The sequence below is a fragment of the Clostridium grantii DSM 8605 genome (assembly GCF_900129965.1).
Lineage (GTDB): Bacteria > Bacillota > Clostridia > Clostridiales > Clostridiaceae > Clostridium_AF > Clostridium_AF grantii.
Window position 1 is genome coordinate 1 of sequence record NZ_FQXM01000015.1, and the last position, 57,671, is coordinate 57,671.

Sequence of the window (57,671 nt, forward strand, 5' to 3'; positions counted from 1 at the left end):
GCATAGCTCAGCTGGGAGAGCACCTGCCTTACAAGCAGGGGGTCACAGGTTCGAGCCCTGTTGTGCCCACCATGAAATACCTAAGTTAAATGTGGCCCAGTGGCTCAGTTGGTTAGAGTGCCGGCCTGTCACGCCGGAGGTCGAGGGTTCGAGTCCCTTCTGGGTCGCCAATTTTAATTAACAATAAAATAGTATACAAGCTGGCATGGCTCAACTGGTAGAGCAACTGACTTGTAATCAGTAGGTTCCGGGTTCAAGTCCTGGTGCCAGCACCAAAAAAAGAGTTATGCTCTTTTTTTTTGTTGTTTTATATAAATCAGAAAATATGAAAAATCAGTAGCCTAAGGCTACTGATTTTTCATTTTATTTAAGTTTATTTTAACTCTAATATCATCATCATTATAGAAATTGAATAAAGTAAAATTACCTAATAGTCTAGAAGTTATTCTGTCAGTGTAAGTAGACATTAATTCATCTAAAGAGAAGTTTGTATTAACCAACATTTTTTTATTTGTTAGTAGCTTAGTATTTAAAAGATTAAAGAGCTCTGTAATAGAAAAATTACTCATTTGTTCTGTACCTAAATCATCAATAATAAGAAGATCACAATTTAAAATTAAATTTTCTAGATTAGGAGTATTGTTAAAACGAATTTCTCTAAGATCTTTAAACAAATTTTCAGCTGTTCTATATAATACAAAGAAACCTTTGTTTAACAGTTCTTTTGCAATACAATGAGTTAAAAAGGTTTTACCAGTACCAGGTTCCCCATAGAAGAACAAATTATCACTTTTAGAATTAAAAGTTTCAATATAGTATAAAGCTTTTGCAGAGATATCCTCCATGTTTTTCCTTGGAGTAAGGGGTTTGTCATTAACTTTTCTATTTGAAAAAACAGAATAATTAAATGTATTAAAATTTTCTCTAAGCAAAACATTATTAAGGTCAGAGTTTTTATAATAAAGAGTAACTAATTTTTTCTTATAACACTGACATTTTTTAGTTCCAATAAATCCTGTATCATTGCATTTGTTACATTCGAATTTTTCTTCTAAGTAATCAATAGGGTATCCATTTTCTACAAGAAGTTCTGATTTTTTAATTTTTAAGTCTGTTATTGATTCTTTTATTTCATCTAAATAAGAATCTCTATTCTCAATATTATTAATAACACTTAAGGTTATTTTTACACATAGTTTTCCTATTTCTCTTTGTATATCTAATACTTCAGGTAATTTTTCCGCTAGTTCTTTTTTTCTACTTCTTAATTCTTCAGAATTTTTACTACGAATTTTTTCGTATATATCTAAAATTTGGGTTTGGTATCCTTTAATCATTTTCATCCCATCCTAATAAAGTTTTTTCAATCTTATCTAAATCGTATGAACGTTGTTTTCTATTACTAAATGTATCTGGTTTGCTATTTGAAGAATATTTATTTTTGTTTGGAACGTACTTTGGTTTTTGTCTATCTTTCATATCTACATCTTCAATAGTACGTATATTTTCTTTATACCAACTATTAAGAATACCATCAATATACTTAAATTCAGCTTTATTTAGTCTTTCAAAACAAATATCGCAAGCTTTATAAATAACATCTAATGGAAAATTGTATGTATTAAGCCATTTGATAAGCATATCCTCCTGTGGTTTCATAACCTCAGATGAATTAAATCCTAAGTATTTTAGAATCTTTCTAATTTTGATCCAAACATCCTCTCTTTTTTTTATAAAGCTTTGAGCTTCATCAATATCTTTAATTTTTGCATCATGCCAAGCAATAGCTACTGTTTCAATATAACGATAATCGCTTTTACCCTTAGATGTGCAATATTGAATTAATAGTAAAATCATTTCAGGAGAAAAGGAGTATTCTTTTTGCCAATTTAGATACATGTGTATTTCCTTATTAGATAAAGTTCTTCCTAAAAGTTTTTCTATATCTTGCATCATATCTTGAATTGAGGTATTACTTAATTCCTGTAATATATTAATACTAGCATTGGTTAAATCAACCTGATCATTTTGAGAAATATTATATAAATCTAAAAATTCAATGGCATAATTTCCAGGGGTAGCTAACCCTTTGAAATCTACAACCCCTTCAGTATTCCAATAGGTCCAAGCTTTTAAAATATCAGATTCAAGTAGATTAAGTAAAGTGGACATTTCGGAGGCACTGATACCAATTTCGCCAGACAAGCAATGACGAAGACCTAGCAAATAGACTTTTACATATTCGCCTGGAGCAGAGATCATATATTTATCAATAAAAACATTACTTACAGAAGTATATTGGTTAATTTTATTTTTTAACATGAAAGTGTTCATGCTACATCACCTTTCTAATTTTAAAATATGTATTTTGCTTATAAATATAATATTGCCATGTTATTCAATTATATCAGAATAAATAATAATTCTCAATTTGGGCATATTTATTATAAAAAACAGAAATATTAATATTGTTTGAACATAGTTTAAAATTATTGACACTTAGGATTATATAAGATATACTTTGATTATCAAAATATTTGAAAGTCAAAACAATATTGGTCGGGAAGTGATGCAATGGAAGATTCTATAAATAAGGTATTAAATCAATTATTAGTGGTAACATTTAATGATATATTGCAAATAGAACAATCAGCCATAAAAGAAGGTATGCTAAAAGATTTATCAGTAACAGAGATACATACCATTGATGCTATTGGAATGTATATTCCTAGAACTATGTCAGAAGTGGCTGCAGATTTAAATATTACAGTTGGCACACTTACCACGGCCATTGCTAATGTAGTTAAAAAAGGATATGTAGAAAGAAGTAAGGATGATAGCGATAGAAGAATTGTAAAAATTGGACTTACTAAAAAAGGTAAGTTAGCATTTAGAGTTCATGATAAATTTCATTTAAATATGATAAAAGAAACAATAGAGGGATTATCAGAAGAAGAGGAAAGAGTCTTAGCAAATGCGCTGTATAAACTAAATGACTTTTTTAAATCTAAATATAATTTAAAAAAATAAAAAAGGAATGAGAGTATGTACAATGTTCAGATAATAGGAACGGGTAGTTATGCACCTGGTAATATAGTAAGCAATGATTTTCTTGCTACTTTTATGGACACAAATGATGAATGGATAAGCGGAAGAACAGGTATAAAAGAGCGAAGAATAAGTATAGATGAAAATACTTCAGACTTGGCTATAAAAGCTTCTATTAAAGCCATAGAAGAAGCGAAAATCAACCCGCAGGATATTGATTTAATTATTGTAGCTACAGCTACTCCCGATTATTTTTTTCCTTCAACAGCTTGCATAGTACAAAAAAAAATAGGTGCAAAAAATGCTACTTGTTTTGATTTGAGTGCAGCTTGTACTGGTTTTGTATATGGATTAAACGTGGCAACACAATTTATAAAATCAGGACAAAGTAAGACTGTATTATTAATTGGAGCAGAAACTATATCCAAATCCCTTAACTGGCAAGATAGAAAAACTTGTGTTTTATTTGGAGATGGAGCAGGAGCAGCTGTATTAACTAGAGGTGAAGAGGGAATAATATCTATTTATACAGGTTCAGATGGAGATGGTGCAGAATTTTTAGAGTATGCAGCACCACAACTAAGGAACATTTTCACAAATAACAGTGAGGAATCAAATAATTATTTAAAAATGCAAGGTGGAGAAGTATTTAAATTTGCTGTAAAAATTATTATTCAATGTATAGAAAAAGTGTTAGAAGAGTCAAATTATGGTATTGAAGAAATAAAGTACATAGTACCCCATCAAGCAAATATAAAAATAATCGAATCTTCAGCTAAAAAGCTTGGTATAGATAAAGAAAAGTTTTTTATGAATATTGCTGAGTATGGTAATACATCGGCAGCAAGTATTCCATTAGCCTTAGATCAAATGAACAAACAAGGATTATTACAAGATGGGGATAAAATTATAACAGTAGGTTTTGGCGGAGGCCTAACTTATGGAGCAGCATTAATAGAGTGGAAAAATAATTAAAATATAAAACAAAAAAATGGAGGTATTATTATGATATTTGAAAGATTAAAAAAGGTAGTTGCAGAGCAGATTGATATGGACGTAGAAGAGATAAAATTAGAGTCTACATTTAGTGAAGACTTAGGAATTGATTCATTAGATATTTTTGAAATAGTAATGGAGTTAGAAGAAGAATTTAAAATTGAAATTCCAACAGAAGATTTAGAAGGAATGGATAAAATTGAAGATTTAGTAGTTTATGTTAATGGTAAATTAAATCAATAAAAAAATCTTAGTGAAAACTAAATAAAACAAAATATGAGACTGTGGGATTCCTTCAGTCTTGTTTTCTAGGGGTGGAGATTATGAACGAATTATTTCTAAAATTAGGAGCGACTTATCCAATTATTCAGGGTGGAATGGCTTGGATAGCAGAAAGTTCTCTTGCAGCTTCAGTTTCTAATGCAGGGGGTATTGGTTTAATTGCAGCAGCTAATGCACCAGTGGATTATATTAGAGAAGAAATAAGAAAAGCAAAAAAGCTTACGAATAAAACTTTTGGCGTAAATATAATGCTTTTAAGTGAAAATGCAGATGAAATAGCAAAAATGGTATGTGAAGAAGGTATAAAAGTTGTAACAACAGGAGCAGGCAATCCCGGGAAATATATGCCTATGTGGAAAGAACATGGTATAACAGTTATACCTGTAGTGGCATCAGTTGGATTAGCCAAAAGAATGGAAAAAGCAGGTGCAGATGCAATTATTGCAGAAGGCGGAGAGGCAGGAGGGCATATTGGAGAATTAACAACTATGGCTTTATTGCCACAAGTTGTTGATGCTGTAAGTATACCTGTTATTGGTGCTGGTGGAATAGGTGATGGAAGAGGAGTAGCAGCAGCTTTTATGTTAGGAGCTAGTGGAGTGCAAGTAGGAACTAGATTTCTAGTAGCAGAAGAATGTATAGTTCATGAGAATTATAAAGCAAAAGTTTTAAAAGCAAAGGATATTGATACCGTTGCTACGGGAAGGTCTACAGGTCATCCTGTTAGAGTTATTAGAAATAGATTAACAAGACAATTTAAAGAATTGGAGAAGAATGGTGCATCTCCAGAAGAATTAGAAAAACTTGGAGCAGGAACTTTACCTAGAGCAGCAAGAGATGGAGATGTAGATTTTGGATCCGTTATGGCGGGACAGATAGCAGGAATGATATGTAAAGAACAATGTTCTAAAGAAATTATAGAAGAAATGTTTACAGAAGCAGAGGCAATTATAAATAGAATTAATAAATTATTTTAGTGTAGAATTGTTCAATTGGAGGTTACTATGGGAAAGATAGGTTTGATTTTTGCAGGTCAGGGAGCACAATATGTTGGAATGGGTAAAGATTTATTTGAGAATATTCCAGCTTCTAAAGAAATATTTAATATCGCAGATAGAGAGCTTGGATATGCGATTAGTGAAATATGTTTTAATGGAAGTGAAGAGGATATTAATAAAACAGAAAACACTCAACCGGCTGTGTTAACAGTAAGTATAGCAGCTTTAAAAGCTTTAGAAGAAAAGGGAATAAAAGCTGATATGGTTGCAGGACTCAGTTTAGGAGAATATTCAGCCTTAGTTTGTAGCAATGCAATTGAATTTGAAGATGCAGTTAAATTGGTAAGAAAACGAGGTAAATTCATGCAAGAAGCAGTTCCTCAAGGAGTAGGTGGTATGGCTGCTATCTTGGGTTTAGATAGAAATAAAATTGCTCAGGCTTGTGAGGAATCCAGTGAAAAAGGTGTTGTTTCAATAGCTAATTATAATTGCCCAGGGCAAATAGTTATTGCAGGAGAAAAAGATGCTTTAAAATTGGCTTGTAAGAAAGCAGAAGAATTAGGCGCAAAGAGAGTTATAGAATTATCGGTTAGTGGTCCATTTCATACAAAATTATTAAAGCCAGCAGCTGATAAATTGTTTGAAGAGTTAAAGAATATTCAATTAAAAGAGATTATAATACCTGTTATAACAAATGTTACAGCAGATTACATAGGAAAAAAAGAGGATGTGAAAAATCTTCTTAAAGAACAAGTTATGAGTTCAGTTTTTTGGGAAGATACAATAAATAAAATGTTGGAAGATGGAGTGGACACATTTATTGAAGTAGGTCCAGGTAAAGCTTTAAGCGGTTTTGTAAAAAAAATAAATAGAAAAGTTAAAATATATAACGTAGAAGATATAAATTCGCTAAATAAAACAATAGAAGGCTTAAAAGCTTAAAGTAAGAAAATACATGATTATTGGAGGAAACTTATGTTAAATGGGAAAACGGCCATTGTAACAGGGGCAGGAAGAGGTATTGGAAAGGCAATTGCATTAAAATTAGCAAATGAAGGTGCAAATGTTGTGATAAATTATAGAAGCAGTAAGGAAGCTGCTATGGATTTAGTAAAGGAAATAGAAAGTATAGGATCTAAAGCTATAGCGGTTAAAGCTGATATTAGTAAATTTGAAGAAGCAGAAAGTTTAATTTTAAAAGCTAAAGAAGTTTTTGGCACAATAGATATATTAGTTAATAATGCAGGGATAACTAAAGATGGCTTATTAATGAGAATGAGTGAAGATGACTTTGGGAGTGTTATTGACACTAATTTAAAAGGCGTTTTCAATTGTATAAGGCATTCAGTTCCTTTGATGATGAAACAAAGAAGTGGGAAAATAATTAATATTACTTCAGTAGTTGGTTTAATGGGAAATGCAGGTCAAGCAAATTACTCAGCAGCAAAAGCAGGAATAATTGGGTTAACGAAGTCAACTGCTAAAGAAATAGGTTCTAGAGGAATAACAGTTAATGCCATTGCTCCTGGTTTTATAGATACAGACATGACTTCTGTTTTATCAGATAAAGTAAAAGATACTATTAAAAATGGAATAGTGCTTAAAAAGTTAGGTAAACCTGAAAATATAGCAGATGCAGTTTACTTTTTAGCATCTAGTATGGGTGATTATATTACAGGTCAAGTAATCAGTGTAGATGGCGGTATGGCATTCTAAGGAGGATAATTATGAAAAATAGAGTAGTAATAACAGGAATGGGAGCAGTGACTCCTATAGGAAATGATACAGTTAGCTTTTGGAATAGCATAAAAGAAGGAAAATGTGGAGTTGGAAATATAACTGCTTTTGATGCTTCAGAATACAAAGTATCTTTGGCTGCAGAAGTTAAAGATTTTAAATATGATGGATTTATAGATAAAAAAGAAGCAAAAAGAATGGATAAGTTTTGTCAGTTTGCTATGGTAGCTGCTGGCGAAGCAATGAAAGATTCAGGCATTGATTTAGAGAAAATTGATACAGAGAGATTTGGAGTTATCGTTGGATCAGGTATAGGTGGAATTGGAACTATTGAAGAGCAGCATGAAAAACTTACAACTAAAGGCCCAAATAGAGTGTCCCCATTCTTAATTCCTATGATAATTGGAAATATGGCTGCAGGTAATATAGCTATAAAATTTGGTGCAAAAGGAATTTGTACATCTATAGTAACTGCTTGTGCTACTGGAACTCATTCTATAGGAGATGCTTTCCATAAGATTCGTCTTGGAGAAGCAGATATAATATTATCTGGTGGAGCGGAGGCTTCAATTACTCCTTTATCTATAGCCGGATTTGCATCACTAACAGCATTAAGTAATAGTGAAGACCCTTTAAGAGCATCAATTCCATTTGACAAAGATAGAGATGGTTTTGTTATGGGAGAAGGAGCTGGAATTGTTGTTTTAGAATCTCTTGAGCATGCAAAAAAAAGGAATGCTAAAATTTATGCAGAAGTAGTTGGATATGGAGCAACCTGTGATGCGTATCATATGACATCTCCATCACCAAATGGAGAAGGTGGCGCTAGAGCTATGAAAATTGCTATAAAAGATGCAGGTATTACTAAAAGTGATGTATCTTATATTAATGCACATGGAACAAGTACACCATATAATGATAAATTTGAAACAGCTGCAATTAAAGCGGTTTTTGATGAGGATGCATATAAAATACCGGTAAGTTCTACAAAGTCAATGACTGGACATTTATTAGGTGCTGCTGGAGCTGTTGAAGCTATAGTATGTGCTAAAGCATTAGAAGAAAGTTTTATACCAGCAACTTTGGGTTATAAAGAAGCTGATGAAGAATGTGATTTAGATTATGTTCCTAATGAAGGAAGAAAGGCAGAATTACAATATGCTTTATCAAATTCACTAGGTTTTGGAGGACATAACGCAACTATTATTCTAAAAAAATGGTCAGAGGTGTAGATGATGGATTATAAAAATATAGAGCATTTAATAAAAGTAATGAGCGAGTCTAATTTGACGGAACTTGAAATTGACGGTGATGATGTAAAGATAAAAATGAAAAAAGAAAAAGAAGTTTTTAAAGAAATAAAAAACGGTATTGAACCTAAAATTAGCATAGAAGATAAAGTTGTTTATGGTAAAACTGAAGTAAAAGATAATTATAATGATTCGAAAGCAACAGCAGTTCTTTCACAGATAACAGTTGAAAATACAGATGAGTGTGAAGAAGTAGTTTCTCCTATAGTGGGAACTTTTTATCAATCTTCCTCACCAGATGCAGAAGCATATGTTGAGGTAGGAAGTAAAGTTAAAAAAGGTGAAATTATTGCTATTATAGAAGCTATGAAACTAATGAATGAAATTGAAGCAGAGTTTGATATGGAGATAGTGGATATAATAGTTAAAAATGAAGCTATGGTTGAATACGGAGAAACTCTATTTAAAGTTAAAAGAATATAGAAAAATAAGATTATTTTTGCTATAGGGAGGAAAATTAGATGTTAACGATAAAAGAAATTATGGAAATAATTCCTCATAGATATCCATTTTTACTATTAGATAAAGTAGAAGAATTGGTTCCGGGTAAGAATGTAGTTGCTTTTAAAAACGTAACAATGAATGAATACTTTTTTCAAGGACATTTTCCACAAGAACCAGTTATGCCAGGAGTATTAATTATAGAAGCCTTAGCACAAGCGGGAGCTGTAGCCCTACTTAGTTTAGATGATTACAAAGGTAAGATAGCATATTTCGGGGGTATAAATAAAGCAAGATTTAAGAAAAAGGTTGTACCAGGAGATGTTCTTAAACTAGAGGTTGAAATTATTAAAATAAAAGGGCCAGCAGGGATAGGAAAAGCTATTGCCTCAGTAGATGGAAAAAAAGCTGTAGAAGCAGAAATTATGTTCTTTGTGGGAGAGTCTTAGTAAGATTGATCATAGAAAAAATACGATTTAGAATATTCTTTTTATTAATGAGAGAGTAGGTGAAATATTGTTTAACAAAATACTCATTGCTAATCGTGGAGAAATTGCGGTTAGAATTATTAGAGCTTGTAGAGAAATGGGAATAGCTACGGTAGCAGTTTATTCAGAAATAGATAAGGATTCATTACATGTAAATTTAGCTGATGAGGCTGTATGTATTGGGCCTGCAAAATCAAAAGATAGTTATTTAAATATGGAAAATATAATAAGTGCAACAGTTTTAACAGGAGCACAAGCAATTCATCCTGGATTCGGATTTTTATCTGAAAATAGCAAATTTGCTGAAGTTTGTAGTGAATGCAATATAACTTTTATAGGACCGGATGCTGAAGTTATGTCTAAGATGGGAAATAAGGCTAGAGCTAGACAAATAATGATAGAAGCAGAAGTTCCTGTAATTCCAGGTGTGGATGGAGTTTTAGATAGTTACCAACATACAGAAAAAGAAGCTGATAGAATAGGATATCCAGTTATACTAAAAGCATCTGCAGGCGGTGGAGGAAGAGGAATAAGAATAGTTCATAAAAAAGAAGAACTAAAAAAAGCTTATGAAACTGCCAAGACAGAAGCTAAGGTTTCGTTTAATGATGATGCTATGTATATGGAGAAGTTTATTGAAAATCCAAGACATATTGAATTTCAAATTCTAGCAGATAATCACGGAACAGTAATTCATTTAGGTGAAAGAGATTGTTCTGTACAAAGAAGAAACCAAAAAGTTGTTGAAGAAGCACCTTCCACAATAATTTCTGATGACCTTAGAAATAGAATGGGAGAAGTTGCAATTAAAGCGGCAAAAGCGGTAGCATATAAGAATGCAGGGACTATAGAGTTTTTGGTAGATAAAAATGGTGATTTTTATTTCATGGAAATGAATACTAGAATTCAAGTTGAACATCCAGTTACAGAGTTTATAACAGGAATAGACATTATCAAAGAACAAATCAAGATTGCTTTTAATGAAGAATTAAATATGAGTCAGAATGATGTTACTTTTAAAGGTCATGCCATAGAGTGTAGGATAAATGCAGAAAATCCTTACAAAGGATTTAGACCATCTCCGGGAAAAATATCTTTGGTTTTATTACCAGGAGGAAATGGAGTAAGAATAGACAGTGCTTTATATAATGGATATAAGATTCCTCCAACATATGATTCAATGGTAGCAAAATTGATTGTTTATGGTGATAGTAGAATTGAAGCTATAAATAAAATGACAAGAGCACTTGAGGAATTTGTAGTGGAAGGCATTGAAACAAATATTGAATTTCTTGGAGAAATTTTAGATAATGAAAATTTTGTTTCAGGTAATTTTGATACTTCCTTTATAGCTAAAGAATTTAATTATTAAAATATTTCAAGTCGCTAGAGGTTGGTGAAAAAATGTTTAAATTAAACAAAGTTTTTAAAAAAACTAAATATATTACACTTACAAAAGAAGAAGATATAAATGTAAATGAAAAATCAAAGGAAGAAACTAATAAAGTTAAGAAAATTAAGTTAAATAAAAATTCCTCTAAGGGTTCTATAGAAAATGTGGAAAACAAGATTAAAGAAGATGAAAATGATACTAATAAGCCTAATATCCCCAATGGACTTTGGATAAAGTGCGGTGATTGTGGAGAAGTTTTATATAAAAAAGACTTCGATGTGGATAAAAAAATTTGTTTAAGCTGTGGAAAACATTATAGAATGAGTGCAAGAGAAAGAATTTATTGTTTAATAGATGAAGAATCATTTATTGAATTTGATAAAGAAATGAAAACTATGAACCCATTAAACTTTCAAGGCTATGAAGAGAAGATAAGTAAATATCAGGCTAGCTCAAAAGTAGAAGAAGCTATTGTTACAGGCTATGGGACTATACTTGGTAAAAAAACTGTTATCGGGGTTATGGATAGTAATTTTATGATGGGAAGTATGGGATCAGTAGTTGGTGAAAAATTAACTCGAGCAGTAGAATATGCAACGGAAAACAAATTACCAGTTATTGTTTTTACTGCTTCTGGTGGGGCTAGGATGCAAGAAGGAATCTTTTCATTAATGCAAATGGCTAAAACTAGTGCGGCTATAGAAAAACATAATGAGGCAGGTTTATTATATATCTCTGTTCTTACTGATCCAACCACTGGTGGAGTAACTGCAAGTTTTGCAATGCTGGGTGATATAATTTTATCTGAGCCAGGTGCATTAATTGGGTTTGCAGGTAAGAGGGTTATAGAACAAACAATAAAACAAAAACTTCCTAAAGGCTTTCAGACTGCAGAATTTCTATTAGAACATGGATTTATAGATAAAATAGTGGCAAGAAGTGAAATGAAAGAGACTTTAGCTAACATTATTGAAATACACCAATAGTGATTTTGATGATGAATAAGGAGGTTTTTTAATGTTAGAATGTGAAAAAGAAATTCTTAATCTAAAAAAAAGATTAAATGAAATAAAAGAATTTGCATTAGAGAAGGAATTAGATTTATCTACAGAAATAGAAAAATTAGAAAATGAAATACAGGCCATGGAAATCAAGGTATATGAAACTCTTTCACCAATGGATAAGTTGACGCTTTCTAGAATGATAGAAAGACCTACATCTCTAGATTATATTGAAAGAATTTTTGATAATTTCATTGAATTTCATGGGGATAGGCAATATAGAGATGACCCTTGTATAGTTGGAGGAATAGCGAGATTAAATGATATAGCTGTAACTGTGATTGGACAACAAAAGGGTAGAAATATGAAAGAAAACATATTTAGAAATTTTGGTATGCCAAATCCAGAGGGTTATAGAAAAGCCCTTAGATTAATGGAACAAGCAGAAAAATTTAATAGACCTGTTATTTGTTTTGTTGATACTCCAGGTGCTTATCCAGGTATGGGTGCAGAGGAAAGAGGGCAAGGAGAAGCAATAGCACGAAATCTAATGAAAATGTCTTCTTTAAAAGTGCCTATAATAACAATAGTAATTGGTGAAGGTGGAAGTGGTGGAGCTTTAGCAATGTCCGTAGCAGATGAAATTTGGATGTTAGAGCATGCAGTATATTCTATTTTGACACCAGAAGGATTTGCTACTATTCTATGGAAAGACTCAAAAAAAGCAAAAGAAGCAGCAGATATAATGAAAATCACAGCTCAAGATTTAAAACAATTTAATATAATAGATAAAATTATAAAAGAACCTTTAGGTGGGGCACATATAAATGTAGATGAAACAGCAGAAATTATAAAAAGCAGCTTATTAGCTGTTCCTTTTAAAGATATGAAAGACAATATTCAAGAAACTATTGATTTAAGATATAAAAAATATAGAAGGATAGGTCAATATAGTGAATAAAATTATAATATATTATAGTATAAGCTAAATTCTAATGCATTAATATAATTTAATGCATCATATATAATATCCTTCAAAAAGGAGCTTCAACTTGGAAGCTCCTTCTTTTTCAGATTAAAAATAAACTAACTATTTAGTTGTTACTGCTTTTATGAAATAATAAAGGCTAGAATGTTGATTCTATTAATAAAAACTCATATTCACTATATATTTTTTTATTAATAGGATAAATGCCATTCAAAACATCTAGGAGATAAAAGATATGTGTTTAATTGGAATCTTGATAAAGTGCCAACGCCAAAAGAAATGTCAAAAGATTTTCATAACAATGGAATAAAATTATGCGCAAATATCAAACCAGCGCTTTTAATAGACCATCCTATGTATGAAGAATTAGAACAAAAGAAAATGTTTGTAAAAGATAGAAGTGGAGAAAAAACTGAAACAGCTCAATTTTGGGATGAACTAGGAGCTTATATAGATTTTACAAACCCAGAGGCTTATAATTGGTGGAAAAAGCAAGTCACTGAAAAATTATTAGAATATGGAATTGATTCTACATGGAATGATAATAATGAATATGAAATTTGGCATGGAGAAACTAAAGCCTTTGGTTTTGGAAAAGAAATAAACATTATCCAAATTAGACCACTTCAATTTTTATTAATGATGAAAGCATCTTTTGAAGCACAAAAGGATTTTAATCCAAATATAAGACCATATTTAATTTCAAGGTCAGGATGTCCAGGGATGCAAAGATATGTACAAACTTGGTCAGGTGATAATAGAACATCTTATAACAACTTAAAGTATAATATAAAAATGGGTATAGGTTTAAGTTTAAGTGGTATGTATAATATAGGACATGATGTTGGTGGTTTTTCAGGTACAGCACCAGAGGGAGAATTGCTTGTTAGATGGGTGCAAAATGGTATTTTTCATCCTAGATTTACTATTCATTCTTGGAATGATGATGCTACAGTAAATGTTCCTTGGATGTATCCAGAAAGGACTCCAATTAATAAGAGGTGCAATTAAATTTAGAAATAAAATAACTCCATATATATATAATATGATTTATAGAGCAAATAATTATTATGAACCAATGATAAGACCAACTTTTTAGGATTTTGAAGAAGATTCAAAAACTTTTGAAGAAATGGATGGTATGACTTTAATTCAGGTATTTGGTATGAAGAAGGAGTTTGTGAAAGCTCCTATGATTTATATGAAGATGATGGATTTAGTAATGAATATAAAAAGAATGTATTTACTTTCGTAATGATTAAAATGATTTCCGATGAAAAGTGAATAAAAATAGAAACTTTTTCTAAAGGAGAATATATTCTACCATATGATAAGATAAGAATTTATCTTCAAGAAAGTGAAATAAGACAAGTAACTATAAATGGTGAGAAAGAAGAAAACAATAGTAAAAATATTTATGAAATAAAATTAGATTAGAAACAAAAGGAGCCCTCATACAGGACTCCCTTTTTATATATTCAATATTCAGTTTTTGACTTAACAGAGTATAGTAAATAACTTTGAACTAAAGCGTTCATCTTTGCCTTGCTTCAATAAGCTAAGACCCTTTATTTATAAAATCTTACTATCCTCTAAAATTTTAATCTGGTACATTGGTCTGTCCCCTTCCATACTTGTATAGTGTCTTGGTTTACTTATGAAAGTTAATATTTTTAGGTATCACTTACCTTTCGTGTACTGATATAAATTTTGTTAATTTGTTTATGTATTTATAATAACACGAATATTCTGAAAAGTAAATAGTTTATTAAAAAATAATTATTATTAATAGAAAAATGAAACTATAAAGCGACATAATTTTTATGTAATATATGATATAATATATTATAATTTAAAATATAACAATATATTGGAGGATGCTATGGAAAAAATAGAATATCAAATAAAATTATTTAAAAGAATAGAATTTATAGTAATAATACTACTCAGTATTTTATTTTGGTTTTTTAGTAACCGTAATTTTTTGTTATTTCATATAAGTATTGAAGTGGTAGGTATAATTTTTGGATTTAGCTTAATGCTTATAGCAGTTGGAACTAGTAAAGTTTCTGAAAATAAAATGTTTACTTATTTAGGTATAATATATGGATTTGTAGGTTTAATGGATTTTGTTCATACTATGTCATCTGAAGGCATTGTGATTTATACAAATAATACAAATATTTTCATACAATTAAGAATAGTAGCTAGACTTTATGAAGCAATAGCTTTAGTTTGTTCAGTATTTTTTATCAAAAGAAAAATAAATGTAGTAAAAACTATTTTTATTAATTTACTAATAGTCATAATTCTATTTTTTTTAGTATTTGGAGTTAAAATTTTTCCACAATGTTATATTGAGGGTTTAGGAGTAACAAAGGTTAAAGTTATATTAGAATTTGTTATAATAAGTTTGTATACTTTAACTATATTTCTCTATAGAAAATATACTAATGAAATGAGTTTTAATACTCTACAAATGTTAGAATATTCATTGATTTTTAAGATTATTGGAGAAGTATATTTTATCATTTTCAATGAACAGTATAATGTGTTTAATTATTTGGGACATATAAATAAAGGAATCTCTATTTATTTAATGTATAAAGTTATATTTTTAGCGGTAATTTTAGATCCTTATAACAATATATTTAATAAATTAAACAAAAAAGCAGAAGATTTAGAAAAAGCAAATATAATAATAGAAAATGAAGCGGATAAGTATAAAAAAATTCTAGATTTTTTCCCAAACGGCATTATAAAAAAAGAAAATAATAAAATTATTTATGTAAATAAAAGATTTAAAGAAATGTTTAATATAAAAGATGAAAGTGAATTACTACAAGAAAAATTTGATTTTATAAAGTATTGTAAAACAAAAGTAATTATACAAGATAACAGTATAAAAGAGGAAAAAAATTTAGAAGCTCCTGTAGAGCGTGAAATTTCAATAAATGGGATAAAGGTAAATGTTGAAATATCAACACTTTGTATCTATAGGGATGAAAAAAAATTATATATATCAGTTTTTAGAGATATTGGAGATAAGAAAAAAACAGAAAGAATTATTGCTAAATTAAAAGAAAAAGAAAAAGAAGATGAGTTAAAGAATGAATTTTTTTCCAATATATCTCATGAATTAAGAACCCCAATTAATGTTATTTATAGTGCAATTCAAACAGAAAAGATATTTTTAAAAGAAAAAAATTTAGAAGCCATTGAAAAATACAATTCAATTATTAACCAAAACTGTTTTAGGTTAATAAGAATAACAAATAATATTATTGATTCTACAAAAATTAAATCTAGGTTTATGAAACCTAAGTTTAATGTGATCAATTTAGTTCAGCTTATAGAAGAAATAACACAATCAGTTGTAAGCTACGCTGAATACAAGAAAATTGATATTATTTTTGATACGGAGGAAGAAGAAATTTATATTTTATGTGATATTGATTATATTGAAAGAATTATACTTAACTTATTATCTAATGCTATCAAATATAGTGGCGAATATTGCAAAATTGAAGTTGTTATTAATATAAATCAAAATAAAGAAGTTTTAGTATTAATTAAGGATAATGGAATAGGAATTCCAGAAAACAAGAAAGAAGAAATATTTAATAGATTTGAAAAGATTGATAAGACGATGAATAGAGAAAATGAAGGAAGTGGGATAGGGCTTTATATTGTGAAGTCATTAGTAGAATTGCAAGGAGGAGTTATTTGGGCAGAAAAAAATCTAGAAAAAGGAAGTAGTTTTTTTATTAAATTTCCAGTGGTAGATGTTTATGATGAAATTTGTGCATCCAAAGAAAGTGAAAGTATTTTAAAAGAAAACAATATTATTGAAAAAATGAATATCGAATTTTCAGATATATATTTAAAATAAAGAGTATAAAATATTATTACTATTTGTCGATAACTAATATGTATAGTATTGTAATTTTTTAGTTGACCAAGGGGTGAGAAAGTATGAAAAGACTAAAACACATTAGTATTACTAAAAAATTAGCATTATACCTTCTAATGACTAGCTTTTTACCGTTATTGTTATTTGGAGTTTTAATATTAAATAGAACTAAATACATAGGCCAAAGTGAAGTAAATAATGTAATTTATGCTTTTCTTAGCATTTCTTTTCTGTTAATAATGTTACTGACAAGTATTATTACTAGAAAATATCTTTATCCAGTGAAGCAAATCACAAAGTATTTCGAAAAGTTGAAAAATGGTACAATGGATTTAGATACTAGATTAAATGTAGATTCAAAAGATGAAATAGGGCAATTATCAAAATGGTTTAATACTCTTTTAGAAAGTTTACAATTAAGAGATAAATCGGAAGAAGCTCTTTTAAAAAGCAGAGATAATTATCGAAAAGTTATAAATAGTGTACAAGAAGTTATTTTTAAAACAGATTTAGATGGCAAATGGATTTTTTTAAATAATGCATGGAATGAAGTAACTGGATTTTCAGTAGCAGAAAGTTTAAATAAGTATTATTGGGAATTTATTCACAAAGATGATATAGAGAAAAATAAGCTATTATTAGTTTCTTTGTTTAATGGAGAAATAGATTATTATAGAGAGACTAATAGATATATTACAAAAGAAGGAGAATTAAAGTGGATTGAGATTTATGTAGTATTATTGATGGATGATGATGATAATGTTATTGGCACATCGGGAACCTTGATGGATATTACAGAAATGGTTAATTTACAAAATCAGTTAAGTAGAAAAGCAGATTATTTGTATGAAGTTGCAAAAGAATCTAAAAATGATTTTAAAAGAACAATACAAAATATTCAAAACATGGTCTTTAAATTAAAAAGAAATGAAGATGGACATTTTGAATTTACATTGGTGGAAGGAAAAATAGCTGAAAAATTTGGATTAGTTACCGAAAATGTTTATGGTAAAAAGCCAGATGAGGTTTTAGATAAAAGTACTGCTATAAAATTAATTATAGCATGTGAAGAGGTTTTTAAAGGAAAAGATTCTAGTTTTGAATTTGAGAGAGAAAAGGAAACATTTTATGTAACACTATCCTCTATTATAGAAAATGAAGAAGTTGTAGAAATAGTAGCTACTACAACTAATATTACAGAATTAAAGAAGGCTGAAATTAAAATTAGTAAGATGGCTTATTATGATAATGTAACAGAACTTCCGAATAGAGTATTATTCAAAGAAAGAGTAGATTTTGCTATTTCACATGCAAGTATAGATAATAGTAGCTTAGCAATAGTATATCTTGATTTAGATCAATTTAAATTTATTAATGATACTTTAGGACATAGTAGTGGAGATGAATTATTAAAACGTGTAGCCAAAAGACTTAAAGTAAATATACCAAAAGAAGCCTTTGTATCTAGAATGGGCGGGGATGAATTTAATATTCTTATTCCATTTATAGATAATCAAAAAGAAATAACCTATATTGCAAATGATGTTTTAGATGTATTTCAAGTGCCATTTATATTTGAAAATAAGGAGTATTTTATTACCGCTAGTATAGGTATAAGTACTTATCCATTAGACGGACAAGATTTTGAATCTCTCATGAAGAATGCAGATATGGCAATGTATAGAGCTAAAGAAAATGGAAGAAATAATTATCAATTCTACACAAATACTTTAAATATAGTTGCACATGAAAGATTGGATATGGAAAGAAGTTTAAGAAAAGCAATTGATAAAAATGAATTTGTTTTATTTTATCAACCCAAGGTTGACATTAAAACTGGAAAAATAAGTGGATCTGAAGCTCTTATTAGATGGATTCATCCAAAAGAAGGAATAATTGCACCTTTTAAGTTCATACCACTAGCAGAAGAAACAGGATTAATTGTACCTATAGGAGAATGGGTTTTAAAAACTGCTCTTGAACAAAACAAAAAATGGATAAACGCAGGATATGCTGATTTAACAGTTGCAGTAAATATATCTGTAAAGCAATTTCAACAAAATAATTTTATAGACATAATAGAAGATATTTTAAAAGAAACAGAGTATAATCCAGAACTTTTAGAATTAGAGATAACAGAGAGTATATTAATGCAGGATACAAATAGAAATATAGAAATACTAAATAAACTTAAGAAAATGGGAATTAAAATATCACTTGATGATTTTGGGACAGGATATACATCCTTAAGTTATATTAGAAAATTTGCAGCTAACATTTTAAAAATTGATAAAATATTTATAGATGAAATAACAAACAATGAAACGGATACAGCTATTACTATAGCAATAATGAATATGGCAAATAGTTTAAATTTAAAAGTTGTTGCAGAAGGTGTTGAAACAAAGGAACAATTAAACTTCTTGCGAAATCAAAATTGCAATGAAATTCAAGGATATTATTTTAGTAGACCAGTACCTTCAATTGAATTTGAAAAAATGCTTATAGAAGGAAAGAATATTAGTAGTGTGTAGTACATATCAAATAAAAATAAAAAAATATTGAATTTTATAGAATTTATTTAGTGCACTAGGAGTTGTAAAATCCTAGTGCATTTTTAAAAATAACAAATATTAAAATTATATTAAAATTAGCTTAAATTCATTGACCATAATTACAGATAGTGCTAATATATAATTTAGTTAGTCGACTAAACAAATAGAAAGGAGTATACAATGGATGAAAAGAATCTTGAAAATATTTACCTTTTATTTTCACGAGTAATAAAACTAAGGTTATGTAAAATGAGAGATATGTTTGAAGATTTAGGAATATATCCTGGACAACATGGTCTTTTATTTGCACTTGAAAAAGAAGAAGGCCAAAGTCAAAAAGAATTAGCACAAAAGTTAAATATAAAACCAGCTACTATAACTGTTACTATAAATAGAATGAAAAAATCTGGATTAGTTGAAAGAAAGCAGGATAAAAATGACCAACGTGTTTCAAGAGTTTACTTAACTAACCAAGGAAAAGCTGTTTGTAAAAAAGTAAGAAAAGCAATGAAAACTATAGATGAACAATGCTTTGAAAATTTTAGTAAAGAGCAGCAGAATATATTAATTGAATTATTATCACAAATGGAAGAAAACTTAGCATCTTCTTGTAATACAGAAGAATGCTTTTTTAATAATTATAAAAAAAATAAGATAAGCGAGGAGTAAGATATATGGTTAAACTAACGAAGTATTTAAAGCCATTTATAACCACCATAATTTTAGCTATTGTTCTATTATATGCGCAAGCTATGTTAGATCTAGCTTTACCAGACTACATGTCTAATATCGTTAATATTGGTATTCAACAAGGCGGTATTGAGAATGCAGTTCCAGAGGCTATCAGAAAAAGTGAGATGGATAAATTAGTTTTATTTGTTGATGATAATGAAAGGTTAGAAATAACACAAAATTATATTCTGGTAGAAAAAAATAATGAAAATTATGAGGAATATTTAAAAGACTACCCAGTGCTAGAAAATGAAGAAATTTATGTTTTAAAGGAAATAGATGATTCTGAAATAGACGTTTTAAACCCTATAATAGGAAAAGCTTTCTTAGCCATTTCAGGAATAGAAAAAATGAAAGAAAATGCTGTGGATGGAGAAATAGATTTTAATGGTACAAAAATTCCAGCAGATACAGATTTGTTTGCTATGTTTTCTTCTCTTCCAGCAGAACAAAGAATTCAAATTAGTGAGGAAATGAACAAAACGTTTTTAGTGTTAGGAGATAGCATTATAGTACAAGGTGCTGCTAACGCAGTTAAAGCTGAGTATGAAGCTTTAGGAATGAATGTTGATAAAATTCAAAGTAATTATATCTTTAGTACTGGATTTTTGATGATAGTATTATCTTTATTAAGTGCAGTATGTATAGTTATTGTAGGTTTTTTAGCTTCAAAGGTGTCAGCAGGACTAGCAAAAAATCTACGTAGACTTGTATTTACAAAGGTTGAGAGTTTTTCTAATACAGAGTTAGATAAATTTTCTACAGCCTCATTAATTACAAGAACTACAAATGATATTACGCAAATACAAAATCTTATAGTTATTATGATAAGAATGGTATTTTATGCGCCTATCTTAGGGGTAGGAGGTATAATTAAAGCGATAGACAAGAGTAGTTCTATGTCTTGGATAATAGTTGTGGCAGTTATATCTTTATTAGGATTGATTTCAGTTGTATTTTCTATTGCTTTACCAAAATTCAAAGCTATCCAAAAATTAGTAGATAGATTAAACTTAGTTACGCGTGAAAATCTTTCTGGAATGATGGTAATAAGAGCATTTAACACTCAAAAATTTGAAGAACAGCGTTTCGATAAAGCAAATAAAGATTTGACTGATGTTAATTTATTTGTAAGTCGTGTTATGATCACATTATTTCCAATTATGATGTTTATTATGAATGCAATTACTTTGTTAATAGTTTGGGTGGGAGCTCATCAAATTGCAGATTTAACTATGCAAGTAGGAGATATGATGGCATATATGCAATATGCAATGCAAATAATATTTGCTTTCTTAATGATGTCATTTATGTTTATTATGGTACCAAGAGCAGCAGTATCAGCTCAACGTATTTCAGAAGTTTTAGAAACTGAAGCTACAATAATTGATCCAGAAAATCCAAAGAAATTTGATAAGGATAATAATGGAGTTGTAGAATTTAAAAATGTTTCTTTCAGATATCCAGGAGCAGAAGAGGATATGTTGAAGAATATTAGTTTCAAAGCAATGCCGGGACAGACTACTGCATTTATAGGGTCAACAGGATCAGGAAAAACAACTTTAGTTAATTTGATTCCTAGATTTTATGATGTTACAGAAGGCCAAGTTTTTGTAAATGGTGTTGATGTTAAAGAAGTTACTCAATTTGAACTTCGTGAGAATGTTGGATATGTTCCTCAAAAAGGATTTTTATTTAGTGGGAATATAGAATCTAACTTAAGATATGCTAATAAGACTGCAGATGAAAATGACTTTAATAAAGCTTTAGAAACTTCACAAGCTATGGAATTTGTTAAAACTAATGAAAAAGGAATAGAAATGGAAATTTCTCAAGGCGGAAGTAATGTTTCAGGAGGACAAAAACAAAGACTTTCAATTGCACGTGCATTGATGAAAAAATCTCAAATTAATATATTTGATGATAGTTTTTCAGCACTAGATTTTAAAACAGATGCAACATTAAGAAAAGCGCTTAAAAAAGAAACTGGAAACAATACAGTAATAATAGTTGCACAACGTATCGCTACTATAAGAAATGCAGAACAGATAATAGTAATTGATGAAGGTAGAATAGTTGGAAAAGGAACCCATAAAGAACTTATGGATAATTGTTTAACTTATCAAGAAATTGCTTCATCACAGCTTTCAAAGGAGGAATTAGCATGAGTGAAAATAATAATGGACAAAAAAACTCACCTCAAAGAATGAAAAGAGGCGGGCCACAACATGGTCCAGGTGCTATGTTAGCTGGAGGAGAAAAAGCTCGTGATTTTAAAAACACAATGAGAAAACTTACTAAACATTTAAGTGTTTATAAATTTTCTATGCTAATAGTTTTAATCTTTGCAATAGCTAGTGCAGCATTTACAATAGTTGGCCCTAAAATCTTAGGAAATGTAACAACAGAGCTATTTAATGGACTTGTAAAGAAGATTTCAGGTACAGGTGATATAGATTTTAATTATATAGAAAAAGTAATTCTAATTTTGGTAGGATTATATGTTTTAAGTACATTATTCAGTTATATACAAGGGTGGATAATGAGTAATGTGGCTATGAAGGTAAGTTATAGTTTTAGAAAAGAGATTTCAGAAAAAATAAATAGAATTCCACTTAAATATTTTGATAATACAAATCAAGGAGAGGTATTATCTCGTGTTACAAATGACGTAGATACTTTAAGCCAAACACTAAATCAAAGTTTAGGTCAAATAATAACATCTGTAACTACTGTAATAGGTGTTTTGATAATGATGCTTACAATAAGTTGGCAGCTTACTTTAGTTGCTATTATAGTACTTCCTATTTCTGGGGTACTTATTATGGCAATAGTAAAAAGATCACAGGTTTACTTTAAACAGCAGCAAGACTATTTAGGTCACGTTAATGGACATGTAGAAGAAATGTACGGTGGACACGTAGTAATGAAAGCTTTCAATGGTGAAAAAGAAAGTGTTGAAAAATTTGAAGGATTAAATGAACAGCTTTATGGAGTAGCTTGGAAAGCACAATTCCTTACAAGCATAATGATGCCTTTGATGCAATTTGTAGGAAATTTAGGGTATGTTGCAGTAAGTATTTTTGGAGGATATCTAGCAGCAAAAAGAACTATTGAAGTAGGAGATATTCAAGCATTTATTCAATATGTTCGTCAATTCACTCAACCAATTGCACAAATAGCTAATATATCAAATATTCTTCAACAAACAGCGGCTTCAGCTGAAAGAGTTTTCGAATTTTTAGAAGTTGAAGAAGAAGTAGCAGAAAATACTAATGCTGTAATTTTAGATAAAGTAGAAGGAAAAGTAGATTTCAAAAATGTACACTTTGGTTATAATGAAGATAAGATAATAATCAATAATTTCTCAGCTTCTATTAAGCCAGGTCAAAGAGTTGCTATTGTTGGCCCTACTGGAGCAGGAAAAACTACTATTGTTAAACTATTAATGAGATTCTATGATGTTAATAGTGGAGCTATTTTAGTAGATGGACATGAAATAACTGAGTATACTCGTAATGGACTAAGATCAATGTTTGGTATGGTATTACAGGATACATGGCTTTATAATGCTACAATAATGGAAAATATAAGATATGGTAAGCTTGATGCCACTGAAGAAGAAGTTATTGCTGCAACAAAAGCAGCACATGCAGATAGTTTTATTCATACTTTACCAGATGGATACAATATGATGCTAAATGAAGAAGCTTCTAATGTATCTCAAGGACAAAAACAATTATTGACTATTGCTAGAGCTTTTCTTGCAGATCCCAAAATTCTTATATTAGATGAAGCTACAAGTTCCGTAGATACTCGTACTGAGGTTCAAATTCAAAGAGCTATGGATAATCTTATGAAAAATAGAACTAGCTTTATCATAGCACACAGATTATCAACTATTCGTGATGCAGATATAATTCTTGTTATGGATAATGGTGATATAATAGAGCAAGGAAGTCATAATGAACTTTTATCAAAGGGTGGATTTTATGCTAACCTTTATAATAGTCAGTTTGAAAATAGTGAAGCAAGCTAAAAATATTTAAAGAAAAAATCCGGTAGAGTCTACTGGATTTTTTCTTTTGGTTTATCTATAAAGTATCCTTGGGCATAATCAACACCAATTTCTTTTAAGGTTACTAAAATATCTTCACTTTCAACGAACTCAGCGATAGTTTTCTTTTTATAACCTTTCGCCATAGCTACAATAGCTTTAACTAAATAAAGATTTTCTTCTTTTTCATTTATATCTTTTATAAAGGAGCCATCAATTTTTAAATAATCAGCAGGAATATTTTTCAAATAACTTATAGATGAATAAGCTATTCCAAAATCATCAATAGAAAACTTATAAGATTTATCTTTGTATTTACAAATATTTTTTCTAAGAATATCAAGATTATTAATGTTCTCAGTTTCTGTAATTTCAAACTCAATATTTTTATGATTAATGGAGTATTTATCTACAAGTTTTGTAGCTTTTCTTAAATAAGTATCATCATTTAATGCTTTACCAGAAATATTAAAGGAGAAAACCAATTTATCTTCTAAATCTATAGTATTTTTGTAGATTAAAGATTTTTCCAAAACACATAAATCTATTTCTTCTATTAAATTATATTTTTCCGCTAGAACGATAAAAGGATAAGGGGCAAGATATTCACTATCTTTATTTATTCTCATCAGCACTTCATACTTAGCTATTTTATTATTTTGTATATCTAAAATAGGTTGATAAAAAGGAATTATACTTTTATTTTTTAATGCTTCTTGAATGATTAATAATTTTTTCTTGTTTTTGTTTTCCTCTTTGGTTAAATCAGTATAGTTTAATTGAATTAGAGTGTTTGGTGAAAATTTTTGTTTATTTATTATTTCTTCGCAATTTGGTAATATATTTTTGATATCCTCAATTTCTTCAGAAGTGAAATCAATTGTAGTAAAAGAAGAAGTTAATTTTATTGAGTCATTATTTATTTTAAAGGTTGTATTTGAAAGTTCAGAAATTCCTTTTTCAATAAGGAAACGAATATTCTTTTTGTATGGATGGTAAAAATATAAGATAAAAGTATCGTTACGGCCTTTTACTATTCTACATTCTTTAGAAAAAATAGTTTTTATTATATTTGTATATTCTAATAAAATATTTTCCTCAAATTCAGAGTTGAAAAAATTTCTAAGGGTTTCTAAATTTATAATGCTGATAAATAAAGTGGTATAACTTTTAGAAGTAAGTGATTTCTTTTTCAAAAATGAAATTAACTCATTCATTGTGTATAAACCAGTATATGCATCAAATTTGTAGCTTTTATTTATATTTAAGTTTATAACCCATATAATACAGACATATATAAAAAAACTAAATAAAATAATAAGAACAAATTCTCTAGAATTAGCTAAGAGTATATTAGTATAGTTACTAACGCAAAGTATTTTCCATGAGAAAGAAGATGTAGTATAATAAGCTAATTTTTTTTCGTTGTTTATATTAATATAATGGAGAAAAGTAGATGTTTGGGTTTCTTCAATATTTTTTAATGGAAAAGCATCAATTCCAAAAAAATTATTGGATGATTCATTGTTTAAGATTTCATTGAAAGAGTTAGATATGAAATCTTTATTTTTATGAATAAGTATTGAATTGTTTGAAGAAAGAACATAGATATCATGAACCTCATTACTTAAAATAGTGTTATAATAATTATTTAAAGAATCAACAAACATATCTGCCGATAAAACACCTACAATATCACCATCTTTTTTTATTGCATAGCTAATGGTAATGCAAGTTTTATCAGTATTTATGTCTTTATAGGAATCAGATAAAACGGGGCTATTTGAATTAATAGCATTTACATACCAGGGTCTTTGTCTTAAATCCACAGATATATTTATTAGCGAAATTTCTCCTTTTGAATCGATACCAAGGCCGGAATCATTATAAATAAAATATAAGGAGGAAATCATATAATTTGAAGAATTAGTTTCTGAAAATATATTTGTTAGGCTAGGATAATCAGTAGAGATTAATTCATTTGATAAGGAATCACCTAAAATTTGTATAAAAAACATAGAGGACTTAATCTCTTGATCAAAAAAAAGAGAGTAGTCAGTAGCGGTTTTTTTCATAGAATCTTTTGTTTGTTTTATAACATAGTTAGAAAAAACTTTAATAATCAATACAAAAATTAAAATAAGCATAATAGAAGCAATAGAAGAGTACAATAAATGCTGTTTTTGTTTTCGAGTTAAAGAAAATTTATTCATATTATAAAACCCCATAAGTAAAATTTATATTTTGTAAATGTAGAATTTTGTAAAAATATGTGTTATAACTTGAATTATAAGACATTAGGAATGGTGAGTCAAGGGAATTTAAAGTATTATATAATAGAAAAAACAATGTTATTGTAAATTGTAACATACAAGCTTTATTTATATTTTATATGCTATAATATATCAATATGTAATTGTAGGAGGAAACTTTGTGAAACACAATATATTGAAACTATTAAAAGATGATTTCGGAGAATTTGTATCTGGGCAAAAAATAAGTGAGGAACTTGGAGTAAGCAGAGCCGCTATATGGAAACATATGAATTCACTAAAAGAAGATGGATACGAAATAGAATCTATATCAAGAAAAGGTTATAGAATAGTTTCATCTCCAGATTTGTTGAATTATGATGAAATAGCGAGTTTACTCAATACAGAATTATTAGGCCGTGAAATTCAATATTATAAAACAATAGATTCTACTAATAATTTTGCTAAAACCAATGCTAATTTTTTAAAAGATGGTGCGGTAATAATTAGTGAAGAACAAACAGCAGGCAGAGGGAGATTGGGACGGAATTGGGTATCTCCTCTTTATAAAGGGGTCTGGATGTCTATAATTCTAAAACCAGATATTAATCCAATTTATGTTTCAAAAATAACTCAAGTAGTAGCAGCAGCAGTAAACAGAGCATTTTTTAAACTAGGTATAGAAAATAAAATAAAATGGCCCAATGATATTATTGTAAATAGTAAAAAAGTATGTGGGATTCTTACAGAAATGAATGCAGAAATAAATCATGTGAATTATGTAGTTGTAGGAATAGGCATAAATGTAAATTTAGATAATGAAGATATACCAGAGGATTTAAAATCAAAGGCATCTTCTTTAAGAATTGAAAGTGGTAAAGAATTAAAAAGAAAAGAAGTTGTTGCTGAAATATTAAATAATTTAGAACCTTTATATAAGCAGTTTGTAGAAAGTAATGATTTAGAAAAATCCATAGATATTTGTAGAGAAAATTCTATTTTAATAGGTAGAGAAGTTAAAATAATAGATAGAAATCAAGAATATCTAGCTTATGCTTGTGGATTAAGTGATGAAGGATATTTAATAATTAAAGATAAAGATGGAAATACAAAAGAACTTATTTCTGGGGAAATATCAGTAAGAGATAAGAATGGTTATGTATAAAATAAAAGGCCCTAAACGTGGGGGCTTTTTATTTTATACATTATCTATTTTCTTAGTAATAGATAGAATACCATCTACTTCACCAATATCATTATAAAGTAGTTCATAATACCACTCTGTAAATATTTCTTCACCACTTTTAGTTTTACAATAAAATTTATTTGAAATGGGAATCCCTGTGAAAAGTTTATTAGAAACATGGAGAGCTTTTTTAAAATCCATGTCTTTTATAATAAGTTTTAATAAGTTTTTACCTAAAGCCTCTTCCAAGGAGTATCCAAAAATTTTTGTAGCGTAATTATTCCATTCTTCAACAATGAAATTGGTATTCCATTTTATAAAGGCTAAAGGGGCTTTATCAAATATTAATTCATAGAGTTTTCTTTTCTCAAAATTTGATTTTACTAAATTGTATCCTAAAGATAAATCTTTTACCAAGCAAATTATTTTTACAAGCTCATTATTTTCATTAAAAAACTTTTCTGCATCTACTTCTACCCAAAGAGGAGAATTATTTTTTTGTTTAAATTGAATAATACAGTTCATATTCTTCGTTTTGCTAGAAATTTTACGAGTACATGAAACAACATCAGAATCTGATAAAAACCGTTGAAGAGGTTTGCCTTCAAGCTCTGACCAACTATAGCCTAACATATCTTGAAAAATTCTATTTGACTCTATAAAGGCGCCTTCACCATTTAATGAATAATATCCTAATGCAGAAATTTGGTTTGAATTTGTATTTTCAACAAAGGGTTGTATATATTTAAAGTACTCCTGTTTATCAATGTTTTCTTTTAATTTTAAAACTTTTTTGTGAAAGGCAGTAGGTTTGGTTATAAAATCATTGAAATCATTAATAAAAATAGGACGACTAAATAAATACCCTTGAATAAAATCACAATTATTTTTTCTAAGGTACTCAAATTGATCTAAGGTTTCAACTCCTTCAGCAACAACTCTTAAATTTAAATTTTTAGCAATAGAAAGTATTGCAGAAACCATAGTATTACTATCTAAATTTTCATTAATATCTTTAATAAAAGATCTATCTATTTTCAGTGTATCAACAGGCAATTTCTTGATTTGAGAAAGGGAAGAATATCCTGTTCCAAAGTCATCTATGGAAATACTTATGCCTAACTCATGTAAAAAATTTAATATTTTATAAGTATTAGTAGTATCTTTAATGGCCATACTTTCAGTTATTTCAAATTCTAGAAACTTAGGATTAACTGAAGTTTCTTTTAAAATATTTTCTATTAAGTTTAAAAAATTATTTTGCTCCATTTGACGTGCAGATATATTTACTGAAATTATTAAAGGCTCAATACCTTGGGAAATCCACTCATTAATTTGAAGGCAAGCATTCCTTAATACCCATTCACCAATACTCAAAATTAAGTTTGATTTTTCAGCTATAGGGATAAATTCAAAAGGAGGCACAGTGCCAAATGATTTATTATTCCATCTTAAAAGGGCTTCAGTTTTAAAGGTTTTTTCTGTAAGAGTATTAACAATTGGCTGATAAGCTAAAGAAAGCTCATCATTGTAAATGGCCTGACTAAGTTCATATTCAAGATCAAATTGTTTTTTAACTTCAGCATCTAGTTCCTTAGTATAGTAGTATATAGATGCAGAATCAAGATATGTTTTTTTTGTAATTGCCATACGAGCTTTTGATATTAAGGTAGATAAATCAATATCATTATTTTCATTAATATTTATGCCTATTTTACAGTTAAGGGTTATCTCATAATTATCAACAATAAAAGGAGAAATTATTAAACTCTCTATCTTTCTAGAAAAAGATTCGATGGATTCTTCTAAAGTGTTAGGATTAATCATAATTATATATTCGTATTTGCCGAAATAAATTAGAGAGTCTTTTTCTTTCAAAATAAATTTCAATCTTTCTGCAAAATCTTGTATTAATTTAATTTCAAAGGCATCCCCCAAAATTTCAGAAGGTTCTAAAAGATTTGTTATTTTAATAAAGATAATAGCTAAATTATTTTTATCTTCTATTTTATTGAAATTCTCTTTTAGATAATTGAAATTTTTTAATCCAGTAATTATATCAGTAAAAGCCAAATCTTTAATTTTGCTTTCGGCTAATTTATAATCTGTAACATCAAAATTTATGCCACCAATGAGGGGTTCTTCATTAGTTCTATAAATAGGGAATTTAAGGCATTTAAATATGCGAGGATTGTTATTACAGTCAGTAAATTCTTGTTCATAAGAAATTTTACCTTCTGCTAAGCTTTTTTTGTCATAGTAATCAGTGAGTTCAGTTTCTTCATTACTCATAAAATCTTTGAAATATTTATTTTCTAAATTCTTTTCACCTATAATTGACTCAACATATTTATTGGCATAGTAGTAAGAACCATCTAATTTTTTTATAAATAAACCAGCTTCTAAGTAATTGGCAAACATATTAAATTTTTGGTCAGATTCTCTTAACTTATTTTTTGATAAATTTCTATCTGTCACATCAGTAATTAAAGAGTAAAGATAAGTTTTATTGCTTAAATTTATAGCACCACTAAAAACCTCTACATCTTTTATTTCCCCAGTAGATAATTTATGTTTAAATTCAAAAAAGTTTTGTTGTTCATTTAAAGAATCATTTATTTTCAAGGTAAGCTCTTTTAAAGGCAGCATGTTTATTTGAGATAATTTTAAGGATGTTATTTCATCTAAAGAATATTTATAAAAATCTAAAGCGGCATTATTAGCTTTATGAATATAACCAGAATCAGGGTCAATTATAAGAAATGGAAGTTTACCATTGTTAAATAAATTACTATAGAATTCTTCACTTTTTACTAATAGATTATGACGTTTAACTAAAGATCTAATTACATAAAAAATTATAAAGTAAAGAGCTATGCAAGTTAGTATTACAAAAAATATACCTTTAAAAGTTTGTAGCTTATTCAGGGTGTTTACATCTTTAACTAAATAATCCAAAACTTTATCAGATAAAGTTATCCATAAAACTCCAAATAAAAAGTATAAGGAAATAATTTTTAAAGCGATTTTATTTTTACTGAATTTATATTCATTATTATTTTTCATGATTACACCCCAATTTAATTTCAAACTATATACATTATATCATTTTTCTTCGACAAAATAACCAATTTTTTTAAGTATTGTTTTTATTAAAATAAAGCAAATCAAAAACTGATTAATTAGCATAGAATATAGTATATTAATGTATAAGATAAAGGAGTATAAGAGGTTGAAATATAATCTTCAAGATGAATTAATACAATATGATAGAAAAAAAGCTGTAGAATATGCTAAGTATTATGCATTAACACCCAATATCAAGGAATATCCTTACTATGAGGATCACGATTGTGCAAATTTTGTATCACAGTGTATAAAAGCAGGAGGAATTAAATTTAGAGGCAATGAATGGGATGATTTAGATTCATGGTTTTCCAATACTAATAAAGCTAATGAGTTAAGTCGAGTTTCATTAACTTGGAGAGGGGCTAGATATTTTAGAAGATACTGGGGAAATGAAAATGGATTAGGGAATAATAAAGCATTTAAATATATTGAAATCATATCTAGTGATGTATTGGATAACTTTCAAGATATTTATTCATTTTTAAAAGTAGGGGACGTTATTCAGTATGGTAAAAAATCAAATAACTATACACCTAATCATACTCAAATTATAATAAACAAAACTTATAATAGCAGCTATAATATTTCAGACTTATACATGGCTCAGCATTCTGCAAATAGAATTTATATTTCTTTGTATGAATATATTAGTAATTTTAAAGATAAAGATAGAAAGATTTATTTATATAAAATTATTGGAGATTGATGTATAATATTCATAATATAGAAAAGGGGTGTTTAATTTGTTTTCAAACAAAATAGTAAAAAGTCTTGAAAAATCTTCTTGGATAAGAGCTATGTTTGAAGAAGGGGCAAGACTTGCAAAAGAATACGGGGCAGAGAATGTTTATGATTATAGTATAGGTAATCCTTATTTAGAACCACCTAAGGAAGTTATGGAAGCATTGAGAAAATATACATCTGATGAAGTTAAGGGTGTACATAGATATATGAGTAATGCAGGATATGTGGATGTAAGAGAAAAATTAGCGGCTAAGATTTCAGAAGAAAGTGGAATAAATATATCTCCAGAAAATATTATTATGACTGTAGGAGCAGCAGGAGCATTGAATGTTACCTTAAAGGCTTTATTAAATGAAGAAGAAGAGGTTATACTTTTCTCACCTTACTTTGTGGAATATGGAACTTATATAGATAATGTGGGGGGAAAAGCTGTTGTTATTCCTACGGAAAAAGAAACTTTTGAACCTGATTTAAAAATATTGGAGGAAGCTATAAATAAAAATACTAAAGCTATAATTATAAATTCTCCAAATAATCCAACGGGAGTTATATATAAAGAAGATAAATTAAAAGCTATGGAGGAAGTTTTAAAGAGAAAAGAAAAAGAGTTAGGCATAAAAATATACGTAATTTCAGACGAACCTTATTCTAAGATTGTTTATGATGGAGTTAAAATTCCAGCAGTTTTAGGTATATTTGAAAATGCTATTGTTGTTAATTCTTATAGTAAATCATTAGGACTTGCAGGAGAAAGAATAGGATATATAGGGGTTAGTAGCAAAATTGAAGATGGGGAAATATTAGTTTCAGCTCTTGCTTATTGCAACAGAACTTTAGGCTTTGTCAATGCACCTGGTTTATTTCAAAAGGTTATTGGAGATTCTTTAGATGCAGCAATAGATGTTAATGAATATAAAATTAGAAGAGATTATTTATATGAGAATTTAACTAGATTAGGGTTTGAAATAGTTAAACCAGAAGGGGCATTTTATTTATTTCCGAAAGCTTTAATTGAGGATGATGTTGCTTTTGTAAGAGCAGCGCAAAAGTATAATATATTATTAGTACCAGGCTCTGGATTTGGATGTCCAGGATATTTTAGAATGTCATATTGCGTTACCATGGAAATGATTGAAAAATCTATACCAGCTTTTGAGAAACTTGTAGCTGAATTTAAGTAAGAGAAAGAGCTCTAATTATTAGGGCTCTTTGTTATCAATTTAATCCATAAGTTTAAATTCATTATTAGAGATACTGAAATTATCCACTCCACTTGAGATATAAACTTCTTTATCTTTTGTTACAAAAATAGCAGAAACGCCATCAAGGGAATTTATTAATTCTAAGCCTTTATCCACTCCTAAGGCAAATATAGTTGTAGATAAACCATCTGCATCAATGGATTTATCAGCAATAATAGTAACACTCATGAGATTGTTGTCCACAGGATAGCCATTAAAGGGACTTAATATATGATGATAAATTTCACCATCTACTTCCAAAAATCTCTCGTATACACCAGAGGTAACTACAGTTTTATTAGATACTTTTAATATAGCAAAGTAATCGCCTCTTGTATCAAAAGGATTTTGAATACCTATAGACCAATCTTCGCCATTAGCTTTTGAACCAAGAGCAAATATATTTCCTCCTAAACTTATAAGAGCTGATTTTACATTCTTTGATGTTAAGTACTCAGCTAGTTTATCAGCAGCATATCCTTTAGCAATTCCACCTAGGTCAATTGACATATTCTCATCTTCTAATTTTACAGTACTATTAGCTTCGTCTATAGTAACCTTTGTATAGTCAATTAAATTTAAAGCTTTATCTATTTCATTTTGAGTGGGAAGTTTAGCTTCATCACTTCCTATATTCCAAAGAGAAACTAAAGGTCCAACAGTAATATCAAAATTACCATTTGAAAGCTTTGAATAATATTCTCCTCTTTGGATAACAGCTAGTGTATCAGGGGAAACTTTAACAGCATCTACACCTGAGTTACTATTTATAGTTGAAACCTCGCTATCAATTATATGAATACTCATTTTACCTTCAATATCTTTTAGAATAGTGAACATTTCATCTATCATTTCTTCAGTACCATTATCATATAACTTTATATCAATGAGAGTATCAAGAAAATACCCGGATTTTGAAATAGGCTCAGCAATGGTAGAACCCGCATTTTTTTTATTAATTATAGAATAAAAAAGGGATGCTATTATAATAATGAATAAAAATATGGTTACAATAAGTTTGTTTTTTTTCATAATTCCCCCCAGAATATTTAGTATTATTTTAAACTAGAATTGATTATAACACTGATTAAGGATAAAATAAAGAATAGATAAAATATAAAAATAATAGGTGATAAAATGAAGAAAATAGATTTTATTATAATAATAATAGCATTAGTTTTAGCAGGCTTGATTTATGGAGGAATTAAATATAATAATTATTTAGTAGCCCAAAATTCCAAAGAAATTTATGCTGAAATTCAGGTTAATGGGGAAATTTATAAAAAAATTAATTTAACTGAAGGGGCTAATGACACAGTTAGCTTAGAAACAGAAGATGGTAAGAATATAATAGTAGTAGAAGGGTTCAACGTTTATATGCAGGAAGCAGATTGTCCAGATCAAGTATGTGTTGAAGGTGGAGCTATTACTAAAATTGGGGAAAGTATAATTTGTTTGCCGCATAAAGTGGTAGTGGAAATTAAAGGAACAGGAACTAGTGAAGTAGATGCAGTAGTAAATTAGTTATGATGATAATAATAATGAATAATTGTTCAATGAAAGCTTGCGCTATGGCGTAAGCTTTATTGCATAAAAAGCAAAGGGAGATACTATGGGCAATATTAATGAAGTAATAAAAATATCTGTGAGGCATTTAGTAGAATTTGTCCTTAAGTCAGGAGATTTAACATCTACATTTATAGGAAGTGGTAGAATGGTTGAGGGCACAAAAGCTCATCAACGTATACAAAAGGCGGCAGGAGATAATTATAATGCAGAGGTGCATTTAAAATATATTTTACAAAAAGAAGATACTACTATTGAAGTAAGTGGACGAGCAGATGGAATCATAAAAGAAGAAAATGAAGTTATAATTGATGAAATAAAAACCACTACAAAAGTATTAGACTTTTTAGAAGAAGATTACAATATAAAACATTGGGCACAAGCAAAATGTTATGGTTTTTTTTATGCTACTGAAAACCAGTTAGAAAATATAAGTATTCAATTAACATACTATAATATAGATTCAAGAGACATAAAAAGATTTAAAAAAGAATATACATTGAAGGAGCTACAAGAAGAATTTTTTTTCTTATTAAATTCTTATATGGAATGGGCTAAAGAGCTTAAACAATGGATAAAAGTAAGAGATGAGTCTATAAGTGAACTCAACTTTCCATTTCCTGAATTTAGAGAAGGACAAAGGAAATTATCTGTAGCTACCTATAAAACAATAGAAGAGGGGGAAATACTTTTTGCTCAAGCTCCAACGGGTATAGGGAAAACTTTAGCCACGGTATTCCCAACGGTAAAAGCTTTAGAAAAAGGATTTACTTCAAAAATAATGTACCTTACAGCAAAAACTATTACAAGAACAGCGGCAGAAAAAGCTTTTGAGCTATTAAAAGAAAATGGGCTTAGATTTAAAACTTTAACTATAACAGCAAAAGAAAAGATATGCTTTAAGGAAGAGGTAAATTGTGATCCAGAGGTATGTAAATATGCTAAAGGTCATTTTGATAGAGTAAATGCAGCTATATTCGAAATTTTTCAAGAAGAAAATTTATCAAGAGATAATATTGAAAAATATTCAGAAAAACATTGTGTATGTCCATTTGAATTCTCTTTAGATTTAGCTTTTTGGGCGGATGGAATAATATGCGACTATAATTATGTTTTTGATCCAAGAGTTCATTTAAAAAGACTATTTGGAGATGAAGGTACGGATTATGTTTTTCTAGTAGATGAAGCTCATAATTTAGTAGATAGAGCTAGAGAAATGTTTTCAGCAGAAATTTTTAAAAAGGATGTACTAGAATTAAAAAAAGCTTGCAAGGATAGTGCTAAAGAATTATCAAGTATAGTTAGTAAGATTAATAGCTTTTTTGTTCAATTAAGAAAAGAATGTGAAGAAAAAGATAAATTTATTATAAAAGAGGAAGTTCCGAAAGAATTAACAGCTTTATTAATTAAGTTTACAAACAAAGCTGAAAAATGGCTTATGGAACATATTAATTCTTCAGAGGAAGTAAAAGAAATAATACTTCAATTTTATTTTAATGCACTTACATTTTTAAGAACAATAGATTCTTATGATGAAAAATATATAACTTATGGTGAATCCTTAGAAGATAATAATGTTAGATTGAAATTATATTGTTTAGATCCATCTACTCAGTTAAAAGAAGCACTAAAAAGAGGAAAATCAGCTGTATTATTCTCAGCTACCTTATCACCTATGGATTATTTTATTGATTTATTAGGTGGACAGGAGACTTCTTACCGAATTAGATTAAAATCATTTTTTGAAAAACAAAATTTAGGCTTATTAGTAGATGGAAAAACCTCTACAAAATATAGGTTAAGGGATTATTCCTATGAAAAAATTGCGGATATGATTAATACAATAGTTAAGGCCAACACAGGCAATTATTTAGTATTTTTCCCTTCTTATAAATATATGGACAATGTATTTTTAAGTTTTAAACAAAGATACAATAACATAAAAGTCATATGTCAAAGTGTGGGTATGAGTGAAGAGGATAGAGAAAAATTCCTTAAAAAATTTAAAGCTGATGAAGATAAAAGCTTAGTTGCTTTTGCAGTTATGGGAGGAATTTTTGGAGAAGGAATAGACTTAGTAGGTAATAGATTATCTGGGGCTATCATAGTAGGAGTAGGACTTCCTCAAATTTGTTTTGAGAGAGATATTATAAAAGATTATTTTAATAAAAAAAACGGAATGGGCTTTGATTATGCTTATGTGTATCCTGGTATGAACAAGGTGATGCAAGCTGTAGGTAGAGTAATAAGAACAGAAAAGGACAAAGGCATAGCTTTATTAATAGATGATAGATTTCTTAGTAATAAATATCTTAATTTATATCCATATGAATGGAGTCATTACGAAAAAGTAGATAATATGTTGAATTTACAAGAAAAATTAAAAAATTTCTGGCAAAAGCTTGACTAACGAACAAATGTTCTATATAATAAAAATATAGACATTGGAGAGAAAAAGATTTTGAATTATGCTTTATGAGAAGGAGCAGGAATATGATAAATGAAAGAAATTTAATTGTAAGGGTAAATTATTCTATTATTGATGCTAATAGGGAAAACATACAAAAAAAAGCTCACATCATAAAAGCAGGTATAGAAAACTCAAGAAAATATTTAATAGGTGGAGGGTACTGTAATAAATACGGTGGATCCTTTACTTTTAAGGCAAAAGACATACAAGAAGCTAAATTTATAGCAGACAATAATAGATTTGCAGAAAATAAAATGTACAGATATGAAATGCTTATAATGGACGAAAGAACTTTAATAGCATAAAATTGAATAAATTTTTATATAAAATAGAAAAATATTAACAATGGATTAGATAATGAATCTGTTGTTTTTTTCTTTATTTGGTATAATTGATATATATAATTAGAATGGAGTGAAGTTAAATGAAGGCAGAAATTTTAGCAGTGGGAACTGAGTTATTATTAGGGAATATTGCAAATACAAATGCTCAGTTTTTAAGTGAGAGATTAGCGGATTTAGGTTTTGATGTTTATAGACATACAGTGGTGGGAGATAATGGAGAAAGATTAAAGAAGGCATTTGAAGAAGCTTTTTCAAGAGTAGATTTAATTATTACCACAGGAGGGCTTGGACCTACAAAGGATGATTTAACAAAGGAGATTGCTTTTGAATTTTTTAATAAGAAATCGGTAGTACATAAAGAAACTTTAGACAAAATAGAGGCATATTTCAAAAAAATGAATAGGCCTATGGTAGAAAGCAATAAGAAACAAGCTTATTTCCCAGAGGATGTTACTATATTATGCAATGATTTTGGAACTGCGCCTGGTTGTGGAATTGAGGAAAATGGTAAGATATTAATAATGCTACCGGGACCTCCAAAAGAAATGAAACCAATGTTTGAGAATTATGGAATACCGTTCTTAGAAAAATTTAGTGATTGTGTTTTGACATCTAAGATCTTAAGAGTAATGGGAGTAGGAGAAAGTAAAGCAGAAGAAATGATACATGATATTATAGATAATCAAACAAATCCTACTATAGCTCCTTATGCAAAAGAAGGAGAAATGATTTTTAGAATTACAGCAAAAGCGGATACCAAGGAAGAAGGATACAAATTAATTGAACCTTTAGAAACAGAAATAAGAAATAGCCTAGGAATAGCTGTTTATGCTGAAGGCGAAACTACATTAGAAAATGTAGTGGGGGAATTATTAGTTAAAAAGAATTTAACTATCTCATCAGCTGAATCTTGTACAGGTGGGCTGCTAGCTGGAACTTTAATTAATTACCCGGGAATTTCAGCAGTTTATAAAGAAGGAGCAATAACTTATACAAATGAGTCTAAAGTAGAAAGATTAGGGGTGTCAGAAGAAACCTTAAAAGAGCACGGCGCAGTAAGTAGAGAAACAGCAGAAGAAATGGCTAAAGGAGTTGCTTTAAGGTCTAACACAAATATAGGAATTTCAACTACAGGAATTGCAGGACCAGGTGGAGGCACGAAAGAAAAACCAGTGGGCCTTGTGTATGTAGGGTTATATTTTAATGGAGAAGTTAAATCAAAAGAATTTCACTTAGTTGGAAGTAGGGAAAAGATTAGGATCACTACGGTGCTTAGGGCTTTGGAATGGATTAGAAGAGAAATTATTAAATAACCCCCAATTGGGGGTTATTTAAGTTCTTACTTATAAAACTCAGTACTAAATCCTTTTTCTAAAACATATTTAGCATATTCTTTTGCTCCAAATAAAGATAAATCTCTATAATTACCGCATTGTAAATCATTAGCGGCAGGAACTTCTTCAGCTGTTAGAACTTGATTTAAAGCGGCTTCTAAAGCAACTTTAACCTCTTCAGCAGCTACATCACCCCAAACAATAGTATAGAATCCGGTTCTGCAACCCATTGGAGAGATATCTATAATATTATCTAAATGTTCTCTTAAATATCCAGCTAATAAATGTTCTAAAGCATGCAGAGCAGCTGTTGGCATAGCTTCTGCATTTGGTTGCAGGAATCTTAAATCAAACTTTGTAACTTTATCACCGTGAGCTCCATCTAAAACACAGCACTTTCTAACATAAGGAGCCACAACTCTTCTATGGTCTAATTGAAAACTTTCAACTTCTGGCATGATAAAACCTCCTTTTTAATTGTATGACACATATATTTAATAGTATCATAATTATCACATATTACTTAATTACATTCAACAACTAACATTCTTTATAAAATAAATCTAATAAATGTTATTAATAGAATTAACCACGGAAGAAATATTCCTAACAATTTGTTTTGCAATTTCAGGTTTATTCATGGTGTATATATGAATGCCATCTACTCCATTTGCTAATAAATCAATGATTTGTTCTGTAGCATAAGCTATTCCCGCATCTTGTAAGGCTTGTGGACTATCGCCGAATTTATTTATTATATTTTCATATCTTTTGGGCAATTTTGCTCCACAAAGAGATATTATTTTATTTATTTGAGCTTTATTAGTTATAGGCATAATACCAGCTTGAAGAGGTGTATTTATACCTTTTTCTTTTAAATGATCATTGAGCTGGTAAAAGTATTTATTTTCAAAGAAAAGTTGAGAAATTAAAAAATCTGTTCCTAGATTAATTTTATACTGAAGGTTTTCCCAATCAGATTCTTTTGTAGGCGAATCTAAATGACCTTCTGGGTAGCAAGCTGCAGCAACACAAAAATCCCCTTTAGATTTAACATAAGATATTAAATCTGAGGAATAATTAAATTCAATAGGATTAGGAATAGAAAAAACAACATCATGAGGAATATCACCTCTTAGTGCTAAAACATTATTAATATTATTTTCTTGTAAATTAAATAGAATTTCATCAATCTCATTTTTACATGAACTAATACAAGTTAAATGAGCTAAGGAATCTATATTGTATTTGTTTTTTATAATGGATGAAATTTCTACAGTTTTGTTTTTACTAGTGCCACCAGCCCCATAGGTTACACTAATATAATCAGGATGTAGATGAGCTAAAGCATCTACAGTGTTGTAAACTGTATTTAGTGAGGAAGTTTCCTTTGGCGGAAATATCTCAAAGGAAATAACAGTGTTCTTCTCTTTAAATTTTTCATTAATACCCATAAAGCGCCCCCTTAAAATAAAAAAACTGCTTTCAATAAGAAAGCAGTTATAAACATATGAATGTCAATTTGCTCTTATCTTTCAGAATAAAATCTGCAGGATTTAACACCGGGCAATAAATTGCTGGTTGTCGGGCTTCACAGGGCCAGTCCCTCCACCTCTCAGGATAAGAAATATTAAATTATTGAATTAATTCTAATACCTTATAAAGGAAATGTCAATATAAAGTTTAATATGTCAAGATAATTATTGCTTTATACGACATTTATATATATTATATAGTTTAAAGATAAACAGATATTTTTTATTAAAAGGGGGATTAATTGTGATTAAGAATTTATTGGGGAAAGAATTTTTGGTTTTTGACGGCGCTATGGGTACTATGCTTCAAAGTAGAGGATTGGGTATAGGCGAAATGCCTGAATTATATAATATAGAAAATAGGGAAGTAATTTTAGAGATACATAAAAAATATATAGAAGCAGGAGCAGATATTATTTCTGCAAATACTTTTGGGGCAAATGATTTAAAGATTAAGAACACAAAGTATACTGTTGAGGAAATTATAAAAGCAGGTGTAGAAATTGCAAGAGAAGCAGCAGGAGAAAAATATGTGGCTTTAGATATTGGATCTACGGGAAAATTATTACAACCTTATGGGGAACTGAGTTTTGAAGATGCTTATGATTTATTTAAAACTCAAATTATAGCTGGAAAAGAAGCAGGTTGTGACCTGATTTTAATAGAAACAATGACAGATATTTATGAAGCTAAAGCAGCTATCTTAGCAGCAAAAGAAAACTCAGATCTTCCAGTTTTTTGTACTATGACCTTTGAGGAGAATGGAAGAACTTTAACAGGAACAGATCCTTTGACTATGGTTGTTATCTTAGAATCCTTAGGAGTAGATGCTATTGGTATTAACTGTTCATTAGGACCAAAAGAAATTGCGCCTTTTGTAAAAACTATTTTAGAATATGCTTCAGTGCCAGTAATGGTGCAACCTAATGCAGGTCTTCCTAAAATAGTAGAAAATATAGCTAGCTATGATGTTATGCCAGAAGAATTTGCTTTAGAAATGAAGAAAGTAGCAGAAATGGGCGTAGCTATTCTAGGTGGATGTTGTGGAACAAATGAAAACTATATTTTGGAGTTAAAAAAAGTTTTGAAAGAGGTAAAGTATAAAAAAACTAATCCCAAAAATTTTACTGCGGTATCTTCTAATTCAAAAACTGTTATTTTAGATGAAGGTATAAAATTGATAGGAGAAAGAATTAATCCTACAGGTAAGAAAAGATTTAAAGAAGCGTTAAGAAATAAAGATATTGGGTATATACTAGATGAAGCTATGGCTCAAAGAGATATGGGAGCAGATATTTTAGATGTAAATGTGGGACTTCCAGAAATAGATGAAAAAGCAACAATGATTGAGTGTATAAAAGAAATTAGTGTGGTAGTAAATAATCCATTACAAATAGATAGTTCAGATAAAAATGTTATTGAAGCAGCCGTGAGGATTTATAATGGAAAACCTATAATTAATTCTGTGAATGGCAAAGATGAAGTTATGGAAGAAATATTTCCTATTGTTAAAAAGTATGGAACAGCAGTTATTGGGTTAACTTTAGATGAAAGAGGTATTCCTGAAACAGCTGAGGAAAGAGTTGAAATTGCTGAGAAAATAATTAATAAAGCCAAAGAATATGGTATTGAAAGAAAAAATATTATTATTGATTGTTTGGTCTTAACAGCTTCTGCGCAACAAAATCAAGTAATGGAGACATTAAAGGCTATTAGATTAATTAAAGAAAAATTTAATGTTAAAACTACTCTAGGTGTTAGTAATATTTCCTTTGGATTACCTGAGAGAGAATTATTAAATAAAACATTTTTAACCATGGCATTTACTATGGGATTGGATGCACCTATTATTAATCCTAAGTCTGAGGAAATTATGAGCACAATAAAAGCTTATAAAGTTTTAAATAATGAAGATAAAGATTCTAAAGATTATATATTATATGCAAGCAAGAAGAATGAAGAGAAAAATGAAAATATTATTAAGGAAGTTGTAAAGCCTAAACATAGTTTAAAAGAAATAGTTATTAAAGGATTGAAAGAAGAAGCGTTCAAAGCAACAAAAGAACTTCTTATTACTGAAAATTCAATGGATATAATCAATAAACAGCTTATACCAGCACTGGATCATGTTGGAGAAGAGTTTGATAAAGGGACTTTATTTTTACCAAGTTTAATTCAATCTGCTGAAACTGTTAAAGTTGCCTTTAATATTATAAAAGAAGAACTTGAAGCAAAGGGAGAAGAAAAAGTTAATAAAGGCAAGGTTGTATTAGCTACTGTCAAAGGAGATATTCATGATATAGGTAAAAATATCGTGAAGGTGTTGTTGGAAAATTATGGATTTGAGGTTATAGATTTAGGCAAGGATGTGCCACCACAAAAAATTGTAGATGCAATTAAAGAGCATAGTATAAAATTAGTTGGGTTAAGTGCATTAATGACTACAACGGTTGTAAGTATGCAAAAAACAATAAAATTAATAAGAGAAAACAACTTACCTTGCAAAGTGCTTGTAGGGGGAGCGGTATTAAACCAAGAATATGCAGATATGATAGGTGCGGATTACTATGCAAAGGATGCTAGAGAAACGGTTAAAATAGCACAACAACTATTATAGTTTTGTGATATAATTAAAATAGGTATTATTATAATTTTATTATATTTTAATTTAAATTCAAAGAGGAGATAGTTATGAAGACAGTTATTTTAGTAGATTCAAGTAGCGATTTACCAAGAAACTTTATTGAAGATAATAACTTACCCCATGTAGGATTGATTTGCAATCTAGATCAAGAAAATCACATTGATGATTTTGGCAAAACTCTTACTTATAAGCATTTTTATAAGAGATTGAGGGAAGGTGCAATGCCTACTACATCTCAAGTGAACATTTTTACTTTTGAAGAAATTTTTAGAAAGCATGTTTTAAATAAAGAAGCAGTTATTTACTTAGCTTTTGATTCTGCAATAAGTGGTACATATAATAGTGCTGTTATAGCAAGACAACATATTTTAGAAGAAATTCCGGAAGCAGATATTACTGTTATTGATACAAGATGTGCTAGTATAGGAGAAGGTTTAATAGTTTATAAAGCAAATGAAATGTTAAAGAATAATGCGTCAAAAGAAGAAATAGTTAATTGGGTGGAAGATAACAAATTTAACGTTAGGCACTTTTTTGTGGTTGAAGATTTACAACATTTAAGAAGAGGTGGTAGAGTTTCGGCAACAAAAGCTGCTGTAGGAACACTTTTAAATGTTAAACCAATGCTTCATGTAAATAAAGCAGGAGAGCTTATTAATATTGCAAGCATTAGGGGAAGAAAAAAAGCTATTAAAGCTTTGGTTGAAAATTTTGATAAAAACATGAATGATAAATCTTTAGATGTGATTGGGATAAGTCATGGAGATTGTTTAGAAGATGCAGTATTTTTACAAGGATTATTGGAAGAAAAATATGAATTTAAAGAAGTACTGATAAATCATGTGGGTCCAGTTATAGCATCACATACAGGGGCTGGAATGTTAGCACTTTGTTTTATTGGTAAAGAAAGAGAAGAATAATATATAAGTTTTCCCATATAAAAAAAGCTTTTTATATGGGAAAAAGCTTTTTTTGCAGAAAAAAAGCTGGTAAAAACCAGCTAAAAATTATAATTTAAATAAGAGAAACTTAGCATTAATATAAAAAAGAATATAGCTAGTGTTTTAAAAAGTGTTATTTTAAAAGAAAATTCTTTTAAATCTTTTGTTAAAGATATTCGGTTAACCAATATATTCACCCCTCGAATATTAAATACTATTTATAAATTAATATTAGTATATTACTTTTTAGTCCTTTGTTTGTTACAAAGTAGTAACAAATAGTAAATGATTTAGAAATTATAGCAATTTTTTTAAGGAAGTAAGCTTTTGAAATCTATAATTCCTGACCCTTGAATAGATTTTGGTATGTTTAAAAACTTACAAGATAATTTTAATGAAGATATAATATCTTGAAAAGTCAAATCTTTATTATTTTCAAGTAAAAGTGCACATACACCTGATATAAAAGCTGCTGATATAGAGGTTCCAGTATAAGATATATATGGCTGATTAAGAGGAGAAGGGTAAAGTTTTTTACCATTCCTTTCAGATTTGTATGAGATATCGCTATTTAAAGAATATATATCTACACAAGATGAGCTTAAATCAGGTTTTTGTTGATTCTTATTTGAAGCTCCAGAAGAATATATATAAGCTTTTGGAGAATGAGTAGTATCTATCCCACCTACAGTTATACAACTTGCCAATGTGGCAATACCCGTCATAGAACTATCCATATTTCCATTATGACCACTAGGAACTACACAAATTATATTTTTATTAACAGATTCTTTGAATAATTTATCAAACAAAGAAATAATAAATTTGTTATATTCAATTAATTCGAAAGGAAGACAAATAATACGTATATTAAATTTTTCGCTATCTAATAATATGTTTTCAATGGAGAAAAGTAGATCTGAAACAAAGCCCCTACCAATTCCATTAAAAGCTTTTATCATATAAATATTAGTGTTTTCTGCTATTCCTTTGTACATACCCTTGGAGCAATGGCCACTAGAAGATATAATCCCACTGACAAAGGTACCATGGCCGTTATCATCGTAGGGATAAGTTATTCCATTAACAATATCTTTGAAACAAACTATTTTATTTCTAGGAGTGGTTAAATCTTTATGAGGATAAACACCACTATCTACAATGCCAACTGTTATTCCTTTCCCAGAAAGTTTATAAGGAGTATCATAATAAATTCCGTTTGAACTAGATATACTACTACCACACAATAAAGCATGAGAATCAAAACTAATATAATCTATTTCAGGATATTCAATTAATCGTTCAATTAACTTCTTTTGAATAGATACACTAACACAGTTTAGTGAGGGTATACATCTAATAATATTTACCTTAAAGGAGTTTAATTTTTGATAAAGTTTCTGAGGCATAGATTTACTATGGATAATAACTCTATAGTTTTTAAATTCATCATTTTCTAACGCATTAATAAGATTTTGATCTAATTTCTTTTTTAAAGCTAACATAAAAACCTCCTAAAGAACTTTATATAATATAATATAGTCTTTGTTAATTATTAATGTTAACTTTAAAAAAAAGAAACTATCTTTTCCACTTAAAAATTATAATACCTAGTATCATTATTAATAGACCCATGATTTTTGTTGATCCAAAATACACTTTTTCAGACCCAAAAAGACCAAAAGCATCAATTACACCTGCAGCTAAAAGTTGTGAAACCAAAATAGTAGAAATAGAATAAGTTGGTCCTAAAGTTTCTATGCCACCCATAACCGTAAAAATTATAATTACACTTAAAGGACCACCTAAAAGGTAAAGTTTGTTGCTTGAACCAAGATTGCTTAAATTACCTTTTCCTACAAATAACAAAATCAAACCTGTGATAAGAAAAGCTATTGCTTGAACTAAGAAATTGGTTTGCCATAAACCTATTTTTTCACTTAATCTAGTATTAAATACACCTTGAAAACTCATAGAAATACCTGCTATAATAGATGAAATTAATCCAAACATAAAATCAACCTCCACAAATAGTTTAACCTAATTTTAATAAACTATTTATGGAGGCTAGTAATATAATATTTAATGTGTTAATTAAACTAAAGTTTTTACAGAATTTTGCTGCTTAAATAATTCTAAATTTTTCTGAAGATAAGCATTTTCAATCTCATCTTTTTTTAATCCTAGAGCAAAACCTAAAGACAGGTAATTTTCGAACAAAGTTTTGTAGTTGTCGATACTAGGACAAACAACAAAATCGTTAATATCTATGTATAGGTTGATAAATTGAGAGGTTAAATCAGATTGTGAAATTTGAAAATCAAGGTTTATATCAGTGTATGTTTTATCAAGACCAATGCTTAGTATATAATGTACTCCATATACGAACTCTTCTAGTATAGTACCACGTTTGACGGTGGAGTCTTTAACCCAAAATTTATAGCATTGAGTTAATCTAGCTAATTCACTTATTTTAACTTGCAAACCTAATATTTTTTCTGGTAACAAAGATTTCTTTTCATCATTACAATTATCAGTGAAACTTTCATCTACACTTTTTTGCAAAATGAATAGATTCTGTAAATCCATCACATATTCCGCCCTTCATAGAAATTTGCTATTATTATATTTTATATTATTTTCATAAATAAAAAAAGAAACCACAACGTTTACAAAAAAAAAAAATAAAAAAAAGTGATTTTTTTTAAAAAACAATAAAATCACCGTAAAAAAATAACATATTTTAATAAAAAACAGTATAAAATTAATAATCTCTTAAAGGAAAAGATTTTATTAAGATATCCTTCTTGTTATTTATAGATTTTCTTAACTCCAATCTCTCGATTTTTGCAAATCCAAGATAAGGTAAATTATTTTTTATATTTATAGCACAAGATGGTTTCTCTTTAAACATTTTTCTAATATGATAATTTGAGCTAACTACTGGGATTCCAAAATCACATTTATGATTATTTGAGTTGAAGCCATGAAGAGCTAATGTGTCTGATAAAGTCCTAGAAATTTTATTTATATATCCAGATTTATCAACTTTTAATCCTACAAGTTTAGAATAATCGTCTAAAAATAATTGAGGAGTTATCTGTACTTTGAATTTTTTATAGGGTGTTATAGATTCTTGGATTATTTTTGTGAATTCATCAATGTTAGCATCGTTAAAACTTTGAAGCGGAATACAAAAATCTGATTTTAATTTATAAACTCTATACTTTTTACAAAGGTCTCTTTGTATTACATCAATAAATTCATTTGAATTTTGGTCAAATAAAGCCACTAATTGATATTTCATAATTTCCTCCACAGAATGGTTCATTATTTTAATAAGTATTAAGATTCTATTATATCAATAGTTATTATACCACAAAATTTACATGTTTTGCACTGAATTAGTTTCTTCCCAAAATATGTTTAGAATAAAAATGTTTTTGTGTAGAATAATATTACTGTGTCAAACACTAGCAAGAAAAAAGACTGTGATTTATGAAAATATAAAAAACACAGTCTAAATTTATTAATTAGGAGGTAATATTATGGACCACAATAACAGTATTCATTGTAATGTAAGAGAGTGTAGAAATCATTGTGAGTCAGAGGATTATTGTACATTGAAGGAAATAAATGTTATTAAAAATAGTGCAAAAGCTAAAACAGTTGAATGTACTGATTGTGCATCCTTTGAAACAAAATAATAAATCTTTATGCTGAAATGATAAAAGCCCATTGCTGATTTTAAATAAATTGGTATGGGCTTTTATTTTTGAAATATTTACAAATATTTTTACATAAAATAGATAAAATTAGAAAAACTATAAATATAAAAGTATAGTAATTAATATGGGATTTTAGTTAAAGTAAAAAATCACATAATAAAAACTCATATAATAAAATTAAGGGTTAACAATTAATTTTATTGTGGTATAATAAAGGATGTGATTATATGTGTAACAATAACACTATACAGTGAGGAAGGTAAAATATATGGAAAAATTGGTTATTGAAGGTGGGCACTGTTTAGAAGGTTCTGTAAATATTAGTGGAGCTAAAAATGCAGCGGTAGCAATTCTACCTGCATCAATAATGGCTAGTAAAGGTGTTTGTAACTTAGAAAACATTCCTGATATTAGTGATGTTAATTGCATTTTAAGTATTATGAGAGATTTAGGAGCAACAGTTAAAAGAGATAATGATAGAGTGATAATAGATAATGAAACGATAAATACTACAGATGCTTGTAGTGAAGATGTAAGACAAATGAGAGCATCATATTATTTGATTGGAGCTTTACTTGGACGATTTAAAAAAGCAAGAGTTGAAATGCCAGGAGGATGTTCTATTGGGGTTAGACCTATAGATCAACATATAAAAGGCTTTGAGGCCCTTGGTGCAAATGTAAGAATCGAACATGGAGCAGTTGTAGCAGAAGCTGAAAGATTAATAGGGACAAATATTTATTTTGATGTAGTTAGCGTTGGAGCAACTATTAATGTTATGCTAGCTGCCACTCTAGCAGAAGGTAGAACTATCCTTGAAAATGCAGCTAAAGAGCCGCATGTAGTGGATGTAGCAAATTTTCTGAATTCAATGGGTGCCAATATAAGAGGTGCAGGAACAGATGTTATAAAGATAAAAGGTGTGGAAGCGTTAAGTGGGTGTGATTATAGTGTTATTCCAGACCAAATAGAAGCAGGAACTTATATGATTGCTACTGCAGCTTGTGGTGGAAGAGTAACTATAGAAAATATAATACCTAAGCACTTAGAATCTATCACAGCAAAACTTGAAGAAATGGGTGTTAAAGTTATTGAAGATGGAGATAGCATTACTGTTGAAAGTGATGGTAATCTTAAAGGTGTAAATGTTAAAACACTACCATACCCAGGTTTTCCTACAGATTTGCAACAACCAATGACAGTTTTATTATCTATAGCAGAAGGTATTAGTATAGTAAATGAAAGCATTTGGGAAAGTAGATTTAAACATGTAGACGAACTTAAAAAAATGGGTGCAAGCATAAAAGTAGAAAATACACTAGCTGTCATAGAAGGAGTCAAAAAACTTGGTGGTGCAAAAGTAATAGCTACTGACTTAAGAGCAGGAGCAGCTATGATAGTAGCTGGACTTGTGGCAGATGGAGTTACTGAGATTACCCATCTTTATCATATTGATAGAGGATATCCTAATATTGAACTTAAATTTAATAGCTTAGGAGCTCGAATCAGAAGAGAAAAAAATTAAGTTTTAGATAGGAGAATAGCTATGGTTTTTTGTCCTTTATATAGTGGAAGCAGTGGAAATAGTATTTTTGTATCTTCAGAACATACAAAAATATTAATTGACGCAGGTCTACCAGGAAAGAAAATTGAAATGGCTTTAAATAAAATTAATAGAGAAGCTTCTGAAATTGATGCTATTTTTATAACTCATGAACACAGTGACCATATAAAAGGTGTGGGTGTTTTGTCGCGTAGATATGACATCCCCATTTATGCAAATCAGTGCACTTGGGAAGAAATGGCTGGTAAGTTAGGCAATATAAAAGAAAAAAACATAAAAATCATGGACAGTGATTATGTTATTATCAATGATATGAAGATAACAAAATATAATATTTCTCATGATGCAGTTGAGCCTGTAGGATATACAGTAGAAGCAGAAAATAAAAAAATTTGTGTAGCTACAGATTTAGGCTATTTTTCAGATGAGGTTAAAGAAGCTATATCCGGTGCAGATATAGTATTATTGGAAAGTAATCATGATGTTCAGATGGTTAAATTTGGGCCATATCCTTATAATTTAAAAAGAAGAATTTTAAGTGACGTAGGTCATTTGTCTAATGATGATTGTGGTAAAGCTATAGTGCATATTGCAAAAGGTAATTGTAAAAGAATTATTTTGGGACACTTAAGCAAAACAAATAATCATCCACAGCTTGCTTATGAAACTGTGCTAAGTGTTCTTAGAGAAAATAATGTTGAATTGAATAAAGATCTATGTGTAGATATGGCTAAAAGGGACATGCCTAGCGAATGTATTGAATTATGATGTTTTGAATAAATAAAATTATAAAATAAAAGTATTTTTTATAAAATTAATCATAATAGATATAAGAAAAGAGGGATTTCAGTGAAAAAATTAATTGGCCTTATCTCAATTATGCTTTTAATAGTTCTTTCTGTTTTAGGATGTAGTGCAAAAACAGATCCTATAAGTATAAATAACAGTGAGAAAATAAAAAATATCAAGTTAACAGATGCCGAAGATGAAAGTATTCAATTAAGCCTTTTTTTTGACGATTCAAAAGATGAAGAAAAAGCACAAGTTACAGTAGAAGAACGTGTTATTATTAAAGAAGAATTGTTAGGAGAACTTATAGTACAAGAACTTATAAAAGGACCTACTACTACAAGTCAGTTAAAGCCAATTTTCCCAAAAGATACAAGATTATTATCTTTTTCTGTAAGTGATAATATAGCTTACATCAATTTAAGCAAAGAAGTAGTTTCTAAAACAACTAAAGCTCAAGAAGAAGCTTGCTTGAAAGCCTTAGCTTTATCTCTTTGCCAATTGCAAGAAATAACCAGCATTAAAATACTTGTAGAGAATAAAGACATAGTAACTTTAGGTGGAAACTATGATATCACTAAACCTTTTTCACCAGAAACAATTCAGTTAGTAAATAGTAAATAGGGAATAACTAATTAAAATAATAATGTACATAAGGAGAGAAAAAAATGAGTTTATATAAACAATGGAATGACATGGTGGTTGAGTTTGTAAAAGCAAATGGAGAAGCAGCTTTTTGGGATAAATATGAAGCAATAGAAAAAGGTATTTACATTGGGATTTTATCAGATCACAATAAAATTTTTGAGGGTAAAGTTGGAGAATTAGCAGAAAAATTAAATGCTCCTTTAGATTTCTTTATTGGATTCCTTGACGGAATAAATGAGAGTTTAAATGAAGAATTAGATATGGAAAATCTAAAAATAGATACTGAAATAAAGTTAGATATTGATTTGGCTAGATTATATTTTAATATGTTAGATGCTAAAGCAGAATATTTATACAATTTAAGCCAATGGGAAGGTATATTCTCAGAAGAAAAAAGAAAAGAAATAACTAAAGCATGGAGAGAATCTAAAATAGTTATTAAAGAACCTAAAATAGGAAGAAATGATCCTTGTACTTGTGGAAGTGGAAGAAAATATAAAAAATGTTGTGGAAAAAACGCATAAATAGTTTCATTAGTAAAAAGAAGGTTTTCTTTGTGAAAATCTTCTTTTTCTATTTGAAGTTGAGAACTAAATACTTTATAATTTAATTAGATATTAACAATAATTCTATTTTGGGAGTGATAATTGTGGATAAAAATGCTTATTTTGTTTTGCAAAAAAAAATAGAAAGAACTATTGAGAATCTTAACAAAAATAATATGGATGGATACTTTGTTAAGGATGAAACAGAATTACAAGAAAAAATAAAAGAAATAATGAAAGAAAAAGACATGATATCAGTAGGAGGATCAATGACTTTGTTTGAAACAGGAGTTATTGATTTGTTGAGAAATGGGAATTATAATTTTTTAGATAGATACAAAGAAGGATTAACTCCAGATGAAATTACAGAAATATATAGAAAAACTTTTTATGCTGATACATATTTAGTTAGCACCAATGCTATTACTGAAAATGGAGAGTTATATAATGTGGATGGAAGAGGTAATAGAGTTGCTGCTATGATATTTGGACCTGATAAGGTTATTGTAGTTGTAGGAGCTAATAAAATAGTTAAAAATTTAGATGATGCCATTAAAAGAAATAGAGAAATAGCTGCTCCGGCAAATACTGTTAGACTAGGAATGCAAACACCTTGCGCAAAAGTTGGGTATTGTATGGATTGTAAAAGTCCACAAAGAATATGTAATGCTTATACTGTTATCGGAAGACAGGGCAAAAAAGGAAGAATTCATGTTATTATAATGGATAAAGACTTAGGATACTAAGAGTGGAACTCCCAATTGCATTGGGAGTTCTATTCTGGTTACAAAAAAATATAAAAACAAATAAGCTTCAAGAAAGAAGATATTTTATATGAATATAACAATTATTTCTGTAGGAAAAATCAAAGAAAAATTTTTAAAGGCAGCTATTGATGAGTATGCTAAGAGACTTACACGTTATTGTAAGTTGAATATTATTGAGGTAGCAGATGAGAAAACACCTGATAATGCTTCTGAAAAGGAAGAAATTATAATAAAAAATAAAGAAGGAGAAAAAATTCTTAAGAATATTAAAGATAATACTTATGTGGTAGCTCTTTCTTTAGATGGCAAAATGATTTCATCGGAAGATTTGGCAGATTTTATGGATAAGTCAGCAATAACAGGAAATAGCAACATTGCTTTTGTTATAGGTGGGTCACTAGGATTATCTAAAGAAGTATTAAATCGATCAGATTTTAAACTTTGTTTTTCTAAAATGACTTTTCCACATCAATTATTTAGAGTAATGTTACTGGAGCAGATATATAGGGGTTTTAGGATAAATAATGGAGAACCATATCATAAATAAAAGAGTGATACCATATGAGTTATGGAAAGGAGAATCTATGAACAATATAAAAAAACTAGCTGAATTGTTTTGGGTATTCTTTAAAATAGGAAGTTTTACTTTTGGTGGCGGGCTTGCCATGTTGCCTTTGATTGAAAAAGAAGTTGTTGATAATAAGAGCTGGGTTGATGAAGAGGAAATATTAGATATTTTCGCTATATCCCAATCTGTTCCTGGGGTAATAGCTATAAATGTGTGTATTTACATAGGAAAAATTGTAATGGGTATTCAAGGAGCAATTGCTGCGGTTATTGGGGTAGTATTACCAGCCTTTATATCTATTTTATTAATATTAATTCTTTTAAGTAGTTTTAGTGGTAATGTTTATGTTGCTAAAGCTTTTTTGGGTATAAGATCAGCCTCAGCTGCTTTGATTCTTCTATCTGCTATAAAATTAAGTAAGGGTGCAATTAACGATAAAATGGGATACGTAATAGCAATTATTTCTTTTATTATTATTATGGTGTTAAATGTAAGTGTGGTTTGGGCTATTTTATTTGGTGGGGTTACAGGGTATTTAACTTATATTATTAAGAAAAGGAGCAAACAATAATGGTACTTATAAAGCTATTTTATATTTTCTTCAAAATTGGAATGTTTGCTTTTGGTGGGGGATATGTTATTTTACCTATGATTTATCAAGAAATACAGATGTTTAATTTAATGTCGGTAGATGAATTTTCGGATATAGTTGCTTTATCTCAAATGACACCGGGTCCTATAGCCATAAATGCAGCTACTTTTGTAGGTTATAAATCGGATGGTTTTTGGGGCGCTTGTGCCGCCACTATAGGGGTTACTTTGCCAGCATTTATAATTATGCTATTAATTATAGCTTTTATAAATAAATTTAAAGAAAGTGAGATTGTTCAAGCAGTTTTAAAAGGAATAAGACCTGCAACAGTTGGACTCATAGCTACTGCTATAATTTTCTTTTCAGAAGCTTCTATTGTTAAAAAAGAATTTTTTACTTTACAACTATTTCAAAATCCTTTTATTTTAATTAATTTCAAAGCTTGTATAATATTTGCACTAACAATTTTTGGAGCAAAGGTGTTTAAAATTGGACCTATTATGTTGACTATTTTAGCAGGAATTCTTGGAGTTATTATTTTATAAAAACTATAAAAATGCAAAGTAAATATATTTTTATTAATTTTTAAAAGAGTTAATCAAATAAATGTTGAAATTAATGGGATTTGAGCGTAAGATATAATTAAAAGCATAAAGAGGTGAAATAAATGGATACTAATTCTGGAGTTAATATGACAGATATCAAAATTAAAAATAGGTCTTTGATTTTAGAAATACTTAAAAGTGAAAATTTATCACGAAAGGACATATCAGAGACAATAGGACTGACTCCAGCCGCAGTTACTATTTTAGTAAATGAGATGATTCAAGAGGGTATTTTAATGGAAAGGGGACAAATAGAAGGAGAAAATAAAGTAGGACGAAAAAAGGTATTGATAGAATTAGTCAAAGAATTTAAGTATGTAATAGGAATCAATATAGAAAGAGAAAAAATTGATATAGGTATTGCTGATCTAAAATATAAATTTTCGAAATTTACTCAATTAGAATTAAAAGCTGATATTGATGTGGAAAAACTAATGGATATGATTTACAATCAATGTATTACTTTGATGTGGGATATGGACTTATCAAAGAATGATATTTTAGGTGTAGGGGTTGGTATTGTAGGTAGCGTTGATCAAGAAAATGGTATAAGCAAGCATGCTTATGGTTTATGGAGAAAAAAAGTTAATATAAAAAAAATACTAGGGGCAAAATTTAATAGACCTGTTATTGTTGAGAATAATGTTAGAGCTTTAGCTATGGCAGAAATTGAATGTACTATGCATAAAAATATAGACAACATGATATTTATTAAATTTGGGCCAGGAATTGGGTCGGCTATTGTGCTTAATAAGCGACTATATTATGGTACAAATAATTCAGCAGGGGAAATGGGACATATGTTAATGAACCCAGATGGGGAAGAATGCAGATGTGGGCAGAAAGGGTGTCTTGAAACTGTAGCTTCGATTGGGACAATTGTAAATAATGTGAAGATAGATTTTAACACTGTTAATATGCCTGTATTAAATGAGTTGTGTTTTCAAGAAAAAGAAAATATAAATGCGGACAATATTCTAGAAGCTTATGATAAAAAAGATATAGAAGTAAGAAAAATAGTAGATAAAGCATTAGCCTTTCTTAGCATTGGCATAGTTAATATCTATAAAATATATGATCCAAAAAAAATAATTCTATATAGTGATTTTTTCAAACAACAAGAAATTATAAATAAATTAATAAGTGAAATCAATAAACTGGCTTCAAATAGTAATATTGGGGATTCACTAGAATTAAGTTCTTTGGATTCTAATAGAAGTATCGGAGGAGTAGCTATAGGATTAAATGAATTCTTTTATAAAACAGGTGGTTATATTGCTTAATGCTTTTGTGAAATAAAAAATTTTAGCTGAATTAATTAAAAAGTTTAATAAATTATTATGGGGGGATACAATTGAATAATAAAAAGCTTTCTAACAAGAATATTTTTTCCTATGCCATAGGGGATTTTTATGGCGGAGGAGCATTTTTCATTATTGGAGCATTATTTTTGGTTTTTCTTACAGATGTAGGGGGTCTAAAATCTACTTATGCAGGAATCATAATTTTAGTGGGTAAGATATGGGATGCAGTTACAGATCCCACCATGGGATATATTTCAGATCACACCAAATCAAAACATGGAAGAAGACGAATTTATTTTTTGGTGGGAATTATACCTATAATGATTTCCTTTGCTTTGCTTTGGGTAAACGTTAACACACCATCACAAGTTTTAAAGTTTATCTATTATCTAGTAACTTATTTATTATTTAATACAGTTTTTACAATGGTAATGGTTCCTTATAATTCTATGCCTGCGGAGATGACGGATGATTATAAAGAACGTTCAAAATTAATAAGTATAAGAATGGTATTTTCTCAGTTTGGAGCTTTGTTAGGGGCAGTTTTACCTTTAACTATAATTAATTCATTTCAGGATAAAGGAACAGGATTTTTAATAATGGGAGTTATGTTTGGAATAATGTATGCATGTCCTTGGTATTTTGTATTTAAAGGCACTAGTGAAAGGCAATGCAGCATTGAGGACAGGAATTCTAAAGGAATGATGGCTGAATTAAAGGATTTATTTAAGGAGTTTGCATCAACTTACAAAAATAAATCTTTAAAAATTCATCTTACTATGTATGTTTGCGCATATGTGGCTATGGATATTTTCAACGCTCTTTTAATATATTATTTGAGAAATTATTTAGGAAAAGAATCTTTTTACCAAGTAATCTTAGGAGTACTTGTTATTGTTGAAATGGGTACTTTGTACTTTGTAGCAAAAGAATGTAGTAAGACAGGTAATGCAGCAACCTATAGAAGGCATTCAATTATATGGGTAATAGGTATAATTTTACTTGGACTAGCTACACCAAATACACCTGTAGGTTTCTTAATAGCATTAGCAGCCATAGTTGGTATTGGACTAAGTGGGGATGTTATGGTTCCCTATAATATGTTGGCTTTTGTTGTAGATGCTGATGAGCTTATTTCAATGAGAAGAAGAGAGGGAACATATGCTGGAATGATGACTTTTCTAAGAAAACTTGCTCAAGCTTTTGCTTTATTCTTAGTAGGTGTAGGACTTGATTTAGTTGGATATCAATCAGGTGGGGTTATAAAGCAAACTACTAGTGCTATTACAGGGATTAGAATTATGTTTTGTATTATTCCTGTATTACTGATTTCATATGGGTTTTATACTTCTTTCAAATTTAAGATAGATCCGAAAAATCATAAAATTTTAATGGAAGAAATTAATAGATTAAAAGAAGGTGGTAAAAAAGAGACTGTAGAAGCAAAAACTAAAGAGGTTTGTGAAGATATCACTGGAATATCTTACGAGAAACTTTGGAGTGTAAACGGTTAATAAAATGAAATTCAACTTAAACCAAAGGAGACGAAAAAAATGAGTATTGATAAAATAATTGAAAAAAACCCAGGTAAAATTATTAAAACAATAAAAGATGAAAGTTTTTCTGCTTATGGTAAAGTATTAAACGAAAAATATTTTAATAAAATTCATAAATATTTAGAAGACAATACTAAAATACCTACTGAAAAAAATATTTATGTTGCAGAGGATGAAGTTATAACAGAAAAAGAAAAAAATAATGAGTTAATAAAAAACATTTTCGGACAAATGCTTTTTCAAATAGGATATTGTCATGGAAATAATGATAGTCTTAATGGATTAGAATATCATAAATGTAGTGAAGTTATTTATGCAGTAACAGATATAGTTCTTATTTTGGGTAAATGGGAAGATATTAAGAATAATGAATACCTTTCATCTAAGACTGAAATTTTTTATGTTGAAAAAGGAACTGCATTAGAATTATATCCAAGGGTACTTCATTTTTCTCCTGCTAAAATCTCTATTGAAGGATTTAAAACTGCAATTATATTAGAAAAAGGTACAAACACTCCACTTGAAAAAGATAAAAGTATTTTAATACAAGAAGATAAATTGTTATTTGCTAAAAATAAATGGCTTATATTACATGAAGATAAACAAGATATGATAGATAAAGGTGGATTCAAAGGCATTGAAGGGGAAAATATAAAAATAAATATTTAAGTATAAAAAAAATAAAGACTAACGATAGTCTTTATTTTTTTATTATAGTTAATTAATAAATCAAAGATAAGTTATCCATAATGTGCTGTATGGAAGGATTTTTTTGTTCAATAGCCAAGAATTCAAATTTATATTTAGGATAATCTTTTTTTAAAATCCATTTAAGCTTGTTAACTACTATCCATGCTTGGTTTTCTGTTGTTTCAGGAAGTAGAATTACAAAAGTTATATCGCTCCATTTACAAACCACATCTAAATCTCTAGTAATGGAATTAATTATTTTACCTATTTTTATAATAGAGGTTCTTTTTAGCAGGGAATCAAGAGAATTCATAGAAACAGTACATTTAATAATGGAAAATTTATTTCCATATCTATTAAACCTTAACTGCTCTTTGGTGGAGTTAAGCATAAACTCATTTTTATTATAAATTCCTTGTTTTAAAGCAAAAGATAATTTTTTAGAAGTCAGACCATCTTTTTTATTTTTTATTTTCTTTAAACTAGCTAGTTGATTAAATTTTTGAATAAAAGAAGTTATTTCTTTATAGCCTAAGAAGATACGCCATTGATTGTTTTCAAAAACTACATTTTTACAAAAGATATCTTCCTCATGTCTACCCATTAGTTCATTTTTTTCCACCACTTGAACTTGTAGCTCAACTATAATTTCAAACACATTATCATTAACTAGTATATCTTTATAAATATTTTTTAGGCTGCACTGAAAACTTATTAACTCAAAAACTTCAGAAACTAGATATTGCCATTTTATAAAATCGTTTTGAGAAATAGACTCCTTATCTTTATCAGACAAGAACTCAAATGCTTCACTGTATTCTTTTTTAGCAATACAATTTAAATAAGCTAATAAAACTTTTTTACTAGGTTCAACGGCAAAATCTAATTGATGTATTTGAGTAGAGTCTTTTTTTGTACTATTAAAAGCACTATACTTTTCCATCCATTTTATCAAATATTGTGCTCTCAAAGATGGATCTTTCAAGGTAT

Annotated in this window: 52 protein-coding genes, 2 tRNA genes and 1 riboswitch (1 of these 55 running past the window's edge); of the genes, 42 read left to right on the forward strand and 12 right to left on the reverse strand. The window is 28.8% G+C overall.

Annotation, left to right across the window (positions count from 1 at the left end; genetic code table 11):
* Positions 1 to 93 precede the first annotated feature (93 nt).
* Positions 94 to 170 (forward strand) — tRNA-Asp (locus BUB83_RS12975).
* Between the two features lie 29 nt (positions 171 to 199).
* A tRNA-Thr gene (locus tag BUB83_RS12980) sits at positions 200 to 275 on the forward strand.
* Positions 276 to 347: 72 nt separating this feature from the next.
* Here the strand turns inward: BUB83_RS12980 and BUB83_RS12985 are convergent.
* Both BUB83_RS12985 and BUB83_RS12990 read right to left on the reverse strand, forming a co-directional pair.
* Positions 348 to 1,337, reverse strand: a complete 990-nt coding sequence (locus BUB83_RS12985; RefSeq protein WP_073338899.1) for an ATP-binding protein — start codon at positions 1,335 to 1,337, stop codon at positions 348 to 350.
* Positions 1,330 to 2,334 carry a DnaD domain protein gene (locus BUB83_RS12990; protein WP_073338900.1) on the reverse strand — a complete coding sequence of 335 codons (1,005 nt, stop codon included), beginning with the start codon at positions 2,332 to 2,334 and terminating at the stop codon, positions 1,330 to 1,332. Before BUB83_RS12990 ends, BUB83_RS12985 begins: the two co-directional genes overlap by 8 nt.
* Before the next feature lie 240 nt (positions 2,335 to 2,574).
* Here BUB83_RS12990 and BUB83_RS12995 point away from each other — a divergent pair, with 240 nt between their 5' ends.
* From BUB83_RS12995 to BUB83_RS13085, 19 genes are all read left to right on the forward strand, one after another.
* Positions 2,575 to 3,030 (forward strand): MarR family winged helix-turn-helix transcriptional regulator, encoded by a 456-nt coding sequence (locus tag BUB83_RS12995; RefSeq protein ID WP_073338901.1) that lies wholly within the window; start codon positions 2,575 to 2,577, stop codon positions 3,028 to 3,030.
* A gap of 15 nt (positions 3,031 to 3,045) precedes the next feature.
* Positions 3,046 to 4,023, forward strand: a complete 978-nt coding sequence (locus BUB83_RS13000; protein WP_073338902.1) for a beta-ketoacyl-ACP synthase III — start codon at positions 3,046 to 3,048, stop codon at positions 4,021 to 4,023.
* A 30-nt stretch (positions 4,024 to 4,053) separates the two neighbouring features.
* The gene (gene acpP, locus BUB83_RS13005) at positions 4,054 to 4,287 is read left to right on the forward strand and encodes an acyl carrier protein (protein WP_073338903.1); all 234 of its coding nucleotides are present in this window, start codon (positions 4,054 to 4,056) and stop codon (positions 4,285 to 4,287) included.
* Positions 4,288 to 4,367: 80 nt separating this feature from the next.
* The gene (gene fabK / locus BUB83_RS13010; protein ID WP_073338904.1) at positions 4,368 to 5,303 is read left to right on the forward strand and encodes an enoyl-[acyl-carrier-protein] reductase FabK; all 936 of its coding nucleotides are present in this window, start codon (positions 4,368 to 4,370) and stop codon (positions 5,301 to 5,303) included.
* Positions 5,304 to 5,330: 27 nt separating this feature from the next.
* Complete coding sequence (gene fabD, locus BUB83_RS13015; protein WP_073338905.1) at positions 5,331 to 6,266, forward strand: ACP S-malonyltransferase; 936 nt, start codon at positions 5,331 to 5,333, stop codon at positions 6,264 to 6,266.
* 33 nt (positions 6,267 to 6,299) lie between these two features.
* Positions 6,300 to 7,040: a 3-oxoacyl-[acyl-carrier-protein] reductase gene (fabG, locus tag BUB83_RS13020; protein WP_073338906.1), complete on the forward strand. Its 741-nt coding sequence runs from the start codon at positions 6,300 to 6,302 to the stop codon at positions 7,038 to 7,040.
* An 11-nt stretch (positions 7,041 to 7,051) separates the two neighbouring features.
* Positions 7,052 to 8,293: a beta-ketoacyl-ACP synthase II gene (gene fabF, locus BUB83_RS13025; protein WP_073338907.1), complete on the forward strand. Its 1,242-nt coding sequence runs from the start codon at positions 7,052 to 7,054 to the stop codon at positions 8,291 to 8,293.
* 3 nt (positions 8,294 to 8,296) lie between these two features.
* Entirely contained in the window at positions 8,297 to 8,794 is a 498-nt protein-coding gene (gene accB / locus BUB83_RS13030; protein WP_073338908.1) for an acetyl-CoA carboxylase biotin carboxyl carrier protein, read from the forward strand.
* A gap of 38 nt (positions 8,795 to 8,832) precedes the next feature.
* Complete coding sequence (gene fabZ / locus BUB83_RS13035) at positions 8,833 to 9,261, forward strand: 3-hydroxyacyl-ACP dehydratase FabZ (protein ID WP_073338909.1); 429 nt, start codon at positions 8,833 to 8,835, stop codon at positions 9,259 to 9,261.
* Positions 9,262 to 9,328: 67 nt separating this feature from the next.
* The gene (locus BUB83_RS13040) at positions 9,329 to 10,672 is read left to right on the forward strand and encodes an acetyl-CoA carboxylase biotin carboxylase subunit (protein ID WP_073338910.1); all 1,344 of its coding nucleotides are present in this window, start codon (positions 9,329 to 9,331) and stop codon (positions 10,670 to 10,672) included.
* A gap of 32 nt (positions 10,673 to 10,704) precedes the next feature.
* Positions 10,705 to 11,679 (forward strand): acetyl-CoA carboxylase, carboxyltransferase subunit beta, encoded by a 975-nt coding sequence (accD, locus tag BUB83_RS13045; RefSeq protein ID WP_084133564.1) that lies wholly within the window; start codon positions 10,705 to 10,707, stop codon positions 11,677 to 11,679.
* Positions 11,680 to 11,710: 31 nt separating this feature from the next.
* Positions 11,711 to 12,655, forward strand: coding sequence for an acetyl-CoA carboxylase carboxyltransferase subunit alpha (locus tag BUB83_RS13050; protein WP_073338911.1), 945 nt, complete (start codon positions 11,711 to 11,713; stop codon positions 12,653 to 12,655).
* A 264-nt stretch (positions 12,656 to 12,919) separates the two neighbouring features.
* Positions 12,920 to 13,693 (forward strand): TIM-barrel domain-containing protein, encoded by a 774-nt coding sequence (locus tag BUB83_RS22210; protein ID WP_073338912.1) that lies wholly within the window; start codon positions 12,920 to 12,922, stop codon positions 13,691 to 13,693.
* Between the two features lie 147 nt (positions 13,694 to 13,840).
* A complete protein-coding gene (locus BUB83_RS22955) occupies positions 13,841 to 13,966 on the forward strand; it encodes a DUF5110 domain-containing protein (protein ID WP_200801477.1) in 126 nt (41 codons plus the stop codon).
* A 598-nt stretch (positions 13,967 to 14,564) separates the two neighbouring features.
* Entirely contained in the window at positions 14,565 to 16,574 is a 2,010-nt protein-coding gene (locus BUB83_RS13065; RefSeq protein WP_073338913.1) for an MASE3 domain-containing sensor histidine kinase, read from the forward strand.
* Positions 16,575 to 16,657: 83 nt separating this feature from the next.
* Entirely contained in the window at positions 16,658 to 19,129 is a 2,472-nt protein-coding gene (locus tag BUB83_RS13070; RefSeq protein WP_073338914.1) for a bifunctional diguanylate cyclase/phosphodiesterase, read from the forward strand.
* Positions 19,130 to 19,330: 201 nt separating this feature from the next.
* A complete protein-coding gene (locus tag BUB83_RS13075) occupies positions 19,331 to 19,819 on the forward strand; it encodes a MarR family winged helix-turn-helix transcriptional regulator (RefSeq protein WP_073338915.1) in 489 nt (162 codons plus the stop codon).
* 5 nt (positions 19,820 to 19,824) lie between these two features.
* Positions 19,825 to 22,050 carry an ABC transporter ATP-binding protein gene (locus BUB83_RS13080; RefSeq protein ID WP_073338916.1) on the forward strand — a complete coding sequence of 742 codons (2,226 nt, stop codon included), beginning with the start codon at positions 19,825 to 19,827 and terminating at the stop codon, positions 22,048 to 22,050.
* Positions 22,047 to 23,921 carry an ABC transporter ATP-binding protein gene (locus tag BUB83_RS13085; protein ID WP_073338917.1) on the forward strand — a complete coding sequence of 625 codons (1,875 nt, stop codon included), beginning with the start codon at positions 22,047 to 22,049 and terminating at the stop codon, positions 23,919 to 23,921. The genes BUB83_RS13080 and BUB83_RS13085 overlap by 4 nt, the downstream gene beginning before the upstream one ends.
* A 29-nt stretch (positions 23,922 to 23,950) precedes the next feature.
* On the opposite strand, the gene BUB83_RS13090 is transcribed toward BUB83_RS13085, so the two are convergent.
* A complete protein-coding gene (locus tag BUB83_RS13090; RefSeq protein WP_073338918.1) occupies positions 23,951 to 26,152 on the reverse strand; it encodes an EAL domain-containing protein in 2,202 nt (733 codons plus the stop codon).
* A 220-nt stretch (positions 26,153 to 26,372) separates the two neighbouring features.
* Between BUB83_RS13090 and BUB83_RS13095 the strand changes: the two genes are divergently transcribed.
* Complete coding sequence (locus BUB83_RS13095) at positions 26,373 to 27,356, forward strand: biotin--[acetyl-CoA-carboxylase] ligase (RefSeq protein ID WP_073338919.1); 984 nt, start codon at positions 26,373 to 26,375, stop codon at positions 27,354 to 27,356.
* Between the two features lie 33 nt (positions 27,357 to 27,389).
* Here BUB83_RS13095 and BUB83_RS13100 read toward each other — a convergent pair whose 3' ends face one another.
* Positions 27,390 to 30,443 carry an EAL domain-containing protein gene (locus BUB83_RS13100; protein WP_073338920.1) on the reverse strand — a complete coding sequence of 1,018 codons (3,054 nt, stop codon included), beginning with the start codon at positions 30,441 to 30,443 and terminating at the stop codon, positions 27,390 to 27,392.
* Positions 30,444 to 30,609: 166 nt separating this feature from the next.
* On the opposite strand from BUB83_RS13100, the gene BUB83_RS13105 reads away from it, so the two are divergent.
* Positions 30,610 to 31,212, forward strand: coding sequence for an amidase domain-containing protein (locus BUB83_RS13105; RefSeq protein WP_242950683.1), 603 nt, complete (start codon positions 30,610 to 30,612; stop codon positions 31,210 to 31,212).
* A gap of 37 nt (positions 31,213 to 31,249) precedes the next feature.
* Positions 31,250 to 32,431 (forward strand): pyridoxal phosphate-dependent aminotransferase, encoded by a 1,182-nt coding sequence (locus BUB83_RS13110; protein WP_073338921.1) that lies wholly within the window; start codon positions 31,250 to 31,252, stop codon positions 32,429 to 32,431.
* A gap of 39 nt (positions 32,432 to 32,470) precedes the next feature.
* Here BUB83_RS13110 and BUB83_RS13115 read toward each other — a convergent pair whose 3' ends face one another.
* Complete coding sequence (locus BUB83_RS13115; RefSeq protein ID WP_073338922.1) at positions 32,471 to 33,523, reverse strand: FAD:protein FMN transferase; 1,053 nt, start codon at positions 33,521 to 33,523, stop codon at positions 32,471 to 32,473.
* A gap of 105 nt (positions 33,524 to 33,628) precedes the next feature.
* Between BUB83_RS13115 and BUB83_RS13120 the strand changes: the two genes are divergently transcribed.
* From BUB83_RS13120 to BUB83_RS13135, 4 genes are all read left to right on the forward strand, one after another.
* Complete coding sequence (locus tag BUB83_RS13120) at positions 33,629 to 34,015, forward strand: NusG domain II-containing protein (protein WP_073338923.1); 387 nt, start codon at positions 33,629 to 33,631, stop codon at positions 34,013 to 34,015.
* Between the two features lie 88 nt (positions 34,016 to 34,103).
* The gene (locus tag BUB83_RS13125; RefSeq protein ID WP_073338924.1) at positions 34,104 to 36,467 is read left to right on the forward strand and encodes an ATP-dependent DNA helicase; all 2,364 of its coding nucleotides are present in this window, start codon (positions 34,104 to 34,106) and stop codon (positions 36,465 to 36,467) included.
* Positions 36,468 to 36,550: 83 nt separating this feature from the next.
* Positions 36,551 to 36,832, forward strand: a complete 282-nt coding sequence (locus BUB83_RS13130) for a hypothetical protein (protein ID WP_073338925.1) — start codon at positions 36,551 to 36,553, stop codon at positions 36,830 to 36,832.
* A 119-nt stretch (positions 36,833 to 36,951) separates the two neighbouring features.
* Positions 36,952 to 38,184, forward strand: a complete 1,233-nt coding sequence (locus tag BUB83_RS13135; protein WP_073338926.1) for a competence/damage-inducible protein A — start codon at positions 36,952 to 36,954, stop codon at positions 38,182 to 38,184.
* Between the two features lie 26 nt (positions 38,185 to 38,210).
* Here BUB83_RS13135 and BUB83_RS13140 read toward each other — a convergent pair whose 3' ends face one another.
* Positions 38,211 to 38,663, reverse strand: coding sequence for an S-ribosylhomocysteine lyase (locus tag BUB83_RS13140; RefSeq protein WP_073338927.1), 453 nt, complete (start codon positions 38,661 to 38,663; stop codon positions 38,211 to 38,213).
* A gap of 105 nt (positions 38,664 to 38,768) precedes the next feature.
* Positions 38,769 to 39,659, reverse strand: a complete 891-nt coding sequence (gene metF / locus BUB83_RS13145) for a methylenetetrahydrofolate reductase [NAD(P)H] (protein ID WP_073338928.1) — start codon at positions 39,657 to 39,659, stop codon at positions 38,769 to 38,771.
* 71 nt (positions 39,660 to 39,730) lie between these two features.
* A riboswitch (SAM riboswitch) is annotated at positions 39,731 to 39,832 on the reverse strand.
* Positions 39,833 to 39,981: 149 nt separating this feature from the next.
* Between metF and BUB83_RS13150 the strand changes: the two genes are divergently transcribed.
* Together BUB83_RS13150 and BUB83_RS13155 are read left to right on the forward strand one after the other, a co-directional pair.
* Positions 39,982 to 42,357, forward strand: a complete 2,376-nt coding sequence (locus tag BUB83_RS13150; RefSeq protein ID WP_073338929.1) for a homocysteine S-methyltransferase family protein — start codon at positions 39,982 to 39,984, stop codon at positions 42,355 to 42,357.
* A 74-nt stretch (positions 42,358 to 42,431) separates the two neighbouring features.
* Entirely contained in the window at positions 42,432 to 43,304 is an 873-nt protein-coding gene (locus BUB83_RS13155) for a DegV family protein (protein WP_073338930.1), read from the forward strand.
* A 332-nt stretch (positions 43,305 to 43,636) separates the two neighbouring features.
* Here BUB83_RS13155 and BUB83_RS13160 read toward each other — a convergent pair whose 3' ends face one another.
* The 4 genes from BUB83_RS13160 to BUB83_RS13175 all read right to left on the reverse strand — a co-directional run bounded on the left by BUB83_RS13160 (position 43,637) and on the right by BUB83_RS13175 (position 46,632).
* Positions 43,637 to 44,830, reverse strand: coding sequence for a S8 family serine peptidase (locus BUB83_RS13160; RefSeq protein ID WP_073338931.1), 1,194 nt, complete (start codon positions 44,828 to 44,830; stop codon positions 43,637 to 43,639).
* A 76-nt stretch (positions 44,831 to 44,906) separates the two neighbouring features.
* The gene (locus BUB83_RS13165) at positions 44,907 to 45,338 is read right to left on the reverse strand and encodes a DMT family transporter (RefSeq protein ID WP_073338932.1); all 432 of its coding nucleotides are present in this window, start codon (positions 45,336 to 45,338) and stop codon (positions 44,907 to 44,909) included.
* 81 nt (positions 45,339 to 45,419) lie between these two features.
* The gene (locus tag BUB83_RS13170; RefSeq protein ID WP_073338933.1) at positions 45,420 to 45,914 is read right to left on the reverse strand and encodes a dUTP diphosphatase; all 495 of its coding nucleotides are present in this window, start codon (positions 45,912 to 45,914) and stop codon (positions 45,420 to 45,422) included.
* Positions 45,915 to 46,089: 175 nt separating this feature from the next.
* Positions 46,090 to 46,632: a hypothetical protein gene (locus BUB83_RS13175; protein ID WP_073338934.1), complete on the reverse strand. Its 543-nt coding sequence runs from the start codon at positions 46,630 to 46,632 to the stop codon at positions 46,090 to 46,092.
* A gap of 241 nt (positions 46,633 to 46,873) precedes the next feature.
* On the opposite strand from BUB83_RS13175, the gene BUB83_RS13180 reads away from it, so the two are divergent.
* The 12 genes from BUB83_RS13180 to BUB83_RS13235 all read left to right on the forward strand — a co-directional run bounded on the left by BUB83_RS13180 (position 46,874) and on the right by BUB83_RS13235 (position 56,660).
* Positions 46,874 to 47,032, forward strand: a complete 159-nt coding sequence (locus BUB83_RS13180; RefSeq protein WP_073338935.1) for a DUF1540 domain-containing protein — start codon at positions 46,874 to 46,876, stop codon at positions 47,030 to 47,032.
* Positions 47,033 to 47,321: 289 nt separating this feature from the next.
* Positions 47,322 to 48,578, forward strand: coding sequence for a UDP-N-acetylglucosamine 1-carboxyvinyltransferase (locus tag BUB83_RS13185; protein ID WP_073338936.1), 1,257 nt, complete (start codon positions 47,322 to 47,324; stop codon positions 48,576 to 48,578).
* Between the two features lie 21 nt (positions 48,579 to 48,599).
* The gene (locus BUB83_RS13190; protein WP_073338937.1) at positions 48,600 to 49,385 is read left to right on the forward strand and encodes an MBL fold metallo-hydrolase; all 786 of its coding nucleotides are present in this window, start codon (positions 48,600 to 48,602) and stop codon (positions 49,383 to 49,385) included.
* Between the two features lie 81 nt (positions 49,386 to 49,466).
* Positions 49,467 to 50,030: a GerMN domain-containing protein gene (locus BUB83_RS13195; RefSeq protein WP_073338938.1), complete on the forward strand. Its 564-nt coding sequence runs from the start codon at positions 49,467 to 49,469 to the stop codon at positions 50,028 to 50,030.
* Between the two features lie 44 nt (positions 50,031 to 50,074).
* Positions 50,075 to 50,578: an SEC-C metal-binding domain-containing protein gene (locus BUB83_RS13200; RefSeq protein WP_073338939.1), complete on the forward strand. Its 504-nt coding sequence runs from the start codon at positions 50,075 to 50,077 to the stop codon at positions 50,576 to 50,578.
* Positions 50,579 to 50,703: 125 nt separating this feature from the next.
* Entirely contained in the window at positions 50,704 to 51,345 is a 642-nt protein-coding gene (locus tag BUB83_RS13205) for a lactate utilization protein (RefSeq protein ID WP_073338940.1), read from the forward strand.
* An 88-nt stretch (positions 51,346 to 51,433) separates the two neighbouring features.
* Positions 51,434 to 51,913, forward strand: a complete 480-nt coding sequence (rlmH, locus tag BUB83_RS13210; protein WP_073338941.1) for a 23S rRNA (pseudouridine(1915)-N(3))-methyltransferase RlmH — start codon at positions 51,434 to 51,436, stop codon at positions 51,911 to 51,913.
* A gap of 37 nt (positions 51,914 to 51,950) precedes the next feature.
* Complete coding sequence (locus BUB83_RS13215) at positions 51,951 to 52,505, forward strand: chromate transporter (protein WP_073338990.1); 555 nt, start codon at positions 51,951 to 51,953, stop codon at positions 52,503 to 52,505.
* The gene (locus tag BUB83_RS13220) at positions 52,505 to 53,071 is read left to right on the forward strand and encodes a chromate transporter (RefSeq protein WP_073338942.1); all 567 of its coding nucleotides are present in this window, start codon (positions 52,505 to 52,507) and stop codon (positions 53,069 to 53,071) included. Before BUB83_RS13215 ends, BUB83_RS13220 begins: the two co-directional genes overlap by 1 nt.
* A 122-nt stretch (positions 53,072 to 53,193) precedes the next feature.
* A complete protein-coding gene (locus BUB83_RS13225) occupies positions 53,194 to 54,414 on the forward strand; it encodes an ROK family protein (protein WP_073338943.1) in 1,221 nt (406 codons plus the stop codon).
* A 71-nt stretch (positions 54,415 to 54,485) separates the two neighbouring features.
* Positions 54,486 to 55,949: an MFS transporter gene (locus tag BUB83_RS13230; RefSeq protein WP_159434089.1), complete on the forward strand. Its 1,464-nt coding sequence runs from the start codon at positions 54,486 to 54,488 to the stop codon at positions 55,947 to 55,949.
* Between the two features lie 39 nt (positions 55,950 to 55,988).
* The gene (locus BUB83_RS13235; RefSeq protein ID WP_073338945.1) at positions 55,989 to 56,660 is read left to right on the forward strand and encodes a DUF4867 family protein; all 672 of its coding nucleotides are present in this window, start codon (positions 55,989 to 55,991) and stop codon (positions 56,658 to 56,660) included.
* 52 nt (positions 56,661 to 56,712) lie between these two features.
* On the opposite strand, the gene BUB83_RS13240 is transcribed toward BUB83_RS13235, so the two are convergent.
* On the reverse strand, positions 56,713 to 57,671 hold the 3' portion of the coding sequence (locus BUB83_RS13240) for a DnaJ domain-containing protein (protein WP_073338946.1). It continues 166 nt past the right edge of the window; only the last 959 of its 1,125 coding nucleotides appear in the window; its start codon lies off the right edge, out of view — the gene reads right to left on this strand; its stop codon occupies positions 56,713 to 56,715.

Bases quoted from the DNA above. Each gene is read 5' to 3' on its own strand.
- accD (WP_084133564.1), top strand. From the start codon at position 10,705: ATGTTTAAATTAAACAAAGTTTTTAAAAAAACTAAATATATTACACTT.
- fabZ (WP_073338909.1), top strand. From the start codon at position 8,833: ATGTTAACGATAAAAGAAATTATGGAAATAATTCCTCATAGATATCCA.
- BUB83_RS13115 (WP_073338922.1), bottom strand. From the start codon at position 33,523: ATGAAAAAAAACAAACTTATTGTAACCATATTTTTATTCATTATTATA.
- BUB83_RS13125 (WP_073338924.1), top strand. From the start codon at position 34,104: ATGGGCAATATTAATGAAGTAATAAAAATATCTGTGAGGCATTTAGTA.
- BUB83_RS13075 (WP_073338915.1), top strand. From the start codon at position 19,331: ATGGATGAAAAGAATCTTGAAAATATTTACCTTTTATTTTCACGAGTA.
- BUB83_RS13080 (WP_073338916.1), top strand. From the start codon at position 19,825: ATGGTTAAACTAACGAAGTATTTAAAGCCATTTATAACCACCATAATT.
- BUB83_RS13225 (WP_073338943.1), top strand. From the start codon at position 53,194: ATGGATACTAATTCTGGAGTTAATATGACAGATATCAAAATTAAAAAT.
- BUB83_RS13100 (WP_073338920.1), bottom strand. From the start codon at position 30,443: ATGAAAAATAATAATGAATATAAATTCAGTAAAAATAAAATCGCTTTA.
- BUB83_RS13170 (WP_073338933.1), bottom strand. From the start codon at position 45,914: ATGGATTTACAGAATCTATTCATTTTGCAAAAAAGTGTAGATGAAAGT.
- metF (WP_073338928.1), bottom strand. From the start codon at position 39,659: ATGGGTATTAATGAAAAATTTAAAGAGAAGAACACTGTTATTTCCTTT.
- rlmH (WP_073338941.1), top strand. From the start codon at position 51,434: ATGAATATAACAATTATTTCTGTAGGAAAAATCAAAGAAAAATTTTTA.
- BUB83_RS13085 (WP_073338917.1), top strand. From the start codon at position 22,047: ATGAGTGAAAATAATAATGGACAAAAAAACTCACCTCAAAGAATGAAA.
- BUB83_RS13215 (WP_073338990.1), top strand. From the start codon at position 51,951: ATGAACAATATAAAAAAACTAGCTGAATTGTTTTGGGTATTCTTTAAA.
- BUB83_RS13160 (WP_073338931.1), bottom strand. From the start codon at position 44,830: ATGTTAGCTTTAAAAAAGAAATTAGATCAAAATCTTATTAATGCGTTA.
- BUB83_RS13120 (WP_073338923.1), top strand. From the start codon at position 33,629: ATGAAGAAAATAGATTTTATTATAATAATAATAGCATTAGTTTTAGCA.
- BUB83_RS13130 (WP_073338925.1), top strand. From the start codon at position 36,551: ATGATAAATGAAAGAAATTTAATTGTAAGGGTAAATTATTCTATTATT.
- BUB83_RS13200 (WP_073338939.1), top strand. From the start codon at position 50,075: ATGAGTTTATATAAACAATGGAATGACATGGTGGTTGAGTTTGTAAAA.
- BUB83_RS13235 (WP_073338945.1), top strand. From the start codon at position 55,989: ATGAGTATTGATAAAATAATTGAAAAAAACCCAGGTAAAATTATTAAA.
- BUB83_RS13070 (WP_073338914.1), top strand. From the start codon at position 16,658: ATGAAAAGACTAAAACACATTAGTATTACTAAAAAATTAGCATTATAC.
- BUB83_RS13000 (WP_073338902.1), top strand. From the start codon at position 3,046: ATGTACAATGTTCAGATAATAGGAACGGGTAGTTATGCACCTGGTAAT.
- BUB83_RS13065 (WP_073338913.1), top strand. From the start codon at position 14,565: ATGGAAAAAATAGAATATCAAATAAAATTATTTAAAAGAATAGAATTT.
- BUB83_RS13135 (WP_073338926.1), top strand. From the start codon at position 36,952: ATGAAGGCAGAAATTTTAGCAGTGGGAACTGAGTTATTATTAGGGAAT.
- fabK (WP_073338904.1), top strand. From the start codon at position 4,368: ATGAACGAATTATTTCTAAAATTAGGAGCGACTTATCCAATTATTCAG.
- BUB83_RS13050 (WP_073338911.1), top strand. From the start codon at position 11,711: ATGTTAGAATGTGAAAAAGAAATTCTTAATCTAAAAAAAAGATTAAAT.
- BUB83_RS13175 (WP_073338934.1), bottom strand. From the start codon at position 46,632: ATGAAATATCAATTAGTGGCTTTATTTGACCAAAATTCAAATGAATTT.
- BUB83_RS13185 (WP_073338936.1), top strand. From the start codon at position 47,322: ATGGAAAAATTGGTTATTGAAGGTGGGCACTGTTTAGAAGGTTCTGTA.
- BUB83_RS12995 (WP_073338901.1), top strand. From the start codon at position 2,575: ATGGAAGATTCTATAAATAAGGTATTAAATCAATTATTAGTGGTAACA.
- fabD (WP_073338905.1), top strand. From the start codon at position 5,331: ATGGGAAAGATAGGTTTGATTTTTGCAGGTCAGGGAGCACAATATGTT.
- BUB83_RS12985 (WP_073338899.1), bottom strand. From the start codon at position 1,337: ATGATTAAAGGATACCAAACCCAAATTTTAGATATATACGAAAAAATT.
- BUB83_RS13090 (WP_073338918.1), bottom strand. From the start codon at position 26,152: ATGAATAAATTTTCTTTAACTCGAAAACAAAAACAGCATTTATTGTAC.
- BUB83_RS13190 (WP_073338937.1), top strand. From the start codon at position 48,600: ATGGTTTTTTGTCCTTTATATAGTGGAAGCAGTGGAAATAGTATTTTT.
- BUB83_RS13165 (WP_073338932.1), bottom strand. From the start codon at position 45,338: ATGTTTGGATTAATTTCATCTATTATAGCAGGTATTTCTATGAGTTTT.
- fabF (WP_073338907.1), top strand. From the start codon at position 7,052: ATGAAAAATAGAGTAGTAATAACAGGAATGGGAGCAGTGACTCCTATA.
- fabG (WP_073338906.1), top strand. From the start codon at position 6,300: ATGTTAAATGGGAAAACGGCCATTGTAACAGGGGCAGGAAGAGGTATT.
- BUB83_RS13140 (WP_073338927.1), bottom strand. From the start codon at position 38,663: ATGCCAGAAGTTGAAAGTTTTCAATTAGACCATAGAAGAGTTGTGGCT.
- acpP (WP_073338903.1), top strand. From the start codon at position 4,054: ATGATATTTGAAAGATTAAAAAAGGTAGTTGCAGAGCAGATTGATATG.
- BUB83_RS13155 (WP_073338930.1), top strand. From the start codon at position 42,432: ATGAAGACAGTTATTTTAGTAGATTCAAGTAGCGATTTACCAAGAAAC.
- accB (WP_073338908.1), top strand. From the start codon at position 8,297: ATGGATTATAAAAATATAGAGCATTTAATAAAAGTAATGAGCGAGTCT.
- BUB83_RS12990 (WP_073338900.1), bottom strand. From the start codon at position 2,334: ATGAACACTTTCATGTTAAAAAATAAAATTAACCAATATACTTCTGTA.
- BUB83_RS13180 (WP_073338935.1), top strand. From the start codon at position 46,874: ATGGACCACAATAACAGTATTCATTGTAATGTAAGAGAGTGTAGAAAT.
- BUB83_RS13220 (WP_073338942.1), top strand. From the start codon at position 52,505: ATGGTACTTATAAAGCTATTTTATATTTTCTTCAAAATTGGAATGTTT.